This is a genomic window from Bradyrhizobium sp. (assembly GCF_049519115.1).
GTDB lineage: Bacteria > Pseudomonadota > Alphaproteobacteria > Rhizobiales > Xanthobacteraceae > Bradyrhizobium.
Window position 1 is genome coordinate 57,672 of record NZ_JBEKRB010000006.1, and the last position, 55,727, is coordinate 113,398.

Sequence of the window (55,727 nt, forward strand, 5' to 3'; positions counted from 1 at the left end):
GCGCCTGTTTGTGTGCCGCGGCGAGCACCAGCAGCGCCACTGCTGAAGATGCCCAAAGATTGAGCGGCCGCTTTAATATTCAGGCAAACGGAGGCCGCCCAAGGGACCGCCTCAGGCGTCCGGCCCGGTCATGACGAACCGACGACTTTCGCGACTCCGTCTGCGGTTCGAATGCAAGGTATCCCATGAGGCGCGGCGCGTCGGCTGTTTGCCCGTCGGGCAAATCAGCCGCAGCCGTGTCCAGTCCCTCCCGCAAAAATATTTCGCTTAACCCGTCGGGCAAATCACTCCTAGAGCGCGGGTTCCGCCCGAAAGGGGCGTTGGCCATCGTCACGAACGTTGGGCGGGATGCGGTGGACGTTGTCGTGCCTCAAGGACGAACGGTACGAAAGCGGACGGCGAAGTCGTGTGGTCCTGATGCCTCGACGCTAGCGTCAAGTTGGCGATGAAACTTTCGCTTCACGCCGATGACGGGGGCAAGAAAGCCCGATCCCCGGAGAGAGCGCGAAGGAAGCCGTTAAAACCATTCGCGCAGGGAATGCCGGAATGTTCGGCGAACCTGTGGTGACTAACTCATGTGCTTTTTTACTTTGCACATGAGGCTGCGCGTGCGCTGACGCACCCGGCATTCCCTGCTCCTTCCATTGTCGAGAGGGAGAAATGTCATTCCAACTCGGACGCGATCCGCGCCGCGAGATTGCGCTGGTGTGTCTAGATCTCGGGCGCGGCGCCGATCGGCGGGCCGCCGGGTGGCCGATGCAGGAAGGTGATCGATGCAAATGCGCCGAGCCATGAACCGATTGCCGCAAACGCGACATAGACCCAGTTCTCCGTATAGGAGATCACGGCATAGGACGAGAGCAGATACCAAATGCTGCTCCAGGTCGCCGCGGGTACGCGCTTTCGCGCCACCACGGCCGACGTGAACATGACATAGACCGCATCGGTTAAGGCAGTTGCAAGCAAGACGCCCCCGGCAGTCAACGGATCGATCGCAGCCATTGCGGTTCCTTCCATGGTAGGGCAGAGCAGTGAGGTTTAAGGAAGAGCAACCGACATGCAAAGCCCGAAACAAATCCTGGCCGATCTTTGGACCCTGGCCGGAGGTGAACCCTCTGCGCTCGACGCCGTCACGCTGACGGGTGAAGAGCCGCAACTGCCGTCGTCGTTTCGGGTCGCAGCCGCCGCCCAAACCAGCATTGCCGCGGCCGCGCTTGCAGCTGCTGAAATCTGGAAGCTGCGCAGCGGGCAAGATCAGAAAATCGCCGTCGACATGCGTCACGCCGTCGTCGAATGCCGCAGCGAGCGTTATTTGCGTCGCGACGGCAACCCGCCGCCACCGGCGTGGGATGCGATTGCCGGCGTGTACAAAACGCGCGGCCAACGCTTTGTTCGTCTGCATACCAACTTTCCGCATCACCGCGATGCCGTGTGCCGGGTCCTGAACTGCAACGCCGAACGCGATGAGGTTCAGGCCGCCTTGATGCAACGGGACGCCGAGGTGTTCGAGACCGCGGCCTATCAAGCGGGCGGCGTGGTCGCGATGATGCGATCCTACGACGAATGGTCAGAGACACCGCAGGGCAAAGCGCTTGCAGCGTTGCCGGTCATGACGATCGAGAAAATCGGCGGGGCTGCGCCGAAGCCTTGGCCAGTGGGGGAAAGGCCGCTCGCGGGCTTGCGCGTGCTTGATCTTTCGCGCGTGATCGCCGGCCCCGTCGCCGGCCGCACGCTGGCAGCCCACGGCGCCGACGTGCTGCTGATATCGGGCGCCGATCTCCCTGCGATTCCCTGGCTCACGATCGATACCGGTCGCGGCAAGCTGACGACGTTTATCGATCTCAAGCGCGACGAGGGCCGGGACCAACTGAAAAAGCTGCTAGCGGAGGCCGATATCTTTTCGCAAGGTTATCGCCCGCAAGCCCTTGCCGATCTCGGCTTCTCGGCTGAGGAGGCCGCGCGGATCAATCCCCGCATCATTTTCGTCTCGCTCTCGGCTTACGGCCATGTGGGGCCATGGGCGAGCCGCCGCGGTTTCGACTCGCTGGTGCAGACGTCGACAGGCTTCAACCATGCCGAGGGAGTGGCCGCGGGCATCGGTGGCCCGAAGGAGTTGCCGGCGCAGATTCTCGATCACGCCACCGGTTACCTGATGGCGTTTGGTGCCATGATGGCGAAAGCGCGCCAGTCGCGCGAAGGCGGCAGTTGGCACGTCCGCGTGTCGCTGGCGCAGACCGGGCGATGGATCTGGAATTTTGGCCGCGTTGTCGACGGCCTCAAGACGGAAGATTTGAAGGGCGAGGCGATACGGCCGTTTGTCGAACAGATGGAATCCGGCTTCGGGTCGTTGCAGGCAATCCGCCATACCGCGCAATTGTCGCAGACGCCGGCGTTATGGTCCCGGCCGGCCATGCCGCTCGGCAGTCACCTGCCGCAATGGCCGGCGCGCCACTAAAGCGCCGGCCTTTCGCGTGCGGTTTTCAGAAGCCGTAAAGCCTGGCCGGATTGTCGACCAGGATTTTCTTGCGCGTGGCAGGGTCCGGCGCCCAGACGGCGAGCTGGTTGAAGACGCGGCCATCGTCGATCTGATAGAGCGGCGTCAGGTCGGTCGGCTTCTTGTCGGGCGGCGTCACCGAATTCGGATGCGGCCAATCCGAGCCCCACACCAGGCGGTCAGGATTTGCGGCGATCAGCGCTTTCGCGAACGGCACCGCATCCGGATAGTCCGGGCCCTTGTTCGACAGACGATAGGCGCCGGAAATCTTCACATAGACCTTGCCGCTCTTCACCGCTTCGATAAGTTCTGCCCAGCCGGGCTGTTCGAGGCCGAGCGCGGCATCCGCCCCGCCGAAATGGTCGAATACGACAGGAACCGGCGACGAAGCGAGCACGTCCTTGATGGTCGTGAGCAATGGAAGATTGGTATAGCACTGCACGTGCCAGCCGCGCCCTTTGACGCGCTCGATGGCCGCTTCAAGCCGCTTGCGGCCGATGCCGGGATCGTTGAGGTTGCTGGTCGCAAGATTGACGCGGATGCCCTTGATGCCGGCCTTGCCCATCATGTCGAGATCGCTCTCCGGCGTCTTGTCGTCGATCACAGCCACGCCGCGCGCGGTGTTGCCGCGGAACTTGATGCCTTCGAGGGTCGCCCGGTTGTCGGTGCCGTAGACGCTCGGCGTCACGATCACGACGTTCTCGATACCAAGCGCCTTGTGCAGCGCCGCCATTTCTTCCGGAGAAGCGGGCTCCGGTGTGTAAACGCGCCCGTCGAAGAACGGATATTTTTCCGGCAAGTGGATGTGGGTGTGGCAATCGCAGGCATGAGCCGGAACGTCGAAATCGACCTTCGTGGTCGGCTGCGCCGCTTTGGCAAATGCGGCTCGATTTTGCATGGCAACGCCGGCGGCAACGGATGCAAGCAAAAGGTCGCGTCGATTAAGCATGGGTCGTCTCCTTTATTATACGGCTTTTTGGTTGAACTACTCGGCTGCGGCGGCGGCATTCGCCCGCGCGATCGCGGCGGGATCTCCGGCTGCGCGCGCCGCAAAGAAGGTGATGACCCCCGCCATCAGCGAACAGGCGGCGAGGAAGTAGAGCCCGGCCTGGAAGCTTTGCGTGGAATCCTTGATCCAGCCGACGATGACCGGTCCGAAATAGCCGCCGAGATTGCCGACGGCATTGATCATGGCGATCGCGCTCGCCGCCGCCGATCCGGTGAGGAAGAGCGACGGCATCGGCCAGAAGGCCGCGCGCGAACCATAGATGCCGACGGTGGCGGCGGACATTCCAAGCAGCGCCCAATAGGACGCGCCGGACCATCCCGCAAAAGCAAGCCCGAGCGCGCCCACCACGGAGGCCGTGATCAGATGCCAGCGGCGTTCCTTGTTGCGGTCGGACGACCAGCCCCAGGCGATCAGGCCGATCGTGCCGATGATGTAGGGTCCGGAGGAAACGATGCCCGTCATCATGTTGGAAAGGCCGATTCCCTTGACGATTTGCGGCATGAAGAAAACGACGCCGTAATTGGCGGTCACGCTCATGAGATAGATGAGCGACAGCGCGACGACGCGTGGATCGGCCAGGGCTTGTATCCAGGTCATGCGGCCGGTGCCCTCGACCTGGCGGCTTTCGCCATCCAGCCGCGTTTGCAACCAACTTCGCTCGTCATCGGCAAGCCATTCGGCGTGCCCTGGCCGGTCGGTCATGATGCGAAAGATGGCGAGGCCGAGCAGAACGGCGGGTATCGCCTCGATGATGAAAATCCACTGCCAGCCCCTGACGCCAAGCATGCCATCCATGTCGAGGATGGCCGAAGAGGCGATCGATGCAACGGCGTTGGCAACGGGCTGCGCGATAAAAAGGGTCGATATGACGCGACCGCGATACTCGGCAGGAAACCAGTAAGTCAGATAGAGGATCATGCCCGGGAAGAAACCGGCTTCCGCCGCCCCCAGCAGAAAGCGAATGATCAGAAAGCTGGTAGTCCCGGTGACGAGCGCGGTGAAGCCGGAGATAATCCCCCAGGTGATCATGATCCGCGCGATCCAGATTCTCGCACCGATCTTTTCCAGAATGAGATTGCTCGGGATTTCGAACAGGAAGTAGCCGAAGAAAAAGATTCCGGCGCCCCAGCCGTAAATGTAGGCGCTGAAGCCGAGATCCTTGTTCATGGTCAGCGAGGCGACGGAAATATTGCTGCGATCGATATAGGCGATGCAATAAGCGAGGGCGACCAGAGGCAACAACCGCCAGGAGACCTTTGCGATGGTCCGGCGCTCGATTGCCGATGTGGCTTCTGCAGCCGCCATGAAAATTCCTCCCGCTTTGCGCTTAGTTTCTTAAAACGTGGATGTTTCCTAACCCGCCTGCATCTCGCCTGTGAAGAAGCTAATTCGAATTGGCGATAAACAGTCCGGCATCTTCTTCCAGAAGGAGCCGGTCGCGGACCAGTTGTTGCGTGGCTTTTGCGATTGCAGCGGCCCGATCGCCCGCGTTCGGATAGCGTTCCTCCATCGACAGCCGAGGATCGTTGATTTTCAGCCGTTCATCGCGGGTCGCCGCGAACGGCATCATGCTGCCGTTGTTGTCGCACAGCTCGCCTTCGCTAAAGCCGACTTTACGCAGATTCCAGCCGGTGTGGGTTGCGGCCGGTGCTTCCAGCGTAGGCAAGTGAATGCCGGCGATGTCGCGGCCGTCGGCGTCGGTCTTCGGGACGAACACCGGATAGGCAGCTCCCTTCGACGGCGGCATCTCTTCGGATTTGAGCGCGGTCGGCTGGGCGATCCGGCTCGGATAGGCAAAGCCGGGGATGTTGGGAAAGCCGACCGCGTTGGCCCAGGGCGGCGCCAGCGTCGCATCGGCGCGGCTGGGATAGCGGCTGTCCGGCGGCAAGGTGCCCTTGGCAATCCACTCATTCATGGCGACGAGCAGGGCGCGCACCGCCGGCCCCGCATTCAGAGGGTTGGTCGGATTGGCGCACCCCTTCACCATCTGCGACTTGTCCTGCGCGAGCGCGTAATGCTGCAGGTTGGACAGCAGGAACAGCCGGACATTGTCCGGCATGGTGATGGGATTGCCTTGTGTATCTGTCACGAGAAGCGAAGCGCGCTGCTGGTAAAATTCAAGCTCGCTATCGCTCTTGATGATCTTCGGACAATTGCCGGTGGCGAGGCAGCGCGCCAGGAAGCCGTCGCTTTTTCCGGTGACGATGTCGGTAATCACGGGATAGGTGAACGGAAAATCCGCACCGGGATAAAGCATATCGGCGTGTTCGTAAGGCGAGCGGCCGGGCTGACTGAAGCGATAGTTGGTGAAGGTCTTTTTGCCGCCGGAGATATGCGGCATCAAGCCTTCGAAGACACTGCGGCCGGCCTCATCGGCATTGAAGCCGAGATAGAGATAGTCGTGCAGGTAACGGCCGCTTTGCGACAGGCCGAATCCGATCGCGCGGTCGATCCGCCCCGTGAGGGGATTTGCGGTACCGGAGCCATCCGCAGCCTCGTTACGAAGGAAGGAGACGACGTCGCGCGTGGCCGCAAAGCCGAGACCCATCACCTTCGGATCCTTGGCGATATAGATGAATTCGTAGATGGCGCCGGCGTCGAAACCTTCCGGCCGCTTGACCGAAATCCTGGTCGGATTCTCGAACGTGACGCCAAGGCCTGTCGGCGAGGTGCGCGGATCGGCCTCGCGCTCGCGAACGCTGATTTTGGCGTTGACGGGATCGAGGTCGGCGGCCGGGTAGCTCAGCGTGCCGATTGCCGGATTGTCGGCATGGTCGAAGATGAAATCTTCACGCGCGAGGCCCGTCACGCCAGGCGCGATCGGGGGCGAAAAGGTCATGCGGCCGCCGCCCGGAATAATATCGCCCTGCCAGCCGCTCCACACCACGGTGTAGCCGCGGTTCATCAGAAAACCGTTGCCGGCATCCGCGGCCTTGACGAGATCGTTGGTCACGGCGTGGATATCGTTGAACAGCGCGAGCCCAAGCTTGCTGCCGCGGTTGAGCACTTCGTAGAACAGCGTGCGGTTGCCGTTGGCAGCTACCGTCGGCCGCAGGATTTCCACGTCGGTTGTCGCCTCGACCTGGCCTTGTGCGTTGCGCGGCGCGCGGTCGAGATCGACGATGACCTGATTATGGATGTCGTCGGGCGCGACTGCGATCGTCGCACGGGCGGCAATCCGGTCGTAGGTGCCGATCGTGCCGAAGGTTCGCCCTTCGAGAGATTCCACCTTCAGAATCTCGAATTTGACGATCTTGGCGGCGCACGGACTGGCGAAAATGACGGTTGCCGCGATCAGTATGACCGCACGCCGCAACTGGCTCATGGCACTCTCCCATACCCGCGCGCTGCGTTGTCCGCCGCAACTTTGGCGTCACACTATAGAGATAAGGCGCAGGCGGGAAGGGGCTTAACCCGGCCAGATATCAGGCTTTTTCGGCCGCGAGCGCCCTTTGGACGGCGGCCCGCTGCGACATGTGGTCCCGGTGCGCTTTGACTTTCGGAAAACGAGCGGGATCGACGCTGTCGCCTTCCAGCCAGCCTGCGATGGTGAACAGATAAGGGTCGCAGATCGTATAGCTGTCGCCCATCACCCATGGGCCCTTCATCATTTTGCTTTCGATCAGGTCGAAGCAGGCGGCCATGGTTTCCGGCACCTTCTTTTTCATCGCCTCGAGCGCCGCCGGATCGTCGGCCCAACGGCTGCCGCGTGGGCGGTGAGCGTGGTTGATATGCACCGTCGAGCACAGATAGCTGTTGAAGGCCTGCACTTCCGCAAAGCCGAAGGGATCGTCGATCGGCGCCAGCTTTGCATTTGGAAAGCTTTGGGCGATGTAGGCGAGCATCGCGGGCGTCTCGGTCAGGATGCCCCTGTCCGTCACCAGCGCGGGGACGCGCCCCTTGGGGTTGATGGCCAGATATTCCGGCGAGCGCTGTTCGTTGGTGGCGAAGCTGATCTTGACGGTCGAATATTCGGCGCCGGCTTCTTCGAGCGCGATGTGGGAGGCCAGTGCGCAGGTGCCCGCGGCGTAGTACAGCTTCATCATCGTGACCTCTCCATATCAGTGCGAAACGTCGGCCTTCGTCCACTTCTCCGCAAAATGCAACGAACTTCGAAATCGGGGCAGTCGGGCGAACGACTTGCCGTTGACAAGACTGTTATCGCAGCGGCACGGACAGGGAAAGCCGGATGTCGCATCTCGCCATTGCGGCCACCGGGAAAAGATGCAGGATTCGTAGGGCTCGGAAGGAAGATCAATGCCGAAGATATTTTCCAGCCCGGAGGCGATCGCGGAGGACATCATCGCCGATGTCGGAAGCAATCTCGTGGTCGGCTTGCCGCTCGGCCTCGGCAAGGCCAACCACGTCATCAATGCGCTTTATGCGCGCGCGGTCGCCGATCGCTCCATCCACCTCACCTTCCTCTCGGCGCTGACGCTGGAAAAGCCCGAGCCTTCCAACCTGCTCGAGCGGCGCTTCATTTCTCCCGTTATCGAGCGGCTGTTCGGCGGATATCCGGATCTCGCTTATGCCCACGCGCTGCGCGCCGGCGAATTGCCGCCCAATATCCAGGTCATCGAATTCTTCTTCCTCGCGGGCAGGTGGCTGCATGTCCCGTTTGCGCAGCAGCACTACATCTCCGCGAATTACACCCACGCGTCGTCCTATCTGCTCGCGCGCGGGCTCAACGTTGTTACTCAACTGGTAGCCAAGCGCAGGGTCGACGGCGTCGCCCGCTACAGCCTGAGCTGCAATACCGATACCACGCTCGATGTCTTGAAGGCGCGCGCCGAAGGCCATGCGTCCTTCAAACTCGTTGCGCAGGTCAATTCCGAACTGCCTTTCATGCCAGGCGCGGGCGATCTTCCGGGCGAAGAATTCAGCGCGGTGCTGGAGAGCCCGGAAACGGAATTCCCGCTGTTTGCGCCGCCGTCCGAGCCGGTCACCGACAGCAAATACGCGATCGGCCTTCATGCGGCGGGTCTCGTTCGCGACGGCGGCACATTGCAGATCGGTATCGGCCAGGCCGGCGACGCGCTGGCGCAAGGCTTGATCCTTCGCCATCGCGACCGCGCGCAATTCGAGGCAACCGTGAAGCGGCTTGCGCCTGCGGGTCCGCCGTTCGAAACCGCTCCTTTCGAAAAAGGACTCTACGGCGTCAGCGAAATGCTGTTCGAGGCGTTCATCGGCCTGATCGATGCCGGCATCATCAAGCGCGAAGTGGAGGGCGTTCTGCTCCATGGCGCGTTTTTTCTAGGGCCAAAATCATTTTACCAGCGCTTGCGCGACATGACGGCGGAAGAGATCGCGCGCATCCAGATGATGCCGGTCTCCTTCACCAATGAGCTCTATGGCGACGAGGAGCAGAAAAAGCGCGCCCGCATCGATGCGCGCTTCGTCAACAATGCCATGATGGCGACGTTGATGGGGGCAGCGGTTTCCGATGGCCTAGAGAACGGACAGGTGGTCAGCGGCGTCGGCGGACAATATAATTTTGTCGCCCAAGCGTTCGCGCTGCAGGGTGCGCGCTCCATCCTGACCGTCGAGGCGACGCGGCAAGCGGGCCCGAAACCGCAATCCAACATTCGCTGGAGCTATGGCCACGAGACCATTCCGAGGCACCTGCGCGATATCGTCGTTACCGAATATGGCGTCGCCGACCTTAGGGGAAAATCCGACGCCGACGTGATCGCCGCGATGTTGCAAGTGGCGGATTCGCGTTTTCAAAACGAACTGACTCGCCAGGCGAAGGATGCCGGCAAATTGCCTGCGAATTTCGAGATTCCGAAGGCCTGGCGCGAAAATCATCCGGAGCGGATTGCGGATGCGCTGCGGCCGGCACGACAAGCGGGACTGCTTCCGGCTTTTCCGTTCGGCAGCGATTTCACGGAAGTGGAGCAGCGCCTGATCCCAGCCTTGCAGTTCCTCCAGGAGGCGCAGCGTTCGCCGCTGAGTTTGCCTGCGCTGCTGTGGCAGGGATGGACGCAGGCGCCTGGGTCTGCCGACGCCGAGTGCTTGGCAAGGTTGGGGTTGGATAAGCCCTCGACCTGGCAAGAGAGGACCTATCGGGGGCTGGTCAGCGCGGCATTGGCAAAGAGCCGGGCGAACTAGCGATTGATTGCTGGCGCAGGCGAGGGAGCTCTACCGGTTCTTGTTGACCGGCTTTCGCTTTTCGATAAAGGCCGCCATGCCTTCGGAGCGATCTTCCAGCGCGAAGGTGGAGCGAAACAGATCGCGCTCGACCTGAAGCCCTTCGGAAAGAGGGGTTTCGAACGCGCGGTTGATGGCGCTCTTGGCCATTTCCGCCGCCGGGTGTGACATCTCGGCGATCTTTTCCGCCATTGCCATGACTTCGGCCATCAGTTTGTCGACGGGAACGATGCGGCTGACGAGCCCGGAGCGCTCCGCTTCCGCCGCATCCATCATTCGTCCGGTGAGGCAGAGATCCATCGCCTTGGACTTGCCGATTGCGCGCGTCAGCCGCTGCGTACCGCCGATGCCCGGAATGGTGCCAAGCGTGATTTCCGGCTGGCCGAATTTCGCGGTGTCGGATGCGACAATGATGTCGCACATCATGGCGAGTTCGCAGCCGCCGCCGAGCGCATAGCCGCTGACGGCGGCAATGGTCGGCTTGCGGCATTTGGCGACGCGATCGCCGCGGATCGCGACAAAATCATTGGAAAACATTTCAATGAAATCTTTCGGCTGCATTTCCTTGATATCGGCGCCGGCCGCGAAAGCTCTTTCATTGCCGGTCAAAACGATGCAGCCGATGCCATCGTCCGCCTCGAGGTCATCAACGGCTTTGGCAATTTCGCGAAACACCCCGAAAGATAGCGCGTTGAGCATTTTCGGGCGGTTGAGCGTGATGACGCCGACCTTGCCCCTGGCCTCGACGATGATGTGCTCCAACGTCCTCATAATCCACCCCGCTTCATGTTGCCGGCAATGTGCCTGCGGATGGAGTAGGCTTCAAGTGGCGTCGCGATCATCGTGTACCGGACGCGGTGCAGCGTTCTCCCGGCGATGCCAACGGGTCGCGCGAATGCGCGCCCGATGACAGGCTCCGCATCGCCCGGCACGCTGCTCCGCGCGGCAGGAATCCACACACTTTTCCATTGTGCAGCCATGGGCCCCGGCTCCGCCGCGCGCCGCTTACGCGCGGCGCCGCATCCGGGGCACGAGACCAATCAGGTGATGAACATGCGCGCGGCCGAGGCCATGGTCAGCAGCGCGCCAAATCCGATGAAGATTTTTCCGATCAGGGAAGTATGATCCAAGGCGGTGCTTTCGCCCGTGATTGCCGTTGCGGGGGCGGGCGGCGAACTGGGGGCAGCGGCCGGCGTCGAACTGCCTTCTTGCAGCGTCCGGTCCGCATCGTTGAGCTGATCCGCCGCGGCGACCGTAAAAGTCCCGTTGTCCGTACTCGGAATGGCCGCCGCGGCATTCGTCTGGGCGTTGGCCAACAGCATCTGTGCGTTGGCGTTAGCGATCGACGGCGGGATATTTGGCAAGGCCTTGGTGTCGTCGGGGGTGGCATCCGTGGCCTTCCTGTCGGCGTCGGTCTTCGCTGCGATCACATGAGGTCTGTGGTGCGCGTAGTGCTTTCGATGGTGCGAAGCGTGTCTGAAGGTTCTGGGCGCGACGGGCGCGGCCGTGCCGTCGGATTTTGAATCCGATACGGGATCGTCGCCGTCAGTCGTGGCCTGTACCGGGCTTGCGAGCAAGAGTCCGGCGGCCAAAATCAATGCCAAGCGCTCGCTGGGTCTGATGATCATTTGGCATTCTCCCCGTTTTGCCAGTCCCGGCGGCGAAAAAGACCGCCCGCCATGTCCGCAGCGGGGCAGAAAAGGGGAATCTTCGGACAAGTCTGGACAAAAACGCGGCAGCCGGTGGTTCGGAAAATCAACGCCACCACCGGGATTAGCCGTGATTCATCAGGCGCGTGTCAGGGGCACCGATCGGTGTTATGAGCCTTGTGGCGCCGGTCCGAGCGGGAAGAATCCTGGCTAGCGCCGGGAATCTTCCAAGGGTTCATTATCACGAATTCGTGATTGGCGCTTCCGGGTGTAACAAATTGAAAAACCGACCGAAATGACGTGTGGGAGCGCGCGTGCGCGAAAGTGAGGGTGAGTGGACTGGTCTGATGCGGCAGGCCATTTCAGGCGACAGCGCCGCGTATCATCGTCTGCTCAAGGCAGTCACGCCGGTCTTGAGGGCCGGCGCTCGCCGCGGGCTGGCGCGGGCTGGTCAGCCGGTCGATCAATCCGAGGATATCGTGCAGGACATTTTGTTGGCGGTGCATCTGAAGCGGCATACTTGGGACGCAAACGCACCGTTCGCGCCCTGGCTGTTTGCGATCGCCCGCAACAAGCTGATCGATGCGTTGCGGCGCCGCGGCCGGCGGATTTTTGTCAATGTCGACGATTTCGCCGAGACCATTCCTGACGAACCTGCCGCCGAGACCGTTTCCGCAAACGAGGTCGCAAGTCTGTTGCAGACCTTGCCTGCGCGTCAGCGTGAGGTTTTGCAGTCGATCGCGGTGGAAAGCGCCTCGATCAAGGACACGGCCGCGAAGTTCACGATGAGCGAAGGGGCCGTGCGGGTGGCGTTGCATCGCGCGCTCGCCAGCCTCACCGCCAAGCTGCGGGAGCACTAAACGATGGAAACCGAACAGCTCATTCGAACGCTCGCCGCCGATAATCCGCACCGCACCCATTCGGTCGGGTTTGTGCTCGCGCTTGCCTTGTTGGCGGCGGCGCCGTTCTCGTTTGCAATGTTCATGATGCGGCTAGGCGTTCGGCCCGATGTCATGACGGCGATGCATAATCCGTTCTTCGACCTGAAATTCGTGGTCACGCTGGCGCTGGCGATTTCGGCCATTGTGGTTGGCCTGCATCTCTCCCGCCCCGAGGCATCGTTCAAGGGCTGGGGATGGTTGCTGCTGATCCCGGTGGGGATCATCGCCGCCGGGATCGGCAGCGAGATGGTGATGCCGCAGCGGCTCCCGATGATGACGCGTTTGATAGGTAACAATTCGCGGGTTTGCATGACCGCCATTCCGTTGTTGTCGTTGCCGCTTCTGGCGGGCGCGCTGATCGGGCTGCGTCACGGCGCGCCGGCACGGCCGGCGCTTGCCGGTGCGTTGGCGGGGCTGATCTCGGCGGGGTTGGCCGCGACCTTGTACGCCTCGCATTGCACCGACGACTCGCCGCTCTTTGTGGCAACCTGGTATCCGATCGCGACCGCGATGGTGACAGCCGCCGGCGCGCTGATCGGCGCGAGGGTGCTGAGGTTCTAGTGGTCCGATTCTAACATTCGCATCCCTACACAGCGGGCACTTTTGCGAATGTTAGAATCAAAAGGACCACTAGCAAATATAGATTTCTAGTGGAGTTTAGGATTTGACATTCGCTTTCCGAACTCGCGGCCAGGTGGGTAGCGAATGTCAAATCCACTCCACTAGCGCGGCGACCGGACGCATCCGAACCTCTTCGGATGCGCCGCCGCCCAAGCGTTATGTAAACCCGGCGTCAGGCCGCTGGTGGCGTTGCGGTCTGTTGCATGCGGTGGAAGCGAAGCACCTGCTGCGCGGTCGAGGGACGAAGCCGCTCATAAGTAGCCTTGCAGCTCTCGAGATCCGACAGCTCCTTGCCGGCGAGTTCGTCGCGCATCCTGATGATCGACCTGACCGTCGACCAAGACATGCCGGAAATCTTCGCCAGGATCATGACTCCCTCGGCGCGGGTTTCCACCATCATGTTCTCGGCAATCGACACCGACACATTGGCGAGCGCGGCGATCGCGGCGTTGGCTTCGTCGAATTTGCCGGCTTCGGCAAATGCCGTTACCTGAAACTCGTCCAGTCTGCCGTCCTCGTAGAGCGACTTGACGAGCGCGTGAGCGATCGCGGTCTCCTGGGTAATGGCCGATGGCGCCGAGCGCGCGCGCCGTGTCGCTTCCCGTACCGCCTCGGATACTTCCTGGACGATCGGCTGGTTGCTGGCTTCCAGCTTCGCCCGCACCGTCGCCGAAGCCTTGGCGAGCAGTTTCAGGTAGAGGTGCCGCGGAATGTTGGGACGCAGGCCGACGCAGGCCGCCAGATCATCGTTGCCTTCCGCGCGGCTGACCAGGCGGGTGAATCCACCTTCCGAGAATTCAGCTCCGGGATTGCTGGCGGTGCTTTGAACGACCTCGTTATTGCCGCGCTGCACCAATACGTCGGTGACCGCGCCGCTGAGTACCTTGCGGGTCGAAATCGCCATCAGGTGCGCCTGGCTCTTGTGCCGCGCGGTCTCAATCAATGTATCGTCGTCGAGCCGTTCCGACATGGACAAAACGGGAGCTGCAACCTCGATCAGATCATCGAACGCCAGCGCGCGGACCGTCAGCGGCGGCGCGCGATCGACGGGGGCCAGACGATTGGACAACAGCGCCTTGGCGGAGGTTTCGATGTGATGGATCAGGCACTGGAACACGTCGTCAAACAGGGCAATCTGATCGTCGGAAAATTCGACGGCGCCGCTGATGAAGAGGTCGGTGACCCGGCGCAGGGTCTCGACCCGGCGGGCGACGGTCCCGTGCGCGAGGGTTGCTTGCAATTCGTCGAGCAGGTTTTCGGACGTAGAAGTAGGCAGCGATTTCGCACTCATGAACTCTATCCTGGAGTAGTTATCGTATGGATCCCGGCGGTTTCTTCTTCCTCGGGGAATGAATGGTCAGATCAGGCACTAACGATGCGGTTGCGTCCTTGCGCTTTGGCCTTGTAGAGCGCTGTGTCTGCGCGCGCGAGAAGAGCGTCCGCCGTTTCAGCGGCCTTTAGCGTGACAATGCCCGCCGATACGGTTATCTGCATGCCGAGCGAAAACGCGCTCCAGTCGAGTTCGGCAACGATCGCCCGCAACCGGTTGAGCAGGCGCAACGCGACGCCGTGGGGCGTGTCCGGGAGCAGGAGCAGAAATTCCTCGCCGCCATAGCGGCCAAAGCGGTCGACCCCGCGGATATTGGCGAAGACGGTGATGGCGAATGTCCTAAGCACTTCGTCGCCGGTTGGATGGCCGTAGGTGTCGTTGATGCGCTTGAACCAATCGAGATCGATCAGCGCGACCGAACAATGGGCATTGGTCCGGTGGGCCCGCTCGATCTCTTCGTCTAGGAAGCGCATGATGCAACGGCGATTGAACGAGCCGGTGAGATCATCGAGTTCGGCGAGTTCTTCGATGCGCTTATTGGCTTCCTTCAGCGCAAGGCCGCTCTTGTAGAGCGATTCGCGCATGGCGCTGGAGAATATGCCGATAAACATGCAACGCCCGATGGTCAGGATGAACACCGTCATCGTGGCGAAGCGTTCCAGATAGGTTTCGTGGGGCAGCGAGATCGGCCTGTCCGTCAGCAGGAACAACCCGGCTAGCCCCAGTGCCATGGCGGTCCAGACCATCGTCGTTTGCCACGGCGTCGAGCGCAGCGAGGCGAAGGCAAATACGACGAACAGCGTGCATAAAAACATCACGCCGACTTCAGGCGCGATGAATGTGAAAATCAGCATGATGATCATGCTGATGATCGATTGTGGAACAACGAAATAATGATCCTTGAAACGCTCGGTGAACCCCGCTTCGGAGAGCAGGATATATCCGCTGACCGAGATGAGACCGCAGACGGCGAATGCCGGGCCGATGGCGGTCGATGTGGTGCCGGCATGAGCGTAGACGAGCAGGATCGCTGCATCGACGACATAGCTGACACCGATCATTCCCTGAATCTGCCGGCGCTGTCGCGCACGGCGCGAAAGCGCCGCGGCCGTCAGCTGGCGACCGACACCTTTCGACGCATCCGCCGTCGGATTCAAAAGAGGCGAGGCCGCGATACCCATAAATTCGCCATGGTCAAAGCAATCGGCGAAAATGTACGAGCCAAAGCCTTTAGGTTTGGTATCTTTCGTGCTGAAATCTTAGGCCGTCAAAGGGCTGTTTTCCCCTTGTTTGCGCGAAGAAATCCGCACTTTGGCCCGTTGCCGGCCGCGCGTTTTTCCATACAGATATGGGGAAATCCTGCGGTGCTGCGGCTGGCCATGTTGGTCTGCGTTAGCGTATTATAATACCGTCGCGACATCGTACTTAAATGGTTGTTAGGGCTCTTCTGTGCGCAGGTTCACAGTTTCAGGCAGATTATTGCTTTAAATCGAAGAATCTTGCCTTTCTGATCGAACCACCCCGCAGTCTAATCCGACCAACCTTGCGAGATAGCCATTGAGTGCGACACAGGCGGCTTCCGATGACGTCCTGATCGGTCGGATCGCCCAAGGCGACCGACTAGCCATGCAGGTGCTGTATGGGCGGCATCACGTCAGGGTATTTCGGTTCGGGTTGCGGTTGGTGCGGAATGAACAGGTCGCCGAAGACCTCATCAGCGAGGTCTTCCTGGATGTATGGCGTCAGGCCGGGAAATTCGAAGGCCGGTCTGCCGTTTCAACCTGGTTGCTGGCGATCACGCGGTTCAAGGCGCTTTCGGCGCTGCGACGCAGGAAGGATGCGGAGCTCGACGACGAGGCGGCCGGCGCGATCGAGGATACGTCCGACGATCCCGAGGTAACCGTACAGAAGAAGGATACCAGCGACGCGTTGCGTAAGTGTCTGGGCCACCTATCGGCCGAGCATCGGGAGATCGTCGATCTCGTCTACTATCATGAGAAGTCCGTGGAAGAAGTTGCGGGAATCGTGGGCATACCGGAGAATACCGTGAAGACCCGCTTGTTCTACGCCCGCAAGAAATTGGCCGAGCTGCTCAAAGCAGCGGGTATAGAGCGAGGCTGGCCATGATGGCTGCGAGCAGAAAAATGGTCGAGCAGGAACCGAGCGAGATCGAACTGCTGCTGCCTTGGCATGCGACGGGTACGCTCAATCCGCGGGATTCCCGAAAAGTCGAGGAAGCGCTGGCCCGCGATCCCGAACTCGCCGGGCAATACGCGGTTATCCGCGAGGAATATGCCGGGACCATCGACCTGAACGAGAGCCTGGGCGCGCCCTCAGTACGTGCCATGCAAAAGCTGTTTGCTGCAATCGAGGCGGAGCCGGCGCGAAAGCCGGGTGTCTCCTTGAATCTCGCAGCACGGTTCGCCGGCTTCTTCGCAAGCCTTTCACCGCGGACATTGGCGTGGTCCGCAAGCTTCGGCGCGTTCGCACTTGTTTTGCAGGCCGGCATCATCGCCGCCGTGCTGATGAATAATCGGCCGTCCACATTCGAGACCGCGTCGTTGAGCACGAACGAACCGATCACGCGCGATCTCTCGATTGCGTCGGCGCCTCGTGCGCTGGTGCGGTTTGCGCCGGATGCGCGCATTGGGGATATCACCGCACTGCTCGACAAGTACCAGGCTTCGATCGTCGACGGCGCCAAGGCCGGCATGTTCCGCCTGCAGTTTGCCAATGCGGCAATGTCGAAAGAGGAGTTTTCAAATCTCCTGAGCCGGTTGCAGAACGAGAAAATCGTCAGTCTCGCCGTGGCGACGCCATGAGCGGGCTGACAGGCCTATAAGGCCGAAATCCCATGATCCGGGTTGATGCGGTTCGAGGGTCGAATATCCGGCCCGTGATGGTGTCATTGCTGGCTGTCTTGTCGCTACTTGTCGGGTGGGGCAATTCGCCCGCTTTGGCGCAGAGCGCCATGCGCTCCCCCAGCATCAATATCCCGTCGCGGGTTCCGACAATGCCGCGCATCGATCCGAACATTGCCGGGCGCGCGGTGACCGGATTGAACGGCAACAACATCCGTATTCAACCGTCTTGCACCGCAGCCGATCGCGACAACGGCAATTGCTCGGGGCAGGTGGCCACCGGAAGTAACGGCCGCAAGAGCACGAACAAGCCGGGCAATGTGTCGCTACAAACTTCGCTCGGCTCTCGCGCGATCGCGGGCGAGATCGTGGCCGAGATCGACGGCACACTGTCCGATGCGCAAATCGATGCCTTGGCACGGCGCCATGGCTTGAGACGGATTGGATCTCAAAGCTTTGAGCTGATCGGAGCCACCATTGGACTATTCCGCATCTCGGGCGGCAAGACGGTGGAGGCCGCAAGCGGCGAATTCGCTGGCGACGGCAGCGTTCGCTCGGTTCAGCCGAACTTTCGCTACATCCTCCAGGATCAGAGCGCAGGCTTGAGCGGAGGCGACCCCGCGCAATATGCGCTGTCGAAACTTCGCCTGCCGCAGGCGCATACGCTCGCCGACGGCGCCAATGTCACGATCGCGGTGATCGATTCCGGGATCGATCTCAAGCATCCCGAATTCGCCGGTGTCACGATCACGCCGTTTGATGCGCTTGACAGCAAGGATCGGCCGCACACCCACGGCACCGGCGTTGCCGGTGCGATCGTCGCCCATGTGCGGCTGATGGGAAGTGCACCAGCGGCGCATATCCTGGCGATCCGAGCTTTCGGCACATCCGGCAAAGCGCCGGAGAGCACTTCTTTTGCGATCCTCAAGGCGTTCGATCTTGCAGCCGCTCACGGCGCCCGGATCGTCAATATGAGTTTTGCCGGTCCGAAGGATGCGATCGTTGGACGCGGTCTTGCGGCGCTGGCCGCGCGGAATATCGTGATGGTCGCTGCCGCGGGCAATGCCGGCCCGAAATCGCCGCCGCTCTATCCCGCGGCGGATCCGAGTGTCATGGCGGTCAGCGCAACCGACGCCCAGGACAGACTGTTTGCCGCCTCGAACCGGGGCAGCTACATCGCGCTTGCCGCGCCAGGTGTCGATCTTTTCCTTCCCGCGCCCGACGACAAGTATCAGATCACCTCAGGCACGTCGTTTTCCTCGGCCTATATCAGCGGGCTTGCCGCGCTGGTCTTGCAACGTAATCCGGCGCTGAAGCCGGACGAGGTCCGCGCGATTTTGATGAAAACGGCGCGCGATATCGGTCCTCCCGGTCCGGACGGCCAGTTCGGCGCAGGCGAGGCGGATGCCTTTGCAGCCGTCTCCGCGGTCCCTGCGTCGTCGATGCCTGTGGCCGCAGCCTCCGAGAGGCCGGGCACGCCCGAAATGTCGCAGGCGACCAAAGACCAATCCAGGGACCAGTCCAAGGACCAATCCAAGGACCAATCCAAGGACCAATCGAAGGCCGAACCGGAGACCAGAGGCCTGCCGATGGCGACGATGGCGGCCGAGAAGCCCGCGGAGCGCGAATCCCGGCCGGATGTGGGCCAAACCAAGCCGTGAAATCCGCTCTCGCAGGCCTGAAGTGGGCTTGCGAAAAAAATTCCTTAACGAGCTTTGAACGTCCGCCGAACCTGTCGCGACCAACAATCGTGGGGAGCGGTCATCCCTCCCTTACAGCTATATCTGGCGCGAGCGCCCAACCACCCCAAGCGCCCATATGGCTTGACCCGTCCGGTTGTCCCCCCGGACGGGTCTTTCATTTCCAACAGGTCGTCTGATTACGGAGCGCGCTGCTTGCTGTTTCGACAAAGTTAGAAGCGCTAGACTTTGTCAGAGTTTTCCACAAAATATATCGGTCATGTTTGAGTGATTCGTACCGGTTGCGTCCGCGTCTTCCTCCTTGCGGGCAGATTTATGGCATCTCAAACGGACGTCGCCAAAGGCCGCGAAGTCGTCGCGCGCTGGTGCGATCTCGCTGAACAGCGGCTCAAATATCTCACCGAATTGTTCGACAGCGGACGATGGCGCCGTTTTCACAGCGAGAAGGCGTTTCTCGAGAATATTCGGGAGGCCAAGACGGCGGTGGAAACCTGGCGCGATCTGTTGTCTCGCGAGGCCTCGCGCGACAACAGGGCCATTGACCTGTCCTGGCTCGGACGCAGCGGAACGTCGCTGCCATTGAACGAGTTTCGGCGCGATCGCGTTGCGCTGCCGCGGGTCGCGAAAGTTCCGGTCGAGCCACAACAAAAGATTTCAATCCCTGTTGAAGACAAGCATATCGTGCGCCAAGCGCCTGCCGTCGAGCTGGCCGGGGAGGATACGTGGGCGGCAGTGCTGGATCTCGCGACGTTCGCGGCGCGCTATCCGCTGTTACGAAATACGCTGTAAGCCAAGCGGGCCGTCGTCTTCAAGGCAATTTCCGCACTTCATTCATCCCAACGGCTACTTGCGTAAATCGCGGCGCGCCTTCGGCGGCGAGATCCGGTGTGATCGGTCGCGCGTGATCGAGGCCAACCACCGCGCCGCGCGGGGTCTCGGAGATCATGTTGTTGTTGACGAGCGCGGTGCCGGCGCCTGGCGTCACCGAAACGCCGACACCGACGAAAGCGTTGCGGATCACATTGCCGGTGATCGCGACGTCACGCAGATATTTGCCCCAACCGGCGACGATCCCGAACGACGGCGCATTTTCGATCACGTTGCCCGAAACGCTGGTATCGGCTTCGACATAGATCCCGATGCCGCCGTCGTCGTCGGGCGCGGTGCCGATCGGCCGCTTCGCCAGGAGATTGCGGATGATGTTGCCTTGCACGACTGCAAGCCGTCCGCCTTCGTTGAAATTGCAGACGGAAACCCCGAGTGCTGCGCCATCCACGGTGTTGTTGGCGATCACGGCGCCTTCGAAGGCAAATTCAGAATAGAGCGCGACCTCGCGTACATCGCTGACGCTGTTGCCGGTGATCTGGATATTCGAGGCAGAATTGCCGCGCACCGCCGAGTAGTCGCAGTTCTTGATGCGGTTGCCGCGCACGATCACATTGCCGGCACGAAACGCGTTGATGGCGTTGCCATACTGGCCGGAGCCGCCGGGACCCGCCTTGATGTCCTCGATGCGATTATCGGCCACCAGCGTGCCGTCGTCGCCGATCGATGTGCGCAGGATTTCGATGCCGTTGTCGTTGGTATCCCGGATCGTGTTGCGCGTGACGATGAGGCCCTGCGCATCGAATGACGTGATCGCGGTGACGGCGATTTTGCTGATGATATTGCCGCTGATCTCGCCGGCGACATTCTCGAGCCAGATGCCGTTGCCGCCGCTGGCAACAATCTCGCAATCGGTGATGCGGACCTCGCGGCCAGCAAGGCAATGCACTAGACCGCGTCGGGCGGGCAGGGCAATGCCGCCACCGTCGATAACAAGTCCTTCGAGAGTGAGGCTGCTTGAGCCTTCGCTGGTTACCATCGATGGGCCGCCGGTAAAAACCAGCCGGGTTGCGCCGCGGACGCCGACAAGCTTCGAGCCGTTTGGCAGGCGAAGCTGACCTGTGCGATAGACACCGGGCGGTATCGCGAGCGGGGCTTGCGCGCGTGCGACTTCATCGATCGCCCGTTGCAGAATTTTGGTCTGGTCGTCGGGGCTGCCGGGGCGCAGGCCATATTGCGTGGCATCGCGCCCCAATACGGAAATCGGCTGGGCAGCCATTACCCGTGATGGCAGCGCCAGTGCGCCCGCGCCGGCGGCGGTGATCCCGAGGAGATGGCGACGGTTGACGTCCATGATCGTTTGATCCCGGCCGATAACGACCTGCGTTTGCGACCTCATAGGTAGCAAGAAAATGCACCGCCGCTGGGCACACGCGCCGCCCGCAGAACTCATTGTCAGGGTAGGGTTAATGCGGCTCTGCGCCTTGCACGATCGCCCTGCGCGTCAGCTTCACCAGTTCCAGCAGCATGGCTTCGCCGGCATCGACCAGTTGCTCCAGCGTGACGTCAGATGTCGCGTCGAATGCGGTGCCGTCGCGTGCAATCAGGGGAACGTGAATGAACGACGCCAGCGCCGGTCCGGCGGGCTGTTGCGTCGCCTCAATCGCGCGCCAGCTCAGGTAGTTGCAGAGATAGGCTCCAGCATCGCGCGAAAGCCGCGCATCGATACCGGTGGTGCGTGCGGCGTGAAGCAGGTTTGCCGTGTGTGGGCCGAACGGCCTGGCATCGGCGCCGTGCACGATTGATGTCTTTTGCGCGCGAATGCCGTCCGCGTCCGGTAGATGCGTGGTGACGGCGTTGCGTGCCCGCGTCTCGACCCGCAGATGGGCGGTGCGGCTGGCAAGCCCGAACATCAACAACGCGTGCGGATTTAATCGCGCGATCAGCTCGGGCAACTCGCGATCGACCGTTTGATAGGTGACATGGAAAATATGCCCAGTCAGCTTGACGCTGTCGAGCGCCGGACGGCGCAGTTGTGTCAGCCGTTTCACCAGCGGTTCGGTCGGATTGAAAGATGCACCGGGAAACGGGCCAAAGCCGGTCACGAGGATCCGCAATCCCTCGCTCATCGCAGCATTTCCGCGATCTGTTCTGCGGCGAGCGCGGGCGAGATGCGGCCACCGGCCACCTCGGTTTCGATCCGCTTTACCTTGGCGCGTACCGACGCATCAGCGCGCAGCCGTGCCATGGTCAGCTGGTCGAACATCGACCACATCCATTTCACTTGCTGGTCCCGCCGGCGCACATCGAATTCGCCCGATGCGTTCATGGCGGTGCGGTGGTCGAGAATTTTTTGCCATATCGTGTCGATGCCGGCGCCGGTCAGCGCCGAATAGGTTAGGACCGGCGGATGCCAGTGTTCCGAACGCGGGGTGAGGATGTGCAGCGCGCCGCGATACTCGCCTGCCGCCAGATTGGCGCGTTTGATGTTGTCGCCGTCGGCCTTGTTGACCGCGATCATGTCGGCAAGTTCGACCAGGCCCTTCTTGATGCCTTGCAACTCGTCACCCGCACCGGGCAGCATCAGCGCCAGGAAAAAATCGGTCATGTCACAGACGGCGGTTTCGGATTGCCCGATACCGACGGTCTCCACCAGCACGACGTCGAAGCCGGCCGCTTCGCACAGCAACATCGCCTCGCGCGTTTTCGCAGCCACCCCGCCGAGCGTGCCGGAAGCGGGCGAGGGACGGATATAGGCGTTGTTGGAAGACGACAGCCGCGCCATTCGGGTTTTGTCGCCGAGAATGGAGCCGCCGGTGCGGGCGGAAGACGGATCTACGGCGAGGACGGCGACCTTGTGTCCGCGCTCGATCAGGAACATGCCGAGCGCATCGATGGTGGTGGATTTGCCGACGCCCGGCGAGCCAGTGATGCCGACCCGGATCGCCTTGCCGGTCTCACGCAACAGCGCCTGGACCAGGTCGCGTGCCGCCGCCTGATGATCGCTTCGCCTACTCTCGATCAGCGTGATCGCGCGCGCCAGCGCCGCGCGGTGGCCTGAGCGGAGATCGTTGGCAATGGTCTTGATGTCGAGCGGGGCATTCTTCGGCAAGGGCATGCCCTGCTTTACAACGGCTGATCAAGCGAGGCGAGGGGAAGCACTACTCCGCGGCCTCGCTGTGTCCCAATCTTGCATTCAGCTTGTGGATGAGTTCTTCGGCGGCGTCGGAGATGACGGTGCCCGGCGGGAAGATCGCTTCCGCTCCGGCCTTATATAGTTCGTCGTAGTCCTGCGGCGGCACCACGCCGCCGACGATGATCATGATGTCCTCACGGCCTTGCTTTTTCAGTGCGGCCTTGAGCTCGGGTACGGCGGTGAGATGGGCTGCCGCCAGCGACGACACGCCCAGAATATGCACATCGTTCTCCACCGCCTGACGCGCGGCTTCATCGGCGGTCGCAAATAACGGCCCGATATCGACGTCAAACCCGACGTCGGCAAAGGCCGATGCAATCACCTTCTGGCCGCGGTCGTGGCCGTCCTGACCGATCTTGGCGACCAGAATGCGCGGCCTTCGGCCTTCCGCTTCCTCGAAGGCATCGATCAGCGCCTGCACCCTCTCGACGCGGTTGGACATGGTGGACGCCTCCCGTTTGTAGACGCCGGTGATGGATCTGATCTCGGCGCGGTGGCGGCCGAACACCTTTTCCATCGCGTCGGAAATTTCGCCGACGGTCGCCTTGGCCCGTGCGGCTTCGATCGCAAGCGCCAGCAGATTGCCGCTGCCTTCGCCGGCCGAGCGCGTGATCGCAGCGAGCCTCTCATCGACTGTCTTTTGGCTGCGTTCACCCCTCAGCCGTTTCAGCTTGTCGATCTGGAGCCGCCGGACATTGGAATTGTCGACTTTGAGAATATCGATCGGAGTTTCGTCGATCGGCTTATACTTGTTGACGCCGATCACGGCCTGCTTGCCGGCGTCGATCCGCGCCTGCGTCTTGGCGGAGGCCTCTTCGATCCGAAGTTTGGGAACGCCGGCCTCGATCGCCTTCGCCATGCCGCCGAGTTCTTCGACTTCCTGGATATGGCCCCAGGCTTTGGCGGCGAGGTCGCGGGTGAGCCGCTCGACGTAATACGATCCGCCCCAGGGATCGATGATGCGGGTGGTGCCGCTTTCCTGTTGCAGGAACAGCTGCGTGTTGCGGGCAATTCGCGCCGAGAAGTCGGTCGGCAGCGCCAGCGCCTCGTCAAGCGCGTTGGTGTGCAGCGACTGGGTGTGGCCTTGCGTTGCGGCCATCGCCTCGATCGTGGTGCGCATCACGTTGTTGAAGACATCCTGCGCGGTCAGCGACCAGCCCGAGGTCTGGCAATGGGTGCGCAACGACAGGGAGCGGGGGTCTTTCGGATTGAACGGTTTCAGCAGCTTCGCCCACAACAGCCGTGCGGCGCGCATCTTGGCGACTTCCATGAAGAAGTTCATGCCGATCGCCCAGAAGAACGACAGCCGCGGCGCGAAGCGATCGACGTCGAGCCCCGCCTTCAGTCCGGCGCGCAAATATTCGACGCCGTCGGCGAGCGTGTAGGCGAGTTCGAGGTCTTGCGTGGCGCCGGCTTCCTGCATGTGATAGCCGGAAATCGAAATTGAGTTGTATTTCGGCATCCGCTGCGAAGTATAGGCGAAGATGTCGGAGATGATCCGCATCGAGGGCGTCGGCGGATAGATATAGGTGTTGCGCACCATGAATTCTTTCAGAATGTCGTTCTGAATGGTGCCCGACAATTTTTCCGGCGGCACGCCCTGTTCCTCGGCCGCCGCCACGAACAGCGCCAGTATCGGCAGCACCGCGCCGTTCATGGTCATCGACACGCTCATCTGGTCGAGCGGAATGCCGGCAAACAGCGTGCGCATGTCGTAGATCGAATCGATCGCCACGCCCGCCATGCCGACGTCGCCGGCAACACGCGGATGATCGGAATCGTAACCGCGATGGGTGGCGAGATCGAAGGCGACCGAAAGGCCCTTCTGGCCGGCGGCGAGATTGCGGCGATAGAAGGCGTTGGAGTCTTCCGCCGTCGAGAAGCCGGCATATTGCCGGACCGTCCAGGGCTGGTTGACATACATGGTCGGGTAGGGGCCGCGCAGGAAGGGCGCGATGCCGGGCCAAGTCTCGAGGAAGTCGATGCCTTCGAGGTCGGCTTCGCCATACGCAGGCTTGACCGGAATGCCTTCAGGCGTCAGCCACGGATCGGCGTTGCCGGTCGTCGCCGCAGTAGCGACAGGCTCGAAGGCGACGGTGCTAAAATCAGGAATGCCGCTCATTCCTCTCTTCCTCAAACTGACGGTTCCTCTCGATCAATCTCTGAAGGTTCTTCTTATACACCGGATCATCAAATCCTTTGTTTTGGGTTTGCATGGCTCCCGAGAATGACCGCGCAAAGCCGACGAGCGCCAGTGCCATAAGGCCCTCGAAGGGCGTGAAAATAACCCACAGCAGGACCTCCAACAGCCAGAACGGGCTTCCGCATTTATCACGTTCGGAGCGTCTCGTAAGCTGTTGGAATACCTTAATCATGGTCCGGGTGCTGGTGGCTGACGATACCGTTAAGCTTTTCCTGCCCGTAGTTTTGCAGCGTGGTTTGGCTGCGCAAGTTCGCAATGGCGACCACCCAGCCGAGCCGGGATTCGGTGCCATATTGCCGGATCGGGACCAGCCGGTCCGGCCGGTCGAAGGCGCCGGTCATGATCTCGATGCGGGGGCCATCGATGCGGCGGAAGCTCAAAGGCGTGCCGCAATCCCGGCAAAAATCGCGCTCGGCGATCGAGGAGGAACGGAACGCGGCCGGTTCGCCGCGGGTCCAGGCAAAATCGCTTTTTTCGATTTCGGCCAAAGAGGCGAAGGGTGCGCCGGACGCTTTCTGGCACATTCGGCAATGGCAGATGCTGACCTTGGTCGGTGGCGCGGACAGGGCAAAGCGGATCGCGCCGCATTGGCACCCACCGGTCAGAACAGGCTTTGCCATCGTGGTCATGCCGTCTCCGCGAACTGGTGGGCCTTCTGCAATGCGGCCAATGCGTCGCCGCCGGCAAGGATGAACTCGTTAACGCCCGCTGCCCGCAAGTCTTGCTCCTGCTCAGCCGCGCCGCCTGCAAGATAGATATGTTTGGCACCGGCCGCGTGAAGGGCCTTCGCAGCATCTTCCGCGCGTTCGGCATAGATCTTGTCGGACGAACAGATGCAGACGAGCGCAGCGCCCGAAGCCCTGAAGGCGGCGGGGAGCGCCGCCGGATCGGTACTGCCTTCTGAGGCGATCGCCTCGATGCCTCCAGTCTCGAAGAAGCTCTTGGCAAAAGTCGCGCGGGCGGTGAAATCGGCAGCCGTGCCGAGGTTCGCGAGGAAGACCCTGGGTCTTGTCCCTTTCACTTTCAGGAGTTCGTCGGAACGGTCGCGCAAATGTTCGAAGGGTGCGGCAAGCCGCATTGGAGACAACGCATCGAATGTTATTTTGGCATCGTCCGACGGCGGCTCGAAGATTTTTACGTTCAAGACGGCGACCTGGGCTTCGTCGAGGTTCGGAAACGCAGTGGCGCCGGTCAGTTCTTGCTTCCGCCGTGCGATGTTGGTTTCGCGCATCGCGCGGGTCGCCGCAACTTTGTGCTGGATCAGGTTTTGTTCGAGGGCGGCGAACACGCCGCCGGCCTTTTCGATGTCCTGAAACAACGTCCATGCCGCTTCGCAAAGGGCCTGCGTCAGGCTTTCGATGCCGCCGGAGCCGGCGGCGGGATCGGATACTTTTGCCAGATTGGATTCTTCGAGCAGAACAAGTTGCGTGTTGCGGGCGACGCGCCGCGCGAACGCATCCGACAATCCGAGCGCCAGCGTATGCGGGAGTACGGTGATCGCATCCGCGCCGGCCAATCCAGCGGCAAAACTCGCCATCGTGGCCCGCAGCATGTTCACGTAGGGATCACGCTGGGTCAGCATTCGCCATGCGGTTTCGGCGGCGACGAAGGTCGGCTTGGGCGCAAGGCCACAGGCTGATTCAATCCGGGCCCACAACAGACGCAGCGCGCGGAATTTCGCCATCGTCAGGAACTGGTCGGCGTCGGCGGCCAGCCTGAACGAAATCGCCGTGCGGGCAACATCGAGACCGATGCCGCCGTCCTCGAGCATCCGCAAGTAAGCGACGGCCAGCGACAGCGCGAACGCCAGTTCCTGGACTTCCGAGCCGCCCGCGTCGTGGACCGCCCGTCCGTCGGCCAACACAAAGGGACCGCGAAAACCCCGCTTCATCAGCCCGCCGACCACGCCGGCAAACGGCTTGGCCATCTCGCTCCATGCGGCCGGGGCGCGGCCTCGTACCGCCATGGTGCTCAGCGCCTGATAATTGAAACGCAGGTCGACCCTGGACGGATCGACGCGCCGTTGTTCGATCAACGCAGCGAACGTCTCGCCGGCATTGCCCCGTCCGATCACCGGATGAAGCGCGATCGAAATCCCCGCATCGACGAAGATGCCGTCAAACAGCCGCTTCAACGTTTCCGGCGCGGCGTCGACGACGCCAAAGCCGCGGGTACCGGGTCCGCCGGCAAATTCGATCTCGAGTCCGTTGGCGCCGTTCTCGAGCTCGTGGATCGCCATCGCATTGGCCGCCGCTGGATCCGGATGATCGATCCGTTGCATGATCTGCCAGGGCACAGCCGCAGCCCGGCCGGCGATCGGCGCACCATCGCGGGCGCGGCGATAAATCGGCTCGATCGTCAGCCCGTCGTAGGTTTTGCCGACAAGCTTCTCGAACGGGGCGCCTTTCAGGACGCCATCAACCAGCTTGCGCCAATCCTCATAAGTGGCAGGCGCAAAATCCGCAGCCAGGGTTGGTTCTTCGGATGGGTTCATTTCCAGGACGCTGTCATTGCCTGCCGAAATTGCCACGGGCGAGCCGCCAAGCCAAACACTGTTTTGAGCTCAAGCAAGTGCGGCGAATTTGAAGTTCCTATCAGTTTCGCTGCAAGTACGTTATAGAAACTTCAAATTCAAAGCCGCACTAGAAACCCATATTTACTAGAGCTCCTTTGATTCCGAAGTTCGCATCAGAGGCCGCCGCAATAGCTTGCAAACTTCGGAATCGGAGCTCTAGTGCCCACTTTCCGAAGTTCGTGCTCCATCGCAGCGCCCACCGTCACGAACTTCGGAAAGTCGTGGGCACTAGCAAACGTATTAATTTAGTACCGTTTATCGATCTGAAGCCCCTGATCGAACTCGCCGCTTGCGTTGCAGGGACTTCAGATCGGCAGTACTAGCAGGCTGTTGAAGAACTCAGCCGCGTTCGCAAAACTAGCCTGATGTCCATTTCGATGATGCGCCAGCAGCCGGCAAAGGCTTTGGCGAAGCCGAGCACCTGGGCCATCAGCAGGTCTCCGCTATCAGCTTGGGCAGCCGCACCAGATTGTAGGCGGCGGCAGCGAAGGTAAAAGCCCATCCGACGCGTTCACGGCCACGGAACCTGGACTTCTCTTGCCCGGCGATCGTCTTGATCCAGCCGAATGCCTCCTCGATGCGCTTGCGGATGCGCTGGCTGACGGCGTAGCCGCCGTGCCGGGTCGTTCGCCCATCAATCGCAGAACTGCGGCCGCTGGTGTTCTGCGCAACATGCGCCGTCACCTTCATCGAGCGCAATTCGTTGACGAAGTCTTCTGCGTCGTAGGCTTTGTCGGCGCCAAGCGTGATCGCCGTCGGTCGGTCGGCACGAGGCTCGATCATGTGCAGCGCAGCCACCCGCTCGGCATGCCCGTCAGCCAGTGTCAGGCAAGCGTCGACCAGCAGGCCATGACGGTTCTCCATCAACCCATGCCCGATGAAGCAAAGCCTCGTCTCCTTGCCTTTGCCCTTGCGATAGAGCCTGGCATCGGGATCGGTGGTCGAAGCATGGGTATCGTTCGAGCGTTTCTGGCCATGGAAGTCCGCTTCGGCATTGCGCCCGCCGCCTGGCGCCGGCGGCTCGCCAGAGCCGTCCTTTGGCTTGACGCTCTTCATCGAGGCCCAGGCTTCGATCAGCGTACCATCGACCGAGAAGTGATCGCTCGACAGAAGCTTCTTCACTTTGGACTGCGCCAGCACCGCCGCCAGGAACTCGGCCGCGATGTCGCCTTCCAGCAGCCGATCGCGGTTCTTCGAGAACACCGAATGATCCCAGGCCGCATCGTCGACGCCGATTCCGACGAACCAGCGGAACAGCAGATCGTATTCCAGCCGCTCCATCAAAAGCCGCTCCGAGCGGATGGAATAAAACGCCTGCAACAGCATCGCACGCAGCAGCTTCTCCGGCGGGATCGACGGCCGCCCAATCGGCGAATACAGCCCGGCAAACTCACGCTCCAGCGCCGAAAGCGCCTCGTTCACGATCGTCCGGATCGCTCGCAGCGGATGATCCCGCCGTACCCGCGCCTCCAGGTCAACGTAGCTGAACAACTTGCCCGTTCTATTGTCGCTGCCTCGCACCTGCCATCTCCGAATCTCGTCGGAGCTAATGAATCACGGTCAACAGCTCGAGGCCAGACGCCCTTTTTCAACAACCTGCTAGGTCGGGCAGGCGCTCAATTCCTTCAGTCGATAGCGCGGCCAATGCGGAAGCGACGCTGCGGCCGCCGATCACACGGTCCGGCGACATCTCGGCCAGCGGCACCAGCACGAAAGCACGCTCGAACAAACGGGGGTGGGGCAGTGTCAGTTCCGGCTTCTCGATCGACACGTCGTCATAGGCGATCAGGTCGAGGTCGAGTGTCCGCGGTCCCCAGCGTTGTTCTTTGGCGCGGTCGCGGCCGAATTTGGCTTCGATCTTGTGCAACGTGAACAACAGCGCGTGAGGGTCGAGGGGCGTGTCAATTTCGATGCAGGCATTGATGAACGGTGCCTGTTCCACCTCCCCCCATGGCGGGGTGGTGTAATCGGAAGAGCGCGCCAGAAGGGCCGCTTGCGTCATGCCGCAGATATTGGCGATCGCTTTTTGAAACGTCGCGCGGACATCGCCGACATTGCCGCCGAGCGCGATCACAGCGTGAGCCATCAGAGCGTGATCCGAAAAAGTGGGAACCGGTTTTTCGAACAGATCATAACCGATTTTAGAGCTTCCGTGTCCGGGTGAGCACCACGCCGACGTCATCGAAGATCGCGGCGATCGGTGCGTGCGGTTTGTGAACGGTGACCTCGACGGCGCTGATTTTCGGAAATGCGGTCAACACGGCATCGGCAACGGCGCCCGCTGCCCGTTCGAGCAATTTGTAGTTGGCGTCCTTGAACGCATTCGTCGCGGTGGCCACCACGTTGGAATAGGAGACGGTGTCGGCCAGGCGATCGGTGCGCGAGGATTCCGAAAGGTCGGCTGATAGTTCGAGGTCGATGACGAAGCGTTGGCCGACCTCGGTTTCGTGGTCCATGACCCCATGGCGAGCATGGATGACAATGCCGCTAATGAAGATCGTATCGCTCATTGCTTGTCCCAGATGGCTGTGGCCACACGCAAAGCCTGCACGGTTTCCGGCACGTCATGGGTCCGGATGATCCGCGCGCCCGCTTTGGTGGCTATCAAATGCGCGGCGATCGAGCCGCCAAGCCGCTGATCCGGCTCGGACGGCGACACCGTTGCGATGAAGCGTTTGCGCGACGCGCCGACCAGAAGCGGGAGCTCAAAGGGTTTGAGCTGCGATAACCGGGCCAGCACCGTCATGCTCTGCTCTTGCGTCTTGCCGAAACCGATGCCTGGATCCAGCGCGATATGTTGGCGCGAAATGCCGGCCTTTGTTGCGATCTCTATCGAACGCGAAAAGAATTCGGCAATGTCTTCCATAATGTCGATGTCGGGATCGGCGCGATCGCGATTGTGCATGATCACGACCGGACAACGCCGCTCCGCAATCAGCTTTGCCATATTCGGATCGCTTTGCAGGCCCCAGACATCGTTGGCGATGGCCGCGCCATGATCCAGCGCCCAGGCGACGACCGACGACTTCATGCTGTCGATCGATACGGGAATTCCAAGAGAGACGACGTCGGCCAGGATTGGCTGCAAGCGCCGAATTTCTTCGTCGGCCGAGACCGGTTGCGAACCGTAAGGCCGCGTTGACTCGGCGCCGATGTCGATGATGTCGGCGCCCTCGGCGACCATGCGCCTGGCTTGAGCGAGCCCGCTTTCCGGCGCAAGGAAACGCCCGCCGTCCGAGAAGGAATCCGGCGTGATATTCAAAACCCCCATCACCAACGGATATGGTCGGGACAGCCGTTCGGGCCAGGTCCGATGATCCGCCGAGGTGGCCGCGGGGGCGGTTCCGGGCGAGGTCGCGATCATGCGGTGGCTTTGCGCGGTCGGCGTCGGGGAGTCAAGAGAGCGGTCGCAGAGGGCGCGGGTCCCAGCGGCCGAAGCGATCGCGTCCGGTTGAAAATTAAGGGATCAGTAAGTGATCTTGGGCTGAAGCTTCCGCGCCTTGGCGATCAACTGCTCGACGGACTTTTCGGAAGGCAGGATCCGGACCAGCTTGCGCCTGATATTCACTTCTTTCATATTCTGCGCCAGCCGCGACGGGTTTCGAAGGGCGAGTTCGCGAACAGTCGGCACGCCGGCGGCACGCACCAATCCGACCTTGGCCCTGCCCATGCCCGGAATCCGCATGTAGTCGGAAAAATTCGCCCATTCAAGCAACTGCTGTTCGCTGATGCCCGTCTTGGCCGCAAGGACTTTGCGTCCTTTCACGGTTCGCGCCGCCTCCAGCAGGCGGTCCGTGGTGCGAATGCCCAGCGATTTCAGTTTGGTAGCTGCGAAAGAGGGAAGGCCATCAATCTCGGAAATAGGATATGTCATGACTTTTCGATGTGAAATTGTTTCAAGCGAATTGATTGAGGCCGGGGGTCCCCGCAATGATCGCGCCCATCTGATCCTCCCCGATTTTGTCTCGGCCAAACCGGAAAAGTTCGCGCGCGACATTTTGGATGTCGTGGACACCCAGGCCCAATCCCATCAGCCGGGTACCAACGGCCATCAGACCGCCGCCCATCAACTTTGATAGGCCACCACTTTTCTCTGACGCCGAGATTGCCGTTTCTGCTCCGGGAATCTTGTCGATCAAGGCCTGAACCTTGTCGTGAGGTCCTTCGCGGCGAAGGAAACCTAGAATGATACCGATGGTCTTTTCGGCCACGGCGTCTTCGATGCCGGCCTTTGCGGCCAGCCACCCTGTCAGCTCGTCCATTGCGCCCCGTCCTCAGGCCAGCTTATCCGCCGGACCCGTGCTCGCGATTTATCTTGATCTTCTGCGAGACGAATTACAAGCGACCACCGCCATCGTTCGTGTGAATCGCATCGCAAGTGTTGCAGCAATGCAAGAGCAAGCGACGATTTCGCACCTTGACGGATGAGTTTCGTTCCAAAATCGATGACGCGCAGCGACAAAACCGTTGAACGCACGTTCATCGCAACGTGTTTCCGATAACTACGCGTTCGCTGAAGGTTTCAATCGGCTTGCAACATGCTTTATATATGGGGCGCTTGGACTGTGCGATGTGCACAACAAAGGCGATGCAATGGCGATACCCGATATCCAGACCGCTGATACCGTTGAAAAGATTTTTATCGGCAAGGGCGAGCAACCGGCATGGTTGACACTTGCTCTTGCCAATCGGCATGGGCTGGTGACAGGCGCGACCGGAACGGGAAAGACCGTCTCGTTGCAGGTGATGGCCGAAGGGTTTGCGCGTGCCGGCGTTCCCGTGTTCGCGGCCGACATCAAGGGAGACCTGTCCGGCATCTCGGAAGTCGGTGAGGCCAAGGATTTTATCATCAAGCGGGCGCAGGATATGGGTCTTGTTTTCCAGGCCGATCAGTTTTCAACGGTGTTTTGGGATGTCTTCGGCGAGCAGGGCCATCCGGTGCGCGCCACCGTCTCCGAAATGGGACCGCTGTTGCTGTCGCGCATGATGGACCTGAACGATGTTCAGGAAGGCGTGATGAATATCGCTTTCAAGGTCGCGGACGAGCAGGGGCTACTGCTTCTCGACATGAAAGACCTGCGTGCGATCCTGACGTTCATCGCCGAGCATGCCGGCGAATTGACCACTCAATATGGAAATGTTTCGAAGCAGACGGTGGGGACCATCCAGCGTCAGCTTCTGGTGCTGGAAAACCAGGGCGGCGACAAGTTTTTCGGCGAACCGGCGCTGGACCTGAAGGACTTCATGCGAACCGATCGCGACGGCCGGGGCATGGTCAACATTCTGGTTGCGGACAAGTTGATGCAGAGCCCGAGACTGTACGCGACCTTCCTGTTGTGGATGTTGTCGGAACTGTTCGAGCAGTTGCCGGAAGCCGGCGATCCCCCCAAACCGAAGCTCGTGTTCTTCTTCGACGAAGCTCATCTACTGTTCAACGACGCGCCGAAAGCGCTGATGGAAAAGATCGAGCAGGTGGTGCGGCTGATCCGCTCGAAAGGCGTCGGGGTTTATTTCGTCACGCAAAATCCGATCGACGTGCCCGACAAGGTGCTTGCCCAATTGGGAAACCGTGTGCAGCACGCACTTCGTGCCTTCACGCCGCGGGATCAGAAGGCGGTTACAGCGGCGGCCGAGACCTTTCGTCCCAATCCGAAGCTCGATACTGCCCAAGTGATCATGCAACTGGGCAAGGGCGAGGCGCTGGTGTCGTTCCTCGAAGGCAATGGCATTCCGGCCGTGGTCGAACGCGTCATGGTCCGGCCGCCGACCGCGCGGATCGGGCCGATCACGCCGGAGGAACGCAAATCCATCATCGACAATAGCCCGGTGAAGGGAAAATACGACACCACGATCGATTCCGAATCCGCCTATGAGATCTTGCAGAAGCGGGTCGCCGGAGCGGGCGGTGGTGGAAGCGGTGGAATACTGGGGCAGATCGGCGCCATCGTCGGCACGATTTTCGGCACCAGCACGCCGCGCAACAGGCTATCGACCGGCCAGGTCATCGCCCGCAACGTCACCCGCTCTGTTACCAATCAAGTGGTCGGCGGGGTGGTCGCCGATCTCGGCAAGTCGGTAGGTGGATCGATCGGCGGTTCGGTCGGCCGCGCCATCGTGCGCGGTGCGCTAGGCGGACTGCTGCGGCGATAGTAACTAGTGGAGTGGATTTGACATTCGCGATGGGATGCGAATGTTAGAATCGGACCACTGAGCAGTGTGATTTTTCTTCAACTTTCAGAAAGTGACGCGTTTTGAGACTTCCGTCGTTACGGGCGCCGCTGGATATCCTTTTCCTGGTCTGCTGCTTCATCTTGACCGCTGACGTTCTCGGTCCCGAGATTTTCGGCCACGGTAAGACAAAGGATTATCCGCTGTGGTTCTGGGCCGGCCAGCAGGTCTTGCAGGGTGGCGACCTCTATCCGCACGACCCCCAGGCCGCTTTCGCTTTTCTGTATCCGCCGCCGGCGGCGATCCTGCTGGCGATCCCGGCCTTCTTCGGAAAAATTCCACTTTATATTTGTCTGTCGCTGCTCAACGTCGCCGCCTGGTGGATCGTGGCGCAGCTTTCAAACGCGATGGCAGGCGACGGCGAGGTCCCAAGTCCCTGGTTGGCGGCGCTGCCGTCGATCGCCATGATCTCGTTCACCTTTGACATGTTTGATCTCGGACAGCCCAATCTGGTTTTGCTGGCGCTGATGCTGTTGGGTTTCTGGCTCCTGCAACAGGGGCGCTCCTGGAGTTCGGGAAGCCTGTTTGCGCTCGCAACCGCTATCAAGGTCTTTCCGGTAGCCGTGCTTCCATATCTGGTGTGGCGGCGGCAATGGGCGGCGGCCGCGAGCACGGCGATCTTTCTCGCCGTTTTCCTGATCGTCATTCCAGCGCCTGTGCGCGGCTTTCAGCACAATATTTCCGAGCTGAAGACCTGGTATCAGGGAATGGTCGGATCGAGTTCGGAAGCGGGCTTCGGAAAGCGCGACGATCAGAACTGGTCGTGGATGAACCAGTCCATCATTTCGTTGACGCACCGGTTGACGCGTCCGGTCGATTACAACCAGGACAACCCGAACACGGCGCCGGGTTACATGAATTTGCTCGATCTCGACTTCAAGACCTCCAATTGGATCGTCATCGGCGTCTCGCTTATCATCGGCCTCGGCTTCATTGCCGTGATGCCTTCGCGACAGCGGAGAACGCCCCGATCGGATGCCGAGGAGTTCGGCATTCTGTTCTGCCTCATGACCGTTGCCTCGCCGCTGGCGCGCCAATATTACTTTATATGGTTGTTTTTCCCGCTCACCGTTCTGATCCATCGGGCGGCCTATGATCCCCGTGCTAGCGTGCGCACGGGAACATGGATCGCGCTGGCCATCTCGGGCTTTCTGGTTTGCCTGTCGCTTCCGCCGTTTCCGCATGACTGGCAGGCTTACGGAAACAATTTCCTCGCAACTGTCGTGATGGCCGCGGGCCTGGCTTGGCACCTTCTGTATCCGCCGGAAGACAAGGCTAGCTCCTCGACAGCTCCCGCCGGCTCCTTGTCCGCATCCGGCCGTGTGCCGTAAAGTGCCATCTGCCGTAAAGTGAGTTAAGAAAACTCCCGCCAACGAAGGAGGATCGGAAATGTCCGACGCCGCGCAGCTTCAAAAAGTTCTTGAGCGCATCGATGCCGATTTCGACAACAGCCTCGAGCGGTTGTTTGCGCTGCTGCGGATCAAGTCGATCTCGGCCGACCCTGCCTTTGCCGGCGAATGCAAGGTCGCGGCCGATCACCTGGCGAAGGATATCGCCTCGCTCGGGTTCGCCTGTGAAGTGAGGCCGACCGATGGGCATCCGGCCGTGGTCGCCAAATCCAACGGGAAGTCGAGCGGTGGACGGCCGCACGTTCTGTTTTATGGCCACTACGACGTGCAGCCCGTCGATCCCCTGAACCTTTGGCATCGCCCGCCATTCGAGCCTGCCATTATCGATCACGCGGATGGGCGGAAAATCATCGTTGCGCGCGGCGCGGAGGACGACAAGGGACAGTTGATGACCTTTGTCGAGGCGTGCCGTGCCTGGAAGTCGGTGACAGGATCGTTGCCGGTCGACCTGACGATCGTGATCGAAGGCGAAGAGGAGGTCGGCTCGAAAAACTTCGTTCCGTTCCTTGAAAAAAACAAGGCCGACCTTGCGGCGGACTATGCGCTGGTCTGCGATACCGGCATGTGGGATCCGAATACGCCGGCGATCACGACGTCGTTGCGGGGCCTCGTTTACCAGGAGGTAAAGATCAAGGCCGCCAACCGCGATCTGCATTCCGGCATTTTCGGCGGTGGCGCCCAAAACCCGATCCGCGTCTTGACCCGCATTCTCGGCGGCATTTTCGACGACAATGGCCGCATCACGATTCCGGACTTCTATGACGGCGTGAAAGATGTGCCCTCAGACGTTCTGGACCAGTGGCGGAAGCTCGATCTGACCCCCGAAAAATTTCTTAAACCCATCGGCCTGTCGATTCCGGCCGGTGAGAAGGGCCGCCTGTTGATCGAACAGGTTTCTTCGCGCCCGACCTGCGACGTCAACGGCATCGTCGGCGGCTATATCGGCGAGGGCTCGAAGACCGTGATCCCGGCGGAAGCTTCCGCCAAGATTTCGTTCCGGCTGGTCGAGGGGCAAGACCCCGACAAGATTCGCCAGGCTTTCCGCGATTACGTCACGGCGCGGTTGCCCGGCGATTGCCGTGCGGAATTCATCGATCACTCCAACGCACCCGCGGTGGCGCTCGACTGGAATATGAAGCCGCTGGCGGCTGCGCGACGCGCTCTGGCGGAAGAATGGGGTAAGGATGCGGTTCTGATGGGATCGGGCGCTTCGATCCCGATCGTGGCCGATTTCAAGCGCACGCTCGGTCTTGACTCGCTCCTGGTGGGCTTCGCGCTCGACGACGACAACATTCATTCGCCGAACGAGAAATACGACCTCAGGAGTTTCCACAAGGGCATTCGCTCCTGGGCCAGAATTCTCGCAGCGCTAGCGGAATAGATTTCACCCGCAACCGATAGCGATCGGGGGCCGAACGCAAAAACGCCGTCCGGAATTGGACGGCGTTTGGATTCGGTGTGCAGAGGTATGTGAGCGAAACTCTACACCGGTTTTCTTAATTTTTCAATTCTTGTAACTCGGGTCCAGCCGGTCGAGCTTGCGCAACAGCGGCGGCCAAACCAGCGTGGTCGAACGCAGCTCCTGCCGCTCAGGGTTGGCAAGTAGCCGCGTGTTTTTGTCGATGACATCAGGATCGACGGGATAGGCCGAAGGTCCCAGCATCCGGGTGCGCACCTGCATGGTGCAGGCCCGCTCGAGATGGAACATGCGTTCAAAGGCGGAAGCGACCGAACGGCCGACCGTCAGCGTGCCGTGATTGCGCAACAGCATGTGATTTTTGGCGCCGAGATCGCGTTGCAGGCGCGGACGCTCATCATGATCGAGCGCGATGCCTTCATAGTCGTGATAGGCAAGATCGTAGGTGACGAGCTGTGCGGTCTGGTTAAGCGGCAGCAGGCCTTCCGCGCTTGTTGCCACGGCCGTGCCATCCGGCGTGTGCAAATGAATGACGCAGCCGGCATCCTCGCGGACTTCGTGTATCGCCGAGTGGATGGTGAAGCCGGCCGGATTGATATGGTACGGGGTCTTACTGAGGAGGTTGCCGTCGAGGTCGACCTTGACCAGGCTGGAGGCGGTAATTTCGTCGAACATCAGCCCGTAAGGATTGATGAGGAAATGATGTTCCGGCCCGGGCACCCGCGCAGAGATGTGGGTATCGACCAGATCGTCCCAGCCGTAATAGGCAATCAGTCGGTAGCAGGCGGCAAGGTTGACGCGCTGGCTCCACTCGGCTTCCGTCATTCCCGACGGTACTTCCTTCAGACGAGCTTCCGCTGGCGACATGACGGGGTCTCCTGTTGATCGCTGGATTGTTGCAAACCTATTCTTGCCATCGGCTGGCGACAAGGCGTGTTGCGTAATTGGCAGTTATGCTTCTTAGGCCACAGGCAGCGCCGTTTTACGGCGGCGGCATCGTCAACAGGCTCGAAATGCTGCGCCCACGGATATCGTAGACGCGGGCATAGACCACGTCGTCGCGCTTGATTTCAACCATGATCGGCGCGCTGATGAGGCCCTTGCAGTAGAATTCGCCGAGCGTCATCGCGAAGTCGGCCACGTGGCTGTCCCAGCCGATGGTGAAACCGGGACCAAGTGCGACTTGTGCTCCCCGGTGCGGCCCGCACACCGCGACATTCCACTTGTGTCCAGGCGGCGGAGTTTCATGCCGCCCGTCGAGCTGCTCGCGCAGGCTGTCGGAGGCCTGCTTGAATGCCAGCCCCCAGTAATCGAGCATGTAGCGGTCGTCCGCGCCGCGCACGGTGCCGGCGATATGGTTGAAATGGGTGTACTGATAGGGGTGCAGGCGGATCATTTCGCCAAGCGGCAGCAGCAGGCCGCACGCGAACACGGTGAGAGCTGCCGGCTGCCAGTTGCGGCGATTTTCTTTCAGCCAGTCCATTCCGCGCGCGAAGGCCAGGCCCGCAAGCACCGTCATCGGCGGAATGACGAAGATGAAGTGGCGGATGCCGTTGTAGAGCGCGGGCCGTTTCAGGATGGCGATCGCGATCGGCAGCACCGCCGCCAAGGTCAGCATCAAAAGGATCGTCTTGCGGCGTGCCGGCACGTCGCTGCGCGGTAACGCCAGGATGCTACCAACGATTCCCGCAGCGGTCAGCGCCAGCAGAACTTCCGGAAGCTGCAAGGCGAACAGCGTCGGAAGATATGACCAGGGCATGTCCGGGACCGCGAAGATGGTGCCGTTGAACATTTCCTTCCACGGCTTTTCGAAGAACGTCGAGAAATAGGTGGCAGCCTGGAAGGGATGCTCGGGTTCGATGATCGACCACGGCCAGATCAATCCCATCACGAGATAGCCGAGGAGCAGGCCGGGCAACAGCGCGTAAGCCATCTGCACAAATCGCCTGCAAGCCTCGCGCGCGCCGTGCGTGCGAACCTCTTCGATCAGCATCGGCACAAAGCCGGCTAACGCATAGACCAGCGCCAGGCCGCCAAGAATGCGCGAGCCGATCGACAGACCGGCGCCAAGGCCGACGATCAGAACCGTCCGCGGCGAGGGATGCGGATATTCTTCGGCCAGGCGAACCAGACCGAGCATCAGGATCACCATTGCCACGGCAAACGGCGCATCCTTCGGATTCATGAACATGTGGCCGTAGAAGGTCGGGCACAGCGCCAGAAGCAATAGCGCCGCCAGTCCGGCCAACGGGCCGCCGACACGCCGGCCCAATCGCCAGGTCACGGCGAGGCCGATGATGCCGACGATGGCGCCGAGCAGCCGCCGCGTTTCAAACAATTCGAGCGGGATGATCTTGTGCAGCAGCGCCGCGGCCATATCGAATCCGCCGCCATACATATAGAGGTTGGCGAAAGACAGCGCTCCGGTGTCTTTGAACCCGGAGCGGTACATCCGCAGCAACAAATCGGCATATTCGGCGTGGGTGTAGTCGTCCCAACCGAGGCCGTAGTCGCGAAAAGTGAAGCTCGCGACCAATCCGACCGCAACCAACACCAGCATCGCGGCGTCGTCGCAAGTCCGCTCCATCGAGCGCCGCGAAGGCGTATCGAGAGCCGAGGCCGCAATTGATGACATAGCTATCGGTTACCCGGTGTCCCTTGGCCCAGTTTAGCGCTTTGAGCCTCTTTCCCCGGCAAGCCATATAGCGCAGTTCGGCTGCCAAGTAATTGGCAATTGTGGCGTAATTCGCCTACTGCGACGCAACGAAGCAGCGGTTTGGCCGTTAATTAAGGGTTCCACGGTCCCCAACTATCAGAATTGCCCGGGCAATTGCCGTTGGCGGGGCGTGTAATATGACGGTATCGTGGCGTTGGGGGCTTGTGCAGGGGCTGCTGTGCGCACGGTCAGGCGCGGCCTAGGGGTAGGTTTGATGACGATTGGAATGTTGGTCGCCGGGATCGCCTGCCTGCTGGCAGGTTTTCTAGCGATCGGTTTCGGGATCCCGATCAACGAGTTCGGCCTTGGCAATACGCTGATTCTGGCTGGCGCGGTCACCGCCTGCACCGGGCTGATCATCCTGAGCCTGTGGGTTGTCGTCAAAGAGCTGAAAAACATGGCTGGACGGCCAGGCGCCGGTCCTTCTCTTGAGAAGGGCAATGCCCGGCAACCGGCAGCGTTGCCGGAGGTTCCGGCGGGCGCTGAACCGGGCGTCGCGGGGGCTGGCGGACCTTCGCCGTCCGCGCCCTGGCTCGAAGAGGCAGCCGGGCGCGATCATCCGCGTCAGGAAGCGCCGTCGCCGCCCGAGCCGCCGGCCGTCAAACCGCGGCGCAATTTGATGTTTTCCTCGAGCTCCCGCCGGGAGCGTGAGCGCGCCCAGGGGCGTGATCCCTCCGTCGCCGAGCTTCGTCCCGAATTGACCGCGCCGCCGATGGAGATCAGTGAACCTCCACCCCCGACGTTCGAGGACGCCTGGCCGAAATCGGAACGGGCGAGGCCGGCCGATGCGCCACTGCCACGGCGCGGCCCGCGCGCGCCCTCGACGTTCAGCGAAACCGCGGCGGCTACCCGTCAGGCTCCGGTCGTCGAGGATCAGCCGCCGGTGACGGTGCTGAAGTCCGGCGTGGTCGATGGAATGGCCTATTCATTATATTCAGACGGATCGATCGAAGCCCAGATGCCGGAAGGTATGATGCGTTTTGCTTCGATTGACGAATTGCGCGCCCATCTCGACCAGCGCCCATGAGAGCGCAAATCCGCTCTTGCTGGAAAAGTTATTCCGCTCATATTTGTCGAGCGGCTGATAGTCAAATCGCGAATCGGCGTAGAGATGACGTGCGTGATGAAGATCACAAGGCCTAGGCCATGAACGATACCGCGGGCAAGAATTTCGTCGATCTGACGGCGAATATCGTCTCCGCCTATGTCAGCAACAATCCGACGCCGGCAGCGGAAATTCCGGGTCTGATCAATCAGATTCATGCGGCCCTGGTGCGGGTGTCCACCGGCCGGCCCGAGACGCCCACCGAACCGGCAAGGCCGGCGGTGTCCGTCAAAAAATCCATGACGCCCGATTATCTGGTCTGTCTTGAAGACGGCAAGCGCTTCAAGTCGCTGAAGCGGCATCTGCGCTCGCAATATAATATGACGCCCGAACAGTACCGGGAAAAATGGGGGCTGCCGCCGGACTACCCGATGGTCGCGCCCAACTACGCGGTGGCCCGTTCGCAGCTTGCCAAGAAAATGGGGCTTGGTCAGCAACGCCGGCGGCGCAAGTAGGTCGTATCTTACGAAGCCGCCGCTAAGGCTTCCCGCGCATCGGTGCGGATGCGCTCGACCATCGAACGCAGGCCGTTCGAGCGTTGCGGCGTCAGATGTTCGCGGAATCCGAATTCGTTGAATATGGAAATCGCATCTGTCGCGAGGATTTGCTGCGGGGTATGGCCCGAATATAGCGTCAGCAGGATCGCGATCAGTCCACGCACGATATGGGCGTCGCTGTCGCCCAGGTATTTCAGCAATGCTCCACCGGTATCGCTGCGTTCGAGGCTCTTGGAGAGCCAAACCTGGCTGGCGCAACCCTGCACCTTGTTGGAAGCCGAATGCTCGGCTTCCGGCATCGGTTCGAGCGTCCGGCCGAGTTCGATGACGTACCGGTAACGGTCGTCCCAATCCTCCAGCAGCTCGAAATTTTCCCTGATCTCGTCAATTGTCGTCATGATCGTGCTCAACCTTGAAAACCCTATATAGGTCTGAAGGCGGCCGAAAGCGATATCGTATGATCGAAGAGAATGTTCCCGTTTTCTCGGGCCTTACCGTGACGGCGGCGGAGCGCCCTGCCATTCGATCTGCATATCGTCGGGCGTCAGCGTATCGTGCGCGACATCAGACTGCGCGCCCTCGGCGCTCTCCATGCCGGCGATCGAGCCGGTGTGATCGGGCGCACGTTTGTCCGACTTGTCAGGTTTGTCGGTGATGTACTGATATACTTTTCGCGCACCGCCCTGGGCGCGTTGGCCGATCACGGTCGCGGCCTGGCCGCCCACTTCGCATGCGGCCGGCTGGCGCTTGCAGAACTGGCTCATGTCGTTGACGGCTGCGGTTGCCGCAGAGATTGCTTCGGACGCGTTGATTTGCGGCGCCTTGTCCGTGTCCGGGGCTTTGTCCCTCGGCAACAGTACGAGCACCAGTCCAACCCAAAATACCAAGCGAAGCAGAAAAAACATCTTGCTACTCCGGCGGTCCTTCTGGTTCCGCCGCTTCAATCCCGACTAACAGCGATAAGTCGCAAGTGTTTGCATTGAGGTTAAATCGGGAAGATTCGACGAAAAAATCGATCGATTCGATTCGACGTAAATTTTCAATTGATGGGATGCGGCGAAGGATATCGACGCCCGTCCACCATTTCGAAACCATATCGGTCTATCGCCGGAAACCTACCGTTCACCATCTGCGTTGATTGACCGTCGCATCGGGCGCCGAAAGCGTCGTGGAGATACGGTCTTTAGCCGCACCCTCACGCCGCCTTAGCGTTCATTTAATGTCGCTCTGACAGGTTGCGATTACGACAAGGGGGACGTTCCGGGGCGTCTGTTCGACGCGCAGGCGAAAAGCACGGAAGCTGTGACAATTCTGAGTACCATTCGCGATTGCCTAGATGCGCTGCTGCACCCGTCGGCGCGATACGATGTGCTGGCGCGCGCGCGCCACCGCGCCTTCATCGCTCCGCGGCTGTTGGGAAGCCTGACGGCGTTTGCTGCATTTCCAGTCTACCTCGCCATGCACGGCGCACCTACGGCGCTCGGCGTGACGGCCTTCGCTTGGTTGATCGCACCCATTCTGTTGTCATGGTTCTTGTCGCGCACCGGCCGCTACGAAGGAGCCTGCCTCCTGTCGTCGCTGACGTTTGCCGGACTGATCATGACGCTGGCTTCGGTCACCGGCGGCATCGGATCGTTCGCCGCGATCTGGCTCGTGGTCGTGCCGATGGAAGCCGCGATTTCGGCATCGCGCCGGGTGGTTGCGTTTGCCTCCGCGCTGACGCTGACTTGCGTTTCCCTGCTGATCGTCCTTGGTCATTTCCAGTTGCTGCCGGCAACCGACGTCGCTCCGGACCTGCGCGCCGTCCTGACGGCGTTCGGCGTGGCGTCGGCGACGCTCTATGCCGCAGGTCTCGCCTTTGGAGCCGAACTGCTCGCACGCACCAGCGCTTCGCTGCTTTATGTCGAAGAAGAGCGCTACCGGCTGCTCGCCCATAACATGAGCGACGTGATTTCCCGCCATCATCGTAACGGCGCCGTACGTTTCATATCGCCGGCCGCGGAGGCGCTGTTGGGAGCGTCGGCCTCGCGTCTCATCGGCTATGGCCTGTTCGATCGCGTCCATGTCGCCGATCGTCCGGCCTACCTGACCGCACTTTCGGATGCGGCGCGCGGAGGTGAGGCGCAAAGCGTCGAATTCCGACTGAAGCGGGATGTGATCCGCGGACGTGAGGCAGGGCAGTCTGGTCAGGTGAATTTCATCTGGGTAGAGATGCGATGCCGGCCGCTGGAACAGCTATCGCCGACGTCAAAAACGTCCGAGGCCGAAGTGGTCGCGGTGATGCGCGACGTCACCGATCGAAAAAATCAGGAACGCGCACTGGATCTGGCCCGGGCGGCGGCGGAACAGGCGGACGCATCCAAGACACGCTTCCTTGCCACGATGAGTCACGAGTTGCGCACGCCTCTCAATGCCATTATCGGATTCTCCGAAATGATCATGCAAGAGGACGCGCTAATGCTGGATGCGACGCGCCGCAAGGAATATGCCCAGTTGATCAACGATTCGGGCCAGCACCTGTTGTCGGTCGTCAACGGCATTCTCGACATGTCGAAGATGGAGTCGGGCAATTTCGAGATCATGCCGGAGCCGTTCGCGCCGCGGGCGGCGCTGATCAATTGCTGCAACCTCCTGGCGCTCAAGGCCCGGGAAAACTGCATCGATCTCGTCACCCGGGTGCCGGACGATTTGCCTGTCATGATTGGCGATCCGCGTGCGTTCAAGCAGATCGTACTTAACCTCGTCGCCAACGCCGTCAAATTCACCGAGCGCGGCGGCGCCGTGACCGTGTCGGCGGCCGTCGACAGTGCGCGGCTCGTTATTCGCATCGCCGACACTGGCGTCGGCATCGCGGCCGACGACCTCAAACGGATCGGCGATCCATTCTTTCAGGCCGGCAAGACCTATCAGCGCCGCCACGAAGGCACCGGTCTTGGGTTGTCGATTGTCAAAAGCCTCGTTGCCCTGCATGGCGGCGACATGACCGTGCAGAGCCGAGTTGACGAAGGCACCACCTTTGCCGTTACGCTGCCACTGACCCCGCAGGCCGCGCAACTCTCGAGCAACATCGCAACGCTGGCCCCGCCGGCGCGCCCCGCCACACCAGAACAAGCCCTCCAGGTGAAGAAAAGTGCCTAGGAAACGCACCAGTGACGATGATATGCCGCGCCGCCGCCGTGGCTCCAGGGAAGCCGCGGTCGAGCCGGATTCCGAACACGGTCTGGTGATGCGCATTTTTCTTCATAGCCCGAAGGACGTGATCGCGGGCGCGCTCGCGCTTGCCGCCATTGTAGCCATTGTCGCCAACGCGCTGTTCATGCAGGCCGGACGCCATCCGGCGCCGATGTTCGGCACGCTCACCACCTTGCCCGCGGGTGCGTCGCCTGTGGTCGCATCGGTTCCCGCCAGTCTGTTGCCACGGCCGCGGCCGGTCGAGGCCGACACTGTATTGTCCGAAACCAGGCCGGCCGACCCGAAAGCCGCCGATCCCAAAGCTGCCGATCCCAAAGCTGCGGATCCCAAAGCTGCCGATCCCATGACCAGTCTGGTCAAGACGACCAGCACGGTGCAGGCGGCGACAGCCAATATCCCGCGGCCGCCGATGACGGTGCCGGTATCTTCCCGCGTCGACAGCGTGCCGGTCTCAAACGGCGGTTCGCACCGCGTGGCCGCGGTGCAGCGTGCGTTGACCGAATACGGCTATGGCCAGTTGAAGCCGACCGGCGTCGTCGGACCGGATACGCAAGCCGCGATCCAGAAGTTCGAGAAGGCGCGCAGGCTGCCAGTCACGGGCCAGGTGTCCGATCGCCTGGTGCATGAACTCGCCGCCACGATCGGTCATTCGATCGAGTAGTGACTGGTTCCTTCCGTTAGCCTATCTTCCGTTCATGCGATTGAAATCAAGCATATGGGTCGCGGCCTATTTGCGCCGCTGCCAAACCGCGGGCGTATTCGGCGCGGTACGCCGGCGAGGTGCGGAGGAGGCGGGTGCTGTCTTCGTCAAGGTGGCGTCGCTCGACGGCAAAGCGATGCTTTACGTGCCGGCGCCGCAGGCGGTTTACGACGATAGCCGGCCAATCGAGCGGCTTTTCATGCCGACTTCGAAAGAGCCGCTGCCGGAGCCGTCCGTGGAGGAACGTCTTCAGAAGGAAATCCGGTTTGATCCGGACGCGTGGATCGTCGAGACCGAGGACCGTTCCGGCCGGCACTTTCTCGACCTGTCGCGGGATTGATCTCGAGCCTTTAGATTAGCGTCAATTAGCGCCGGGAATTCTGCGAAGAACCTGCCGCTACATTGTTTGCGGGCTGCGGGGTTGTCCGGGTTTGAGTCGCAACGGGACGCGCGCGGTTGCGCTCGTCGTCGTACAGCGCGGGGCGGTATTTGGCACGCGTCGTCATCATCGTTGAGCCGCGCCAGGCGGCGAGCATAATCAGCGCCGATTGCTCCTTCAGCACGTCATAGAGACGCGAGAGCCGATACACGGTGTGAACGGACGTGCCGATCTCGGGTTTCAGGAAAAGCAGAACCCGCTGATACACCGGACTCGGCATGCCAAGCGCCTTGGCGGCGCAAGCGAGTGGCTCGCCGGTCGGATCGTTGACCACCTGGGTCGCGATCTTCCAGGGCAAGATCAGGGTTTCGCCAAGCTCGAGCGTGAAGTTTTCGACATCGGCGACAAAGGCGGCCATTTCCAACGCTTCGATCGAGCGTTGCGCGCGCTGGGCGGGAACACGCGGCGAGGCCTTCAATGGCGTCTCGGAGAGATTGTGCAGGATCAAGGCCCGCTCGGATGAGGCTGCGCCGAAAAAAAGACTGCTGATTTCCGCCGCGTCTTTCGGCTGCATCGACAGCTTCGAGACCATCGGCAACGAAGCCTCACGCGCGGTCCTAGCCGGCTCCGGTGCGGCGACAGTCTCTGAAATCAAGCGCGCGGGAATCTCGCGGGCGAACGGCACGCGCGGATCGGGAGCGGACGGTTTGAGCCCGAGTTGTTTCAGGACCGGGGCGGGTGTCGCCGGATACACCGCAAGCCGCGCCCGCACGGCCGCACGCGTGGCGTCGTCAACCTGATCGATCAGCCGGGAAGTGAGTTCGACGAACTGCCGGGCTTCCTGCTCGCTATGGGTGGTCGTCTGAACGTAGAGATCGGCGAGAACGCGGAGCAAGGTGGGACGGATGTCGACGCCCTCTCGGTGGGAGAGGTTCATCAAACCGTCAAAGCCTGAGAACAGCGGAGGCGTGGTCATCTTGAGGGATACGCGATTGATTAAATCTCGCGAAAGCCTAGGTCAGTTGCTTTAATACCGCGTTAAGGAAAACAATCCGTGAAAAGGCGGGGCCGATATCTCGCCACTTCTGTCGGCTGGCGTGATCGCCGTGCAACGGTCCGACATCAAATCGAGGGACGCCCGCGAATTAAGAAGCCGTTAACCACGTCCTGTTCTTAATGACGGCCGTCGCTGCAAATCGCGTGAGAGCGGCAACCGGAGAGAGTTTGGGCATGGGCACCATCATTGAATTTCCAGCGGATGCGGCATCGCGGCGGCTGGGCCCAACCATGGATGGCGCCGCCCAGAAGGTTACGGGAACGGTCGTGATCCTTCCCGTAATCCGGATCGAGCGTCAGGTTGAAGAAACCAGCGGCGATCGCGGGCCGGAGCAGGGGACGGCTCCCGGCCGTCGTCGTCGGCGACGCTGAAAGCCGGATGGTATGCCCGACACATTGTTTTTGATCCGGGTCGGGCGTCAACCGTCAGCTGGCCTATCGGCGCTGATGTTGCTCACCTCAGGCCTGATGCTCGCCGGCTGTAGCGGTGGCGATTTCGGACGTAGCCGCGAGGATTTCCGCAACGACGACATGCATCGCTGGCTAGGTGCCGAGGTGACCGGCAGCGTCGGTATGAAAGCCTCGCAATTCCAGCTCACCGATGGCGAAAGACAGCTTCGCGATCAGGCCTATCCGGTGATCGAGCCGCCGCATTCGCGGCCTGCCTGGAAGGCCGTGTTCGGCGACTACCAGGTTGCGGCTGCGCCATGGCGGGAGAAGGTCGCCTTTGATCGCACGGCCTATGGGCGGCAGTTGATCGACGAGCCCCACCGCTCGGACGCCTCGCGATATTCGCAGTTGATCGACGACATACGCGACGACATCACCCGCTTCGAACCGTTCTATTCCACCGCTGCCCGGGTGCTCGACCTCGACCGCAAACGCAATGCCAGCCTCGCTCACGTCTCGCAATTGTCGCCGCGAGAGCGCGGGGACGCGGTCGCCCGCATGGAAGAGAACACGCTGATCGTGCAATGGGTCCAGCAATGCCAGGAGCGGCGAATTTCGTCGTATCGCTGGGCGCTGGAGCGGCTGGTGGTCCAGGCGCCCGACGGTATGGCCGCGGAAGCCGACCGGCTTCTCAACGAACTTGCCGGGTTGGCCGCCAATCCGCCCGTCGCGATACAGCCCGTCCCCGGCTACAAGCTCACCTCCCGCGGCTGAAAATCCGCCTGAAGAACTGCCGCTAGCTCAGCGTTTGGTTGGCGTCGGCTCGGTCTGCACCTTGCAGCTCGATGCGGCGAGCGTCGCCTGCGCTTGCGGCATCAGGCCCGGTTCCGGCGCCAGCGCCTTCATCACGATCAATCCGGCGGCGCTCGGAGAATCGATGATCAGCCGGTCCGCGGCCGTGACGTCCTCGTCCTCCGGTAAAGCGGCGTGCTGGGCTTCCGTCATCAGGTCGAGTTCAATCACCTTGCGCCCGGCCGAGCGGTCGTTGATGGCATAGTAGGCCAGTTCATTGCGGGTATAGAACGACACCGACGTATAGGCCTGGCTCACGGGCACCGTGAGCTTGATCGGCCCTCCCGACAGATCGTAACGGCAGATCGCAACCGCAAAGGCAGGATCCATGAACGGCAGCGGGGCCGCGGAAGGATCCGGCAAGGGCAGGGGTGTGACGGTATTGAGTTTCGTGATCGGAGCGAGGCGGGAATAGGCGTCCTGGCTCGCGATGCGTGGCAGCGCCAGCACGCTGACCAGATGCACGATGGCGCCCAGGAGCAGGCCGGCGATGATCGTGAACAACAGCCGGATCATGGGCAGCCCACAGTTGCGACAGCGGGCATCGGGGCGTCGCGCTGGGTCCGCGTCGCAACGCCGACCGGCGTATCATAGAGCCGCAGAACTAGCGTGTAGCGCTCGATTCCGCCGGTCGGCAGCCAGTTGCCGGAGCGGGATCGTGACGCGACCCGCACTTCGAACGAGCCGTCCGCGCCACGGATGATTTCCTGGCTGGTGAAGCCGTAGCGTTGCAGTGAATTTGAGACCAGCCGTCCTCGTGAATCGTAGAGCGTCAGCGTCCAAAACCGCGCCGCCGGCGTAATTCCGCTCACCACCACGTCGCAGCGGCCGTCAAGCAACCGCTTGCGATCGTCTCTGGTGGCCGAGAATGCAACGCCATCGCCGGTGCCAACCGGCAGTTCGCCGCTGCGGGCAATGGATGCGCGCGAATATGGGTCGACGTCGGCGGTGCCGGTTCTCGGCCGTGCGGTCCAGGCGCCGATCGTCAGCGTGCCGAGATCGGTGCCGCGGGTTGCCGTCATCCACGTGGCGCCGAGGCCGACGACGGCGGCGAGGATCAGCGCCAGCAGGGTGACGAATATCAATCGCACGTTTTTAATTCTTGCGCGGAGCGGGCGAGGCCGCGGGGCTCTCGGGCAACGCCGAAGCAAAACTGTCTGTGAATCCAGCGGAGGTCGAGGACACAGGCTTGGTCGGTTTGGAGGGCTCGCCGGCGGACCTGGCCGCGTCGTCAAGCAGCTTTTCCACGCGCACCAGGATGTCCGCACCACGCTTGGTGAGAACCGGCGGGGGTTTGATCTCCGCAGGCTTCGGACCGCCATTGGCCGCTATCACAGCGGCAGAGGGTGAGGGCGGAAGTTTCGTGCCCATCCCGATGCCCGGAATTTCCTTGATCTCGACGCCCTGATGCGCGGCGACCATGATGTCGTGCCATGTCTGTGCCGGCAGCGAGCCGCCGGTCATGCGATTGGTCGCGGAATAATCGTCGTTGCCGTACCAGACGGCGCAGGTGAAATTGCCGGTATATCCGACGAACCAGGCGTCGCGATAAGCATTGGTGGTGCCGGTCTTGCCGGCGGTCGGGATGCCGTCCAGTGCAGCGCGTCGCGCCGTGCCTTCGCTGACGACATGGCTCATCATTTCGGCCATGTCGGCTGCGACGGAAGACGGAATAGCCTGCAGCGGCTTCTTGCCGTCGCGGTCGAAACGCCAGACCAGATCTCCGGCGCCGGTACGAACTTCCAGCACCGCGTGCGGCGTCACCGACCTTCCTTTGTTGGGGAATGTCGCATAGGCGACCGCATGTTCGAGCACTGTGACTTCGTCGGCACCGATCGGCAGCGAGGGCGTATCGGGCAGCGGCGCCTTGATGCCGAAGCGGCGCGCAACCTCCACGATCTTGGCGCGGCCGACCTTGGCCGGATTCGGCGCCTTGCCGCCGAGCGCGATCGACAGTTTCACCGGAACGACATTGATCGAGCGTGTGATCGCCTGCGTCAGGGTGACCGCGCCGGAATAGGAGTGCCCATAGTTCTGCGGGCACCAGTTGCCGATGCAAACCGGACCGTCGACCACGACCGAAGTCGGTTTGAAGCCGTTTAGCAGCGCGGTCGTGTAGACATAGGGTTTGAACGACGAGCCGGGTTGTCGATACGCGTCGGTCGCACGGTTGAACTGACTGGCGCCATAGTCGCGGCCGCCGACCATGGCGCGCACGCCGCCGTCGAGGTCGGAGACGACGGTGGCAGCCTGCGTGGCGTGGTAGTCGCGGCCGAACTGCCGCAACTGGTTTTCGATGGCTTCCTCCGCGGCGCGCTGCACGTTCATGTCAATGGAGGTGCGAACCACGAAAACGCGCTCGTTGTAGGATTTCGGGAAGGTGTCGACGAGCTTGCGCATCTCGTCGAAGGCCCAATCCAGATAGTAGTTCGGCGAATTCTCGTCGCGGCGGTCGACTGCGGTCGCCGGATTGCGCCGCGCGCCGAATACCTGGCCTTCGGTCATGAAGCCGGCATCGACTAGGTTATCGAGCACGACGTTGGCGCGGGCACGCGCGGCAGGCAGGTTGATGTGGGGCGCATATTTGGTGGGCGCCTTGAACAATCCCGCAAGCATCGCCGCTTCCGAAAGATTGACGTCGCGCGCCGACTTGTTGAAGTAGAAATGCGCCGCGCCGTCGACGCCGAAGGTACCGCCGCCCATATAGGCGCGATCGAGATAGAGTTTGAGAATTTCGTTTTTGGTGAGCCGCGTTTCCAGCCAGATCGCCAGGAAAGCTTCGTTCACCTTGCGCTCGATCGTGCGTTCGTTGCTCAGGAACAGGTTCTTCGCCAATTGCTGGGTGATCGACGAGCCGCCCTGGCGTACACCACCGGCCTGGGCGTTGGTCACGATCGCACGCGCCGTACCGGCGACGTCGATGCCGAAGTGGTCGTAAAAACGGCGGTCTTCGGTCGCGAGCGTCGCCTTGATCAGGACGTCCGGGAAATCCTCGAGCGGAATCGAATCGTTATGCTTGATGCCGCGGCTGCCGATCGGATTGCCGTAGCGATCGAGGAAGGTCACCGCGAGATCGGATTTCTTAAGCCAGTCCTCGTCGGCCGTCTCGCGGAATGCCGGCACCGCCAGCGCCAGCATCAGGATCAAACCGCCGAGACCCAGGGTGGCGGCTTCCGACAACGGCTCGATGAAAACCCAGCGTTTCCAGCGGCCGACATAAAAGCGGTCCATGAAGGCGGAATACCGCTCATAGAGCTCGCGGCTGCCTTTGCCGGTCGAGAACAACGTCGAATCGATGCGCGCGTCCAGATCCAGCATCCAGTGCCGGATTTTCTTTCTCCATTCGGTGAGATCGATCTTGCGCACGGGCAGGCGTTACCTGAAACCGGAATCCCGGTGTCGTTTTCGATTTGAAGTCGATCACCGCTTGCGGTGCAGGAGCCTCAAACCTTGCGGGAATGTTGCGGCAAACCCAAGGCATATCGGTGCCCCGCCTGCCACGCTTCTATCTAGCCGAGCGGGGACGATAAACCAATGGCCGGGCTCACATTTCCACGGGGAGGGATAATGCCGGCCGAACTTCGCGAGGCACTGGCGTCCTGCCACTTGCATACCCGCGCACGCTGCCCCTAGAAGGGCACATGCGAAAAGCGCCCGAAAACCTCAAGCCCGTGACCGAAAAGCCCAAGCCGCCTTCCGGACAGGAGGGATTCTTTTGGAAAACCAAGACGTTGGAGGAGATGTCGGAGACGGAATGGGAAAGTCTGTGCGATGGCTGTGCCCGCTGTTGCCTCGAAAAGCTTGAGGACGAAGACACCGGCAAAATCTATTTCACTCACGTTTCCTGCAAACTTCTCGATGCAGGCCTTTGCGCCTGCAAGGATTATCAGCATCGTTCCGAACAGGTTCCCGACTGCGTCAGACTGACGCCTGCCAATGTGCGCACGTTGAATTGGCTGCCGCCAAGTTGCGGTTATCGCCTGGTTGCCGAAGGCCGTGATCTCTATTGGTGGCATCCATTGATTTCAGGCGACCCCAACACGGTTCATGAAGCCGGCGTTTCCGTACGCGGACGCGTGGAGGGAACCGAAAACGAGATCGCCGACGAAGATCTGGAAGATCATATCGTGCAGTGGCCGGCGCTTTTGCCGAAACGTGCCCGGTTGAAAAAGCGCCCGTCATCCTGACCATAGTGGGCTATCTTGCGCCCTCACCGGGACGCACCCATGCGCCCGACCCGCTGCCGCAGCCCCGATTCGCCACGTAAATAGACCCCATATTTCGTGGCGGCGAGAACCGCTGCCCGCTCCGGCATAACCTCCGCATGAACAAGTTCGAACCGCAGGGCCGTCCATCGGCCGATCAGCAAACATTGTCCGAGGCTCTCGCCAGCGAGCCAACGGTGGTGCCTGCGGACATCCCTGATATCAGCGACGCGCCGCCGATCGTGCCGCCTTCGCCGCTGACGCAGAGCGAAGTCCGCACCATCTTGATGAGCCTGATGCTGACGATGTTTCTGGCCGCACTCGACCAGACCATCGTTGCGACGGCATTGCCGACCATCGGACGGCAGTTCGGAGATGTTTCCAGCCTCTCATGGATCATTACGGCCTATCTGCTGGCATCGACCGCGGTGGCGCCGGTGTTCGGCACGCTGAGCGACATTTACGGCCGCCGTGCCACGATCATCACCTCGATGGGTCTGTTTATCGCGGGTTCGATCCTGTGCGCCGTCGCTCCCAGCATGACGGTCCTGATCATCGCGCGAGGCCTTCAGGGCCTCGGTGGCGGGGGCATTCTGCCGATCGTTCAGACCGTGATTGCCGACGTCGTGACGCCGCGCGAGCGCGGCCAGTATCAGGCCTATTTCAGCGGCGTTTGGATGGCGGCGGGAATCAGCGGACCGATCCTCGGCGGCGTGTTTGCCGAACATCTCCACTGGTCGATGATTTTCTGGATCAACGTCCCGCTCGGCCTGACGTCGCTGGCGATGCTGTTGCCGAAGATGGGCAAGATCCCGGTTTTCCACCGGCGCCGCAAGGTCGACTGGCTCGGCGGTCTTCTGCTGATGGCGGCCGCCGTCGTGGTGATGCTGGTGCTGACCTGGGGCGGCAACCGTTATCTCTGGCTGTCGCCGGTTATCATCGCGATGATCGGAGCCTCGATCGCGCTGACGCTTGCTTTCGTGTGGCACGCTTTGCGGGCTGACGAGCCGTTCCTGCCATTGTCATTGATGGGAGGAACGGTGGTGCCTTACGCCATGGTTTGCGGCGGCTTCGCCATGGGCGCGATGCTCGGGCTGACGGTTTACCTGCCGCTATTTTACGAAGGCGCTTATCATCTCAGCGCAAGTGAAGCGGGCATGGCGTTGATCCCGCTGGCTGCGGTTTCGACAGGCGGGGCCGCGATTGCCGGGCGAACCATGTCGCGCTCCAGGCATTATAAGCGGGTTGCGATTATCGGTACGCTCGTGGCCGCCGCCACGGCCGCGGCCCTGATGCTCGCACCGATGCCGCTCTGGCTGCTGCTGGTGCTGCTGTCCATATTCGCATTGGGGTTGGGCACGGCGTTTCCGGTATCAACCGTGTCGTCGCAGAATGCGGTCGCGCGCTCGCAGATCGGCACCATTACAGGGGCGACCAACTTCTTTCGTGCCCTGATGGCGTCGTTCACGGTTGCGGTGTTCTCGGCCATTCTGTTGATGGCGCTCGGCGCCGACATTTCGCTTTCGGGCGAGCATCGTGGTCTCGTGAACGCCGTTTCGCCCGCCGATATGATCGTCGCCTTCCGTTATGTGTTCGGCGCCGCCGCGGCCATGATGGTCGCCGCGTCGATTTGCATGATCCTGATGGAAGAACGGCCGCTGGCCGGCCCCGCGCAGCCGACCGAAATGGCTGAATAGACCGGGTCGGCGTTCATACGCGGGCGGGGCGCGATGGTCATGGTGCCCGACGGTTGAGCTTCTTCACGTGATAAATTTTTTAAGCCGCATCGGGCGATCGAAGCCGCGTTCGCGATCGACGTCGCCCGGATTTTCCATTTCGAATAAGGGGTTATCAAAAAATCGCGTACCGGACGCGGTTTTGATTAATGGGCCATTCAGGCTCTTCTTCAATGCACCTGTAACCAATCGAATTTAGATTTCAGCACTATTAGAAGTGGTGCAAGCGCTCAGGGTCTGCGAGCGGGAGTTTTTGATGCGGCAGCTGATTTCACGATTCCTGAACGACGAGTCCGGGGCGACGGCAATTGAGTACTGCCTGATCGCGGTCGGCCTCAGCATCGTGATCCTCACGGCCGTCAACAGCGTTGGCAGCACCGTCAACGGCAAATTCACCTCGATCAATACGTCGCTGAAGTAACGGCGCTTCGCTCTATCCGGCTTTTTTGGCCCGTGCCGAACTGCGCGCGGGCTTTTTTGCGGCTGGGGCCTTGGTTTCGGTCTTGGCTTCCTCTTTGGCGGCACGCTTGCCGCTGATCGGCAGAAGCATCTCGCGCTGGCCTTCGATCCGCTTCCTCGGCTTCTTGCCCTTGACCTTGGAAGCGGCAGGAGGCACCTGCCGTTCACTGGCCAGGCTGCGTTTGAGCGCGTCCATCAAATTGATGACGTTGCCGCCGGTTTTGGGGGCGGCTTTGGCCGCCGGCCGGATGCCACTGCGCTTTTTGTCGATCAGGTCGATCAAAGCGGATTCGTAATGATCCTCGAACTTGTCGGGTTCAAACGAGCCGGATTTCTTTTCGACGATGTGCTTGGCCAGATCCAGCATATCCTTGGTGACTTTGACGTTCTGGATATCGTCAAAATATTCCTTTTCGCTCCGCACCTCGTAAGGGTAGCGCAACAGCGTTCCCATCAGGCCCTGGCCGAGCGGTTCCAGCGCGACGATGTGCTCCCGGTTGGTCAGGACCACGCGGCCGATCGCGACCTTGTTCATGCTGCGAATGGTTTCGCGGATCACAGCGAACGCGTCGTGGCCGACCTTGCCGTCGGGCACGAGATAATACGGACGGATCAGGTACCGGGTATCGATGTCGGTTTTGGGGACGAACTCGTCGATTTCGATCGTGTGGGTCGATTCGAGCGCCAGGTCCTCGAGTTCTTCCTTCGAGACCTCGATGTAGGTGTCGGTGTCGACCTTGTAGCCCTTGATGATGTCGTCGCTGGCGACTTCCTCGCCGGTATCGGCATCGACCTTGGCGTATTTGATACGATGGCCGGTCTTGCGGTTGATCTGATTGAAGCTGACCTTTTCGGTATCCGATGTCGCGGGATAAAGCGCAACCGGGCAGGTCACCAGTGAAAGACGCAGGAAACCCTTCCAATTGGCGCGGGGGGCCATGGGATACTCCTCAGACGCAACATACCAAAAACCAAACGATATCACCGGCGGGGCGGGTTTAAAACACGCCGCAACGGGAATCTGACAACGGCGTTAACCGGCGTGAGTTGCGCTGTCTCTCGAGTGAAAGAATGTCGTATGTGGCGTGCCACGCAATAGCCGCCCGATGTTGCCGAATACCGCTTTGCGGCATCTGCAAGTGTACGGAACATCATTGGAAATCACGCGTTGCCCTGGTGCTCGGCAGCGCTGGACGCCGAACGTCTACAAGTAAGATCGAGGGCCCCCATGGCAGTGCAACGAGACCATCAAATCGTTGAAACCCCGACCGAGGCGCGGCAAGCCGAGCCGGGACCTTCCGTGCTCGCGCTCTTGGCGGTTTCCACCGGCCTTGCCGTTCTGATCCTGGGTGTCGTCTGGTTCGTATTCTTCCGCACCTAGACAACGAACGCTCGACGCAAGAGCCGACATCCGATCGCGGTTCCCGCCAGCTGGTCGATTACCAACACCGTGTTAATCCGGTCTCGCACTATTGCGGTTTTTCGGCGATGACGAATCGCGCATGATTGCGTCGTGAGGTTTGCCCGGTTCGGTTACGATTTCGCAACGCGGGTAGGGCAATCTTCCGTAGTTCAAATCATGATGTCGCCCGTCATCCGGGCGATGAAGAAGCGCGGGGGGATAACCGGATGCATCCCATGTTCACTCTTCTCCTTCAGTCGTCGATTTTCGTGGCGGGTTTTGGCATCGGATACGTTGTTCGCGCTTGGCGGTCGCAACGTCGCCAATCGCAATTCGCGAGCCTCTCGCCGCGCATCTCGACCTTTGGCCATCCACGCCGGGCGTTCTAGCGCTTATCGGCGCACGCCGTGACGCGCCAGCTCCGGCGTGT

General features: G+C 61.3%; 54 protein-coding genes. 22 read left to right on the plus strand and 32 right to left on the minus strand.

The genetic code is table 11. The features are described 5' to 3' along the window. Positions 1–711 precede the first annotated feature (711 nt). Complete coding sequence (locus ABSE61_RS06980) at positions 712–1,002, minus strand: hypothetical protein (RefSeq protein WP_423870359.1); 291 nt, start codon at positions 1,000–1,002, stop codon at positions 712–714. A gap of 55 nt (positions 1,003–1,057) precedes the next feature. On the opposite strand from ABSE61_RS06980, the gene ABSE61_RS06985 reads away from it, so the two are divergent. Continuing rightward, the gene (locus ABSE61_RS06985; RefSeq protein WP_423870360.1) at positions 1,058–2,455 is read left to right on the plus strand and encodes a CoA transferase; all 1,398 of its coding nucleotides are present in this window, start codon (positions 1,058–1,060) and stop codon (positions 2,453–2,455) included. A 25-nt stretch (positions 2,456–2,480) separates the two neighbouring features. On the opposite strand, the gene ABSE61_RS06990 is transcribed toward ABSE61_RS06985, so the two are convergent. From ABSE61_RS06990 to ABSE61_RS07005, 4 genes are all read right to left on the minus strand, one after another. Next, positions 2,481–3,443: an amidohydrolase family protein gene (locus tag ABSE61_RS06990; protein ID WP_423870361.1), complete on the minus strand. Its 963-nt coding sequence runs from the start codon at positions 3,441–3,443 to the stop codon at positions 2,481–2,483. Between the two features lie 36 nt (positions 3,444–3,479). Continuing rightward, positions 3,480–4,808 (minus strand): MFS transporter, encoded by a 1,329-nt coding sequence (locus ABSE61_RS06995; protein WP_423870362.1) that lies wholly within the window; start codon positions 4,806–4,808, stop codon positions 3,480–3,482. 79 nt (positions 4,809–4,887) lie between these two features. After that, entirely contained in the window at positions 4,888–6,828 is a 1,941-nt protein-coding gene (locus ABSE61_RS07000) for an alpha/beta hydrolase domain-containing protein (protein WP_423870363.1), read from the minus strand. Positions 6,829–6,928: 100 nt separating this feature from the next. Next, positions 6,929–7,549: a glutathione S-transferase family protein gene (locus tag ABSE61_RS07005; RefSeq protein WP_423870364.1), complete on the minus strand. Its 621-nt coding sequence runs from the start codon at positions 7,547–7,549 to the stop codon at positions 6,929–6,931. Positions 7,550–7,760: 211 nt separating this feature from the next. Here ABSE61_RS07005 and ABSE61_RS07010 point away from each other — a divergent pair, with 211 nt between their 5' ends. Further along, positions 7,761–9,614 (plus strand): acetyl-CoA hydrolase/transferase C-terminal domain-containing protein, encoded by a 1,854-nt coding sequence (locus ABSE61_RS07010; RefSeq protein ID WP_423870365.1) that lies wholly within the window; start codon positions 7,761–7,763, stop codon positions 9,612–9,614. A 30-nt stretch (positions 9,615–9,644) separates the two neighbouring features. On the opposite strand, the gene ABSE61_RS07015 is transcribed toward ABSE61_RS07010, so the two are convergent. From ABSE61_RS07015 to ABSE61_RS07025, 3 genes are read right to left on the minus strand one after another with little or no spacing between them, the layout of a single operon-like run. After that, positions 9,645–10,424 carry an enoyl-CoA hydratase gene (locus ABSE61_RS07015; protein ID WP_423870366.1) on the minus strand — a complete coding sequence of 260 codons (780 nt, stop codon included), beginning with the start codon at positions 10,422–10,424 and terminating at the stop codon, positions 9,645–9,647. After that, complete coding sequence (locus ABSE61_RS07020) at positions 10,421–10,633, minus strand: hypothetical protein (protein ID WP_423870367.1); 213 nt, start codon at positions 10,631–10,633, stop codon at positions 10,421–10,423. The genes ABSE61_RS07015 and ABSE61_RS07020 overlap by 4 nt, the downstream gene beginning before the upstream one ends. Positions 10,634–10,693: 60 nt before the next feature. Continuing rightward, positions 10,694–11,281: a hypothetical protein gene (locus ABSE61_RS07025; RefSeq protein WP_423870368.1), complete on the minus strand. Its 588-nt coding sequence runs from the start codon at positions 11,279–11,281 to the stop codon at positions 10,694–10,696. A gap of 335 nt (positions 11,282–11,616) precedes the next feature. On the opposite strand from ABSE61_RS07025, the gene ABSE61_RS07030 reads away from it, so the two are divergent. Together ABSE61_RS07030 and ABSE61_RS07035 are read left to right on the plus strand one after the other, a co-directional pair. Then, positions 11,617–12,162, plus strand: a complete 546-nt coding sequence (locus tag ABSE61_RS07030; protein ID WP_423870369.1) for a sigma-70 family RNA polymerase sigma factor — start codon at positions 11,617–11,619, stop codon at positions 12,160–12,162. Between the two features lie 3 nt (positions 12,163–12,165). Continuing rightward, on the plus strand, positions 12,166–12,804 hold the full coding sequence (locus ABSE61_RS07035) for an NrsF family protein (protein WP_423870370.1): 639 nt from the start codon (positions 12,166–12,168) through the stop codon (positions 12,802–12,804). Positions 12,805–13,036: 232 nt separating this feature from the next. Here the strand turns inward: ABSE61_RS07035 and ABSE61_RS07040 are convergent, their stop codons facing one another. Both ABSE61_RS07040 and ABSE61_RS07045 read right to left on the minus strand, forming a co-directional pair. Further along, positions 13,037–14,155 carry a DUF2336 domain-containing protein gene (locus tag ABSE61_RS07040; protein ID WP_423870371.1) on the minus strand — a complete coding sequence of 373 codons (1,119 nt, stop codon included), beginning with the start codon at positions 14,153–14,155 and terminating at the stop codon, positions 13,037–13,039. Between the two features lie 71 nt (positions 14,156–14,226). Beyond that, positions 14,227–15,375, minus strand: a complete 1,149-nt coding sequence (locus ABSE61_RS07045) for a GGDEF domain-containing protein (protein WP_423870372.1) — start codon at positions 15,373–15,375, stop codon at positions 14,227–14,229. A gap of 376 nt (positions 15,376–15,751) precedes the next feature. Between ABSE61_RS07045 and ABSE61_RS07050 the strand changes: the two genes are divergently transcribed. The 4 genes from ABSE61_RS07050 to ABSE61_RS07065 all read left to right on the plus strand — a co-directional run bounded on the left by ABSE61_RS07050 (position 15,752) and on the right by ABSE61_RS07065 (position 19,544). After that, positions 15,752–16,321, plus strand: a complete 570-nt coding sequence (locus ABSE61_RS07050; protein WP_423870373.1) for a sigma-70 family RNA polymerase sigma factor — start codon at positions 15,752–15,754, stop codon at positions 16,319–16,321. Continuing rightward, positions 16,318–17,016: a hypothetical protein gene (locus ABSE61_RS07055; protein ID WP_423870374.1), complete on the plus strand. Its 699-nt coding sequence runs from the start codon at positions 16,318–16,320 to the stop codon at positions 17,014–17,016. Before ABSE61_RS07050 ends, ABSE61_RS07055 begins: the two co-directional genes overlap by 4 nt. Positions 17,017–17,048: 32 nt before the next feature. Continuing rightward, on the plus strand, positions 17,049–18,716 hold the full coding sequence (locus ABSE61_RS07060; protein ID WP_423870375.1) for a S8 family serine peptidase: 1,668 nt from the start codon (positions 17,049–17,051) through the stop codon (positions 18,714–18,716). 354 nt (positions 18,717–19,070) lie between these two features. Then, positions 19,071–19,544 (plus strand): TIGR03809 family protein, encoded by a 474-nt coding sequence (locus ABSE61_RS07065; protein WP_423870376.1) that lies wholly within the window; start codon positions 19,071–19,073, stop codon positions 19,542–19,544. Between the two features lie 19 nt (positions 19,545–19,563). Here ABSE61_RS07065 and ABSE61_RS07070 read toward each other — a convergent pair whose 3' ends face one another. From ABSE61_RS07070 to ABSE61_RS07130, 13 genes are all read right to left on the minus strand, one after another. Further along, positions 19,564–20,934, minus strand: a complete 1,371-nt coding sequence (locus ABSE61_RS07070) for a TIGR03808 family TAT-translocated repetitive protein (RefSeq protein ID WP_423870377.1) — start codon at positions 20,932–20,934, stop codon at positions 19,564–19,566. A gap of 112 nt (positions 20,935–21,046) precedes the next feature. After that, positions 21,047–21,709 (minus strand): pyroglutamyl-peptidase I, encoded by a 663-nt coding sequence (locus ABSE61_RS07075; protein ID WP_423870378.1) that lies wholly within the window; start codon positions 21,707–21,709, stop codon positions 21,047–21,049. Beyond that, on the minus strand, positions 21,706–22,692 hold the full coding sequence (meaB, locus tag ABSE61_RS07080; RefSeq protein ID WP_423870379.1) for a methylmalonyl Co-A mutase-associated GTPase MeaB: 987 nt from the start codon (positions 22,690–22,692) through the stop codon (positions 21,706–21,708). Before meaB ends, ABSE61_RS07075 begins: the two co-directional genes overlap by 4 nt. A gap of 49 nt (positions 22,693–22,741) precedes the next feature. Then, positions 22,742–24,898 carry a methylmalonyl-CoA mutase gene (gene scpA / locus ABSE61_RS07085; protein WP_423870380.1) on the minus strand — a complete coding sequence of 719 codons (2,157 nt, stop codon included), beginning with the start codon at positions 24,896–24,898 and terminating at the stop codon, positions 22,742–22,744. Continuing rightward, positions 24,882–25,151 (minus strand): hypothetical protein, encoded by a 270-nt coding sequence (locus tag ABSE61_RS07090; protein ID WP_423870381.1) that lies wholly within the window; start codon positions 25,149–25,151, stop codon positions 24,882–24,884. The genes scpA and ABSE61_RS07090 overlap by 17 nt, the downstream gene beginning before the upstream one ends. After that, positions 25,144–25,608: a GFA family protein gene (locus ABSE61_RS07095; RefSeq protein WP_423870382.1), complete on the minus strand. Its 465-nt coding sequence runs from the start codon at positions 25,606–25,608 to the stop codon at positions 25,144–25,146. Before ABSE61_RS07095 ends, ABSE61_RS07090 begins: the two co-directional genes overlap by 8 nt. Then, entirely contained in the window at positions 25,605–27,473 is a 1,869-nt protein-coding gene (locus tag ABSE61_RS07100) for a methylmalonyl-CoA mutase family protein (protein WP_423870439.1), read from the minus strand. Before ABSE61_RS07100 ends, ABSE61_RS07095 begins: the two co-directional genes overlap by 4 nt. A gap of 510 nt (positions 27,474–27,983) precedes the next feature. After that, positions 27,984–29,075, minus strand: a complete 1,092-nt coding sequence (locus ABSE61_RS07105; protein WP_423870383.1) for an IS5 family transposase — start codon at positions 29,073–29,075, stop codon at positions 27,984–27,986. Positions 29,076–29,142: 67 nt separating this feature from the next. Then, positions 29,143–29,640 carry a 2-amino-4-hydroxy-6-hydroxymethyldihydropteridine diphosphokinase gene (gene folK / locus ABSE61_RS07110; RefSeq protein ID WP_423870384.1) on the minus strand — a complete coding sequence of 166 codons (498 nt, stop codon included), beginning with the start codon at positions 29,638–29,640 and terminating at the stop codon, positions 29,143–29,145. A 55-nt stretch (positions 29,641–29,695) separates the two neighbouring features. Then, positions 29,696–30,064 (minus strand): dihydroneopterin aldolase, encoded by a 369-nt coding sequence (gene folB / locus ABSE61_RS07115; RefSeq protein ID WP_423870385.1) that lies wholly within the window; start codon positions 30,062–30,064, stop codon positions 29,696–29,698. Continuing rightward, a complete protein-coding gene (gene folP / locus ABSE61_RS07120; RefSeq protein WP_423870386.1) occupies positions 30,061–30,918 on the minus strand; it encodes a dihydropteroate synthase in 858 nt (285 codons plus the stop codon). Before folP ends, folB begins: the two co-directional genes overlap by 4 nt. 102 nt (positions 30,919–31,020) lie before the next feature. Next, positions 31,021–31,428, minus strand: coding sequence for a DUF4332 domain-containing protein (locus ABSE61_RS07125; RefSeq protein ID WP_423870387.1), 408 nt, complete (start codon positions 31,426–31,428; stop codon positions 31,021–31,023). A gap of 22 nt (positions 31,429–31,450) precedes the next feature. Beyond that, the gene (locus ABSE61_RS07130) at positions 31,451–31,816 is read right to left on the minus strand and encodes a DUF2267 domain-containing protein (protein WP_423870388.1); all 366 of its coding nucleotides are present in this window, start codon (positions 31,814–31,816) and stop codon (positions 31,451–31,453) included. A 331-nt stretch (positions 31,817–32,147) separates the two neighbouring features. Here ABSE61_RS07130 and ABSE61_RS07135 point away from each other — a divergent pair, with 331 nt between their 5' ends. From ABSE61_RS07135 to ABSE61_RS07145, 3 genes are all read left to right on the plus strand, one after another. After that, entirely contained in the window at positions 32,148–33,704 is a 1,557-nt protein-coding gene (locus ABSE61_RS07135; protein WP_423870440.1) for a helicase HerA-like domain-containing protein, read from the plus strand. A 158-nt stretch (positions 33,705–33,862) separates the two neighbouring features. Then, positions 33,863–35,113 carry a glycosyltransferase family 87 protein gene (locus ABSE61_RS07140; protein ID WP_423870441.1) on the plus strand — a complete coding sequence of 417 codons (1,251 nt, stop codon included), beginning with the start codon at positions 33,863–33,865 and terminating at the stop codon, positions 35,111–35,113. A gap of 58 nt (positions 35,114–35,171) precedes the next feature. Then, on the plus strand, positions 35,172–36,572 hold the full coding sequence (locus ABSE61_RS07145; RefSeq protein ID WP_423870389.1) for a M20/M25/M40 family metallo-hydrolase: 1,401 nt from the start codon (positions 35,172–35,174) through the stop codon (positions 36,570–36,572). A 123-nt stretch (positions 36,573–36,695) separates the two neighbouring features. Here the strand turns inward: ABSE61_RS07145 and ABSE61_RS07150 are convergent, their stop codons facing one another. Both ABSE61_RS07150 and ABSE61_RS07155 read right to left on the minus strand, forming a co-directional pair. After that, positions 36,696–37,475, minus strand: coding sequence for a class II aldolase/adducin family protein (locus ABSE61_RS07150; protein WP_423870390.1), 780 nt, complete (start codon positions 37,473–37,475; stop codon positions 36,696–36,698). A 115-nt stretch (positions 37,476–37,590) separates the two neighbouring features. Then, positions 37,591–39,243 carry a glycosyltransferase family 39 protein gene (locus tag ABSE61_RS07155; RefSeq protein ID WP_423870391.1) on the minus strand — a complete coding sequence of 551 codons (1,653 nt, stop codon included), beginning with the start codon at positions 39,241–39,243 and terminating at the stop codon, positions 37,591–37,593. 295 nt (positions 39,244–39,538) lie between these two features. Here ABSE61_RS07155 and ABSE61_RS07160 point away from each other — a divergent pair, with 295 nt between their 5' ends. Together ABSE61_RS07160 and ABSE61_RS07165 are read left to right on the plus strand one after the other, a co-directional pair. After that, entirely contained in the window at positions 39,539–40,351 is an 813-nt protein-coding gene (locus ABSE61_RS07160) for a DUF308 domain-containing protein (protein WP_423870392.1), read from the plus strand. Between the two features lie 119 nt (positions 40,352–40,470). Then, positions 40,471–40,884 (plus strand): Ros/MucR family transcriptional regulator, encoded by a 414-nt coding sequence (locus ABSE61_RS07165; protein ID WP_423870393.1) that lies wholly within the window; start codon positions 40,471–40,473, stop codon positions 40,882–40,884. An 8-nt stretch (positions 40,885–40,892) separates the two neighbouring features. Here the strand turns inward: ABSE61_RS07165 and ABSE61_RS07170 are convergent, their stop codons facing one another. Both ABSE61_RS07170 and ABSE61_RS07175 read right to left on the minus strand, forming a co-directional pair. Beyond that, on the minus strand, positions 40,893–41,324 hold the full coding sequence (locus tag ABSE61_RS07170; protein ID WP_423870394.1) for a SufE family protein: 432 nt from the start codon (positions 41,322–41,324) through the stop codon (positions 40,893–40,895). Between the two features lie 93 nt (positions 41,325–41,417). Next, entirely contained in the window at positions 41,418–41,831 is a 414-nt protein-coding gene (locus ABSE61_RS07175; protein WP_423870395.1) for a DUF5330 domain-containing protein, read from the minus strand. Positions 41,832–42,228: 397 nt separating this feature from the next. Between ABSE61_RS07175 and ABSE61_RS07180 the strand changes: the two genes are divergently transcribed. The 3 genes from ABSE61_RS07180 to ABSE61_RS07190 are packed head-to-tail and all read left to right on the plus strand — an operon-like array spanning position 42,229 to position 45,158. Then, a complete protein-coding gene (locus tag ABSE61_RS07180; protein WP_423870396.1) occupies positions 42,229–44,064 on the plus strand; it encodes an ATP-binding protein in 1,836 nt (611 codons plus the stop codon). Further along, positions 44,057–44,779 (plus strand): peptidoglycan-binding domain-containing protein, encoded by a 723-nt coding sequence (locus tag ABSE61_RS07185; protein WP_423870397.1) that lies wholly within the window; start codon positions 44,057–44,059, stop codon positions 44,777–44,779. The genes ABSE61_RS07180 and ABSE61_RS07185 overlap by 8 nt, the downstream gene beginning before the upstream one ends. Positions 44,780–44,813: 34 nt before the next feature. Continuing rightward, on the plus strand, positions 44,814–45,158 hold the full coding sequence (locus ABSE61_RS07190; protein WP_423870398.1) for a DUF1491 family protein: 345 nt from the start codon (positions 44,814–44,816) through the stop codon (positions 45,156–45,158). Positions 45,159–45,183: 25 nt separating this feature from the next. Here the strand turns inward: ABSE61_RS07190 and ABSE61_RS07195 are convergent, their stop codons facing one another. Next, positions 45,184–46,173: a DUF2336 domain-containing protein gene (locus ABSE61_RS07195; RefSeq protein ID WP_423870399.1), complete on the minus strand. Its 990-nt coding sequence runs from the start codon at positions 46,171–46,173 to the stop codon at positions 45,184–45,186. Between the two features lie 254 nt (positions 46,174–46,427). Here ABSE61_RS07195 and ABSE61_RS07200 point away from each other — a divergent pair, with 254 nt between their 5' ends. Further along, positions 46,428–46,625 carry a hypothetical protein gene (locus ABSE61_RS07200; RefSeq protein ID WP_423870400.1) on the plus strand — a complete coding sequence of 66 codons (198 nt, stop codon included), beginning with the start codon at positions 46,428–46,430 and terminating at the stop codon, positions 46,623–46,625. Positions 46,626–46,637: 12 nt separating this feature from the next. Then, the gene (locus tag ABSE61_RS07205) at positions 46,638–47,417 is read left to right on the plus strand and encodes a hypothetical protein (RefSeq protein ID WP_423870401.1); all 780 of its coding nucleotides are present in this window, start codon (positions 46,638–46,640) and stop codon (positions 47,415–47,417) included. 27 nt (positions 47,418–47,444) lie between these two features. On the opposite strand, the gene ABSE61_RS07210 is transcribed toward ABSE61_RS07205, so the two are convergent. The 3 genes from ABSE61_RS07210 to ABSE61_RS07220 are packed head-to-tail and all read right to left on the minus strand — an operon-like array spanning position 47,445 to position 50,813. After that, positions 47,445–48,011, minus strand: coding sequence for a DUF1254 domain-containing protein (locus ABSE61_RS07210; protein WP_423870402.1), 567 nt, complete (start codon positions 48,009–48,011; stop codon positions 47,445–47,447). After that, entirely contained in the window at positions 48,008–48,586 is a 579-nt protein-coding gene (locus ABSE61_RS07215) for a DUF1214 domain-containing protein (protein WP_423870403.1), read from the minus strand. The genes ABSE61_RS07210 and ABSE61_RS07215 overlap by 4 nt, the downstream gene beginning before the upstream one ends. Before the next feature lie 4 nt (positions 48,587–48,590). Next, on the minus strand, positions 48,591–50,813 hold the full coding sequence (locus tag ABSE61_RS07220) for a transglycosylase domain-containing protein (RefSeq protein ID WP_423870442.1): 2,223 nt from the start codon (positions 50,811–50,813) through the stop codon (positions 48,591–48,593). A 353-nt stretch (positions 50,814–51,166) separates the two neighbouring features. Here ABSE61_RS07220 and ABSE61_RS07225 point away from each other — a divergent pair, with 353 nt between their 5' ends. The 3 genes from ABSE61_RS07225 to ABSE61_RS07235 all read left to right on the plus strand — a co-directional run bounded on the left by ABSE61_RS07225 (position 51,167) and on the right by ABSE61_RS07235 (position 53,857). After that, complete coding sequence (locus ABSE61_RS07225; RefSeq protein ID WP_423870443.1) at positions 51,167–51,682, plus strand: YcgN family cysteine cluster protein; 516 nt, start codon at positions 51,167–51,169, stop codon at positions 51,680–51,682. A 137-nt stretch (positions 51,683–51,819) separates the two neighbouring features. Then, positions 51,820–53,397 (plus strand): MDR family MFS transporter, encoded by a 1,578-nt coding sequence (locus ABSE61_RS07230; RefSeq protein ID WP_423870404.1) that lies wholly within the window; start codon positions 51,820–51,822, stop codon positions 53,395–53,397. A 295-nt stretch (positions 53,398–53,692) separates the two neighbouring features. After that, positions 53,693–53,857, plus strand: coding sequence for a Flp family type IVb pilin (locus ABSE61_RS07235; RefSeq protein ID WP_423870405.1), 165 nt, complete (start codon positions 53,693–53,695; stop codon positions 53,855–53,857). 12 nt (positions 53,858–53,869) lie between these two features. Here the strand turns inward: ABSE61_RS07235 and ku are convergent, their stop codons facing one another. After that, complete coding sequence (gene ku, locus ABSE61_RS07240) at positions 53,870–54,835, minus strand: non-homologous end joining protein Ku (RefSeq protein WP_423870406.1); 966 nt, start codon at positions 54,833–54,835, stop codon at positions 53,870–53,872. Positions 54,836–55,123: 288 nt separating this feature from the next. On the opposite strand from ku, the gene ABSE61_RS07245 reads away from it, so the two are divergent. Then, positions 55,124–55,276: a hypothetical protein gene (locus ABSE61_RS07245; protein WP_423870407.1), complete on the plus strand. Its 153-nt coding sequence runs from the start codon at positions 55,124–55,126 to the stop codon at positions 55,274–55,276. Positions 55,277–55,727 lie beyond the last annotated feature (451 nt).

What these genes read in the sequence shown, in the direction of transcription:
- ABSE61_RS06980 (WP_423870359.1), bottom strand. Translation starts at nt 1,002, where the DNA reads ATGGCTGCGATCGATCCGTTGACTGCCGGGGGCGTCTTGCTTGCAACT.
- ABSE61_RS06985 (WP_423870360.1), top strand. Translation starts at nt 1,058, where the DNA reads ATGCAAAGCCCGAAACAAATCCTGGCCGATCTTTGGACCCTGGCCGGA.
- ABSE61_RS06990 (WP_423870361.1), bottom strand. Translation starts at nt 3,443, where the DNA reads ATGCTTAATCGACGCGACCTTTTGCTTGCATCCGTTGCCGCCGGCGTT.
- ABSE61_RS06995 (WP_423870362.1), bottom strand. Translation starts at nt 4,808, where the DNA reads ATGGCGGCTGCAGAAGCCACATCGGCAATCGAGCGCCGGACCATCGCA.
- ABSE61_RS07000 (WP_423870363.1), bottom strand. Translation starts at nt 6,828, where the DNA reads ATGAGCCAGTTGCGGCGTGCGGTCATACTGATCGCGGCAACCGTCATT.
- ABSE61_RS07005 (WP_423870364.1), bottom strand. Translation starts at nt 7,549, where the DNA reads ATGATGAAGCTGTACTACGCCGCGGGCACCTGCGCACTGGCCTCCCAC.
- ABSE61_RS07010 (WP_423870365.1), top strand. Translation starts at nt 7,761, where the DNA reads ATGCCGAAGATATTTTCCAGCCCGGAGGCGATCGCGGAGGACATCATC.
- ABSE61_RS07015 (WP_423870366.1), bottom strand. Translation starts at nt 10,424, where the DNA reads ATGAGGACGTTGGAGCACATCATCGTCGAGGCCAGGGGCAAGGTCGGC.
- ABSE61_RS07020 (WP_423870367.1), bottom strand. Translation starts at nt 10,633, where the DNA reads ATGGCTGCACAATGGAAAAGTGTGTGGATTCCTGCCGCGCGGAGCAGC.
- ABSE61_RS07025 (WP_423870368.1), bottom strand. Translation starts at nt 11,281, where the DNA reads ATGATCATCAGACCCAGCGAGCGCTTGGCATTGATTTTGGCCGCCGGA.
- ABSE61_RS07035 (WP_423870370.1), top strand. Translation starts at nt 12,166, where the DNA reads ATGGAAACCGAACAGCTCATTCGAACGCTCGCCGCCGATAATCCGCAC.
- ABSE61_RS07040 (WP_423870371.1), bottom strand. Translation starts at nt 14,155, where the DNA reads ATGAGTGCGAAATCGCTGCCTACTTCTACGTCCGAAAACCTGCTCGAC.
- ABSE61_RS07045 (WP_423870372.1), bottom strand. Translation starts at nt 15,375, where the DNA reads ATGGGTATCGCGGCCTCGCCTCTTTTGAATCCGACGGCGGATGCGTCG.
- ABSE61_RS07055 (WP_423870374.1), top strand. Translation starts at nt 16,318, where the DNA reads ATGATGGCTGCGAGCAGAAAAATGGTCGAGCAGGAACCGAGCGAGATC.
- ABSE61_RS07060 (WP_423870375.1), top strand. Translation starts at nt 17,049, where the DNA reads ATGATCCGGGTTGATGCGGTTCGAGGGTCGAATATCCGGCCCGTGATG.
- ABSE61_RS07065 (WP_423870376.1), top strand. Translation starts at nt 19,071, where the DNA reads ATGGCATCTCAAACGGACGTCGCCAAAGGCCGCGAAGTCGTCGCGCGC.
- ABSE61_RS07070 (WP_423870377.1), bottom strand. Translation starts at nt 20,934, where the DNA reads ATGGACGTCAACCGTCGCCATCTCCTCGGGATCACCGCCGCCGGCGCG.
- ABSE61_RS07075 (WP_423870378.1), bottom strand. Translation starts at nt 21,709, where the DNA reads ATGAGCGAGGGATTGCGGATCCTCGTGACCGGCTTTGGCCCGTTTCCC.
- scpA (WP_423870380.1), bottom strand. Translation starts at nt 24,898, where the DNA reads ATGAGCGGCATTCCTGATTTTAGCACCGTCGCCTTCGAGCCTGTCGCT.
- ABSE61_RS07090 (WP_423870381.1), bottom strand. Translation starts at nt 25,151, where the DNA reads ATGATTAAGGTATTCCAACAGCTTACGAGACGCTCCGAACGTGATAAA.
- ABSE61_RS07095 (WP_423870382.1), bottom strand. Translation starts at nt 25,608, where the DNA reads ATGACCACGATGGCAAAGCCTGTTCTGACCGGTGGGTGCCAATGCGGC.
- ABSE61_RS07100 (WP_423870439.1), bottom strand. Translation starts at nt 27,473, where the DNA reads ATGAACCCATCCGAAGAACCAACCCTGGCTGCGGATTTTGCGCCTGCC.
- folK (WP_423870384.1), bottom strand. Translation starts at nt 29,640, where the DNA reads ATGGCTCACGCTGTGATCGCGCTCGGCGGCAATGTCGGCGATGTCCGC.
- folB (WP_423870385.1), bottom strand. Translation starts at nt 30,064, where the DNA reads ATGAGCGATACGATCTTCATTAGCGGCATTGTCATCCATGCTCGCCAT.
- folP (WP_423870386.1), bottom strand. Translation starts at nt 30,918, where the DNA reads ATGATCGCGACCTCGCCCGGAACCGCCCCCGCGGCCACCTCGGCGGAT.
- ABSE61_RS07125 (WP_423870387.1), bottom strand. Translation starts at nt 31,428, where the DNA reads ATGACATATCCTATTTCCGAGATTGATGGCCTTCCCTCTTTCGCAGCT.
- ABSE61_RS07130 (WP_423870388.1), bottom strand. Translation starts at nt 31,816, where the DNA reads ATGGACGAGCTGACAGGGTGGCTGGCCGCAAAGGCCGGCATCGAAGAC.
- ABSE61_RS07135 (WP_423870440.1), top strand. Translation starts at nt 32,148, where the DNA reads ATGGCGATACCCGATATCCAGACCGCTGATACCGTTGAAAAGATTTTT.
- ABSE61_RS07145 (WP_423870389.1), top strand. Translation starts at nt 35,172, where the DNA reads ATGTCCGACGCCGCGCAGCTTCAAAAAGTTCTTGAGCGCATCGATGCC.
- ABSE61_RS07150 (WP_423870390.1), bottom strand. Translation starts at nt 37,475, where the DNA reads ATGTCGCCAGCGGAAGCTCGTCTGAAGGAAGTACCGTCGGGAATGACG.
- ABSE61_RS07155 (WP_423870391.1), bottom strand. Translation starts at nt 39,243, where the DNA reads ATGTCATCAATTGCGGCCTCGGCTCTCGATACGCCTTCGCGGCGCTCG.
- ABSE61_RS07160 (WP_423870392.1), top strand. Translation starts at nt 39,539, where the DNA reads ATGACGATTGGAATGTTGGTCGCCGGGATCGCCTGCCTGCTGGCAGGT.
- ABSE61_RS07165 (WP_423870393.1), top strand. Translation starts at nt 40,471, where the DNA reads ATGAACGATACCGCGGGCAAGAATTTCGTCGATCTGACGGCGAATATC.
- ABSE61_RS07170 (WP_423870394.1), bottom strand. Translation starts at nt 41,324, where the DNA reads ATGACGACAATTGACGAGATCAGGGAAAATTTCGAGCTGCTGGAGGAT.
- ABSE61_RS07175 (WP_423870395.1), bottom strand. Translation starts at nt 41,831, where the DNA reads ATGTTTTTTCTGCTTCGCTTGGTATTTTGGGTTGGACTGGTGCTCGTA.
- ABSE61_RS07190 (WP_423870398.1), top strand. Translation starts at nt 44,814, where the DNA reads ATGCGATTGAAATCAAGCATATGGGTCGCGGCCTATTTGCGCCGCTGC.
- ABSE61_RS07195 (WP_423870399.1), bottom strand. Translation starts at nt 46,173, where the DNA reads ATGACCACGCCTCCGCTGTTCTCAGGCTTTGACGGTTTGATGAACCTC.
- ABSE61_RS07200 (WP_423870400.1), top strand. Translation starts at nt 46,428, where the DNA reads ATGGGCACCATCATTGAATTTCCAGCGGATGCGGCATCGCGGCGGCTG.
- ABSE61_RS07205 (WP_423870401.1), top strand. Translation starts at nt 46,638, where the DNA reads ATGCCCGACACATTGTTTTTGATCCGGGTCGGGCGTCAACCGTCAGCT.
- ABSE61_RS07210 (WP_423870402.1), bottom strand. Translation starts at nt 48,011, where the DNA reads ATGATCCGGCTGTTGTTCACGATCATCGCCGGCCTGCTCCTGGGCGCC.
- ABSE61_RS07220 (WP_423870442.1), bottom strand. Translation starts at nt 50,813, where the DNA reads ATGCTGGATCTGGACGCGCGCATCGATTCGACGTTGTTCTCGACCGGC.
- ABSE61_RS07230 (WP_423870404.1), top strand. Translation starts at nt 51,820, where the DNA reads ATGAACAAGTTCGAACCGCAGGGCCGTCCATCGGCCGATCAGCAAACA.
- ABSE61_RS07235 (WP_423870405.1), top strand. Translation starts at nt 53,693, where the DNA reads ATGCGGCAGCTGATTTCACGATTCCTGAACGACGAGTCCGGGGCGACG.
- ku (WP_423870406.1), bottom strand. Translation starts at nt 54,835, where the DNA reads ATGGCCCCCCGCGCCAATTGGAAGGGTTTCCTGCGTCTTTCACTGGTG.
- ABSE61_RS07245 (WP_423870407.1), top strand. Translation starts at nt 55,124, where the DNA reads ATGGCAGTGCAACGAGACCATCAAATCGTTGAAACCCCGACCGAGGCG.